We start from the raw sequence: 57671 nt of genomic DNA on the forward strand, positions 1-57671 counted from the left end.
ATGCTTACCATATCTCCGTTATATACACGTTTACCTAATTCACTATATAAAGTGAAATTAAGCTCAAAATTTTTATATCTGAAGTTATTTGTAAAGCCTAAAATATATTTAGGAATTCCTGATCCAAAACTTTTTTTATCTCTTTCATCAATGATTCCGTCGCCATTTAGGTCTTCCATAATGTAATCGCCTACAAGGGTTCCGGTAATATGAGGCGTATTGTTTATCTGTTCCTGATTTTTGTAAACACCAAGAATATTATAACCATACATTTCACCGATTGATCCTCCTACTTTTGTAATTGAGAAATTGTTGGCTCCGGCTATGATCTGGCTTTGTCCGTTAGCCAGTGCCAGCACTTTGTTTTTGTTTGTGGAAAAGTTGAAAGAACTGTTGTATTCAAAATCCTTACCCAGCTGAATTGGTTTTAACGACAACTGTAGTTCCAGTCCGTTATTCCTTACCTCACCTATATTCTGAAGGGAAGTGCTGTAACCTGATTGTTCAGGAACCGGGACGTCTAACAGTAGACCTGTTCTGTTCAGAATATAGTAATCTCCTGATACATTCAGATATTTATTGAACAGCGAGAAATCGATTCCGAAGTTAGTAGATTTTGCCTTTTCCCAGGATATATCAGGATTTGGAGCTGTGAAAGCTCTGTATCCCGGAGCTAGAATTCCGCCGAATACATAATTTTCCTGCCTCATTAGAGATTTAGCACCAAAGTTTGGAATTTGATTATTACCATTATTTCCAACACTGAATCTTAGTTTTACAGGATCTATGAATTTATTCTTAGGAAAAAAGCTTTCGTTGCTCAGGTTCCATGCAAAGGAAAATGCATAGAAATCTCCCCATTTGGAGTTATCCCCAAAACGGGACGAACCATCACGTCTGTATGAACCCATGATGGAGTAACGGTTTCCGTAGCTATAATTCAGTCGGGCAAAATAAGAAAGTAATGTCCATTTGTATTCGTTAACAGTCACATTGAAGGAAGATCCACCTGCAATATTGGTGATACTATTATCCGGAAAACCTCCTGCCACAGTCTTTACCTGATTGAAATTCTCTTTCTGGAAAGACTGCCCGGCCATAGCACTAAAGCTATGTTCATTAATTTTTTTATTATAGGTTAGTAAGTTTTCGATGAGGTAATTCTTACGGATATAATCTGTGCGGTTAGCCGTTGTAACATCCGGAGCCGGAGTTCGGTATGATCCTACGGTAGAAGGATCAAAGAAATTGTATTCGTAACTGGAATAGTCACCACCAACCGATATTTTGTATTTAAAATCTTTTAGAATCTTTAGTTCTGCAAATAGATCTCCGAAGATTCGCAAATTTGTATACCTTCTTTTGGTCATCTCGGCTATGGCGACTGGATTTTCTACCAAAGCCGCATCAGTTGGAGTGTTTGCTTTTATTTGTTGAGAGATCAGTAAATTTCCGTTAGCATCTCTTGGCGCAAAGAAAGGGTACATTGTACTAGCCATTTGCACAACATTATAAGTTCTGCCTCCATCTACCATATCGAATATATTACCGGATGAATAGGATGGTGTAACCGAAACACCCATCTTCAGATTACTGCTAAGATCTGTAGAAAGATTGATGTTACTGGAATATTTTTCATAATCGGTACCGATAACAATACCTTTCTGGTTAAAATAACTTCCGGTAAATGAGTATCTGGATTTATCACTCCCGCCATTAACATTGAAAGTTGTATTGCTTACCGGAGCATCTCTGAAAATAGTGTTGTACCAGTTATTGTTAGTAAGCCCTGGTACACCGTTGAGGTAAGGTGAGAGATAATCCGGGATGAGTTCTCTAAGGCTGGCTCCTTTTGCCTTACGGGTAGCAGTATCATCATTAATGCTTCTGTTAGATCCTTTAGACAGATAATTGTTGTCCCGGGATTCCTTCATGAAGACTGCCATCTGGTAAGCATCTACTACTTTGTTATTGCTGGCTATAGACTGAATACCATAATAGGAATCTATAGATACTTCTGTTCTTCCTTTTTTTCCTTGCTTGGTCTGAATCAAGACAACTCCGTTAGCTCCTCTGGATCCATAAATAGCTGAGGAAGCAGCATCTTTCAGAATGTCAATAGACTCTATAGAAGCAGGATCTATAGAATTGATATCTGAACCTTCCGACAATGGGAAGCCATCTACTACAATAAGCGGATTAACACCAGCTGTTAATGTACCAATACCTCTGATTCTGATGGTAGGTGAAGAGCCTGGTGTAGCATTGCTTTGCGTTACCTGAACACCTGTAGCCTTTCCGGCAATCATTTCACCAAAATTACTTGAGGCTATTCCGGTAAGATCTTTTGTTCCAAGAGAGGCAATAGATCCTGATACATCCTTTTTCTTCTGTGTACCATAACCAATAAGCACCACTTCATCGATTTTCTTTTCTTTAGTCGACAGCGTGTCTGCTTTAGGTGTGGATAAGATTTCTTTTTTGGAAATACTTTTTGTTGCTGTTTTACGGAGCACTACTGTATTATTCCTTATCTCATATTCTACAGGATAATGAGCTTTAAGGTAGTTTAGTGCCTGTTCCAGAGAAGAGTAGTTAATTGCATTCTCATCTGCATAGACGCCTCTGAAATCTGAACTTGAGTAAAGGAAAGAGGTATTAGTGGATTTACTAAGCTTATCAAATACCTTGGCAATAGGAATTTGGTTTCCGCTTTTTAGACTGGTGCCGGTTCGGGTGGTCTGCCCGTAATGAACTACGGGAAGTCCGACCGCGACCAATAACGCAATAGATATTGCTGTTTTTTTCATACATTTGACGGTTAATTTATTAGACTTTAGCGAGTTTGTATAATTAATTATGTGCACCGATAACCCCCATTATCGGTGCTTTTTTTATTTTAGTTGTATTACATTGTTATTGCTTTTTTCTGGTTTCAGGTTAAACGGATAGCCTATCACAGATAATACTTCGTTCAGGTTTCCTGAGAATGATCCTCTTATCTGCTTGTTTTTGTACTGATCCGGATAGTCAATTTTTACGTGGTATGCTTCTTCCAACTGGTTGATGACTTTTTCAAATGATTCATCCTGAAAAGAAAAATTCTTCTTTGCATCTACAGCGTAATAATGAAAGTCCTGATTTTTTGAGTTTTTACTCCAGGTTTCATTAGGCAGCAAATAGGTGATCTTTCCTTTGTAATCAATTTTTACCTTTCCTTCAAATAATTCTACTTTTTGCTCTTCACTGGTTTGATCCAGGAAAAACTTTGTACCCAGAATCTGCACATGGAAATCGTGTGCATTAATATGGAAAGGTTTTGTTTTGTCTTTGGCAATGTCGAATATAGCCTTCCCGGTGAATGTTATATTTCGGTCAGTTTCTCCAAAATCAGCAGCCAGTTCAATTTTACTATGAGGTTGTAATGTAATCATACTACCATCCGGTAAGGTTACTTTTCTGCTGTTATTGGTACTGAAGAATATATTAGTTTCATGTTGATCTGAAGGTGAGAATTTGAAAAAATAAAGACCAACTCCCAGCATAACTACGGCAGCGGCAGCCCAATATATTTTTCTAATATCTACAGAAGGCTTTATTTTACGTTCAATGCCCTTCAGGATGCGTTCATCACTTCGGGCATCTAATTGTTGTTTTTCAGCAGAAACTTCTTCCCAGTTTCTTTTGAAATCTTCATCTTCGATTTTGTTCATATCTAGTATTACGCAGGAAGTATAAAATCGTCAACCCCGGAAAGTAATTTTTTTGAAAGAAAAATGAAAAGACATATAAATGTGATAGTACTAGCTGCTTAATAGATAAAGCCTTAGCAAGGCTAAAAAGAATTGTGAAGCAATTTTTTGTGGTTTACAAAAAAGAGCGTAAAAATATCAGGATACTTTTCTAAGGTTTAACCACAAAAGGCACAAAAGCGATGCTAAAATATCACCGCTTTTAGTACACAAAGATTTCACCTAAAGATAAAATTATTTCAACCATTTAGACATTTAGAAAATTAAGTTTTCAACGGTTTTTACTAAGCATTTGCGGCTTTGCGTTCCCTTAAAAACGGTTTGGAAAAATAGTTGTAAATAAACGATTTTGCGATTTTAAAGTTTATACAATAAATTCTTTATTAGAAAAGCGATGTCGAATTCACGTTATTAAAAGAAAGAGCTAAGATTGGTTCTGAGGAATAAAAGTACTTTATTCACATGTTTAGCCACCGCATTTTTAGAGATGCTATTTTCCTTAGCAATTTGTGAATAACTTAGTCCGTCTATTTTATGTTTCAGGAAGAAGCTTTTACTTTTTTCAGGAATCAGGAATAGCAGATCCTCAATTTGTTTTATATGACTAACCGGAACCTCTTCGTTGCTATCGTCTTTTAATATAGGTGTACATTTATCTTCTTCCAGAGCTGAAAAAGAAAGTTTGTTTTTTCTGTAGAAGTTGGCAATTTCCTGTTTTGCTGTTTTAAAAACTGCGGAACTCAGATTGTTATCATTTAAAGAATGACGATGTTTCCACAGGTGGGCAAAAATATCCTGAACTACATCTTCAATATCGTCTCTCCCGTGAATATATTTTTTCACGAAAAAAAAGACCTGATGCTTGTATTCGGTGTATATTTTTCTAAATGCTGAATCCACCTTTAATTTCTTTTTACCTCTAAATAAACTATTCGGACAAAAGTATTGAAAACAAAATACCTATGTTAAATATAGTGTATTAATTATTATTAATAATCCTATATGGTTTTTCTGTGTAAATTCATTATCAGATATTTACATGTATAGGATTTACAGGGAAAGCAAAATGTATTGGAGAGGAAGGTGTACATATATGTGTAAGAATACAGGTGTTTTGAATAATTTCTAAACAGAGCTAAATTAACTTCTGCACATGTTTTGAGAAGTGTCTGTACAAGGGTTTTCTAAATTGAGCAAGACGAGCTTGTAACAGTGCGAAAATGCCTATTTTTGTGTAGCAAAAAGAGTAATCACTAAGTGCACATTGTTGCCTTAGAAATAAAATAAACGATGAAGACAAACGCAGAAATCTTAGAAGAAATTATAAAATCCAGAAAGAGTATTTTCCCAAAAGATTATACAACAGAAACAATTCCACAGGATGTTCTGGATAAAATACTGGAATCCGCTAATTATGCACCCAGTCACAAAAAAACTAATCCATGGAGATTCAGGATTTTTCAGGGTGTGGAAAAAACAGAATTAGGGGAGACTTTGGCGGAGTTATACAAAGCAACCACTTCTCCGGAAACTTTTCTGGAAAAAAAATATCTGGATATCTCAGATAAAGTAAGCAAAGCCAATACAGTTTTGAGTATTGTTGCTGATTTTAGTGGTAAAGTTCCGGAATGGGAAGAAGTTGCAGCTACGGCTATGGCAGTTCAGAACATGTATCTTATGGCTACAGCCAATAATGTAGGTTGTTACTGGAGCTCTCCGGGGATGATCCATCATATTGGTGATTATCTTCAGCTGAAAGAAAATGAAAAATGTTTAGGCTTTTTCTATATGGGGATGAAATAATAATGGGAAACTATAAAAGAAAATAGAAGGGAAAGAGTGATCTTTCCCTTTTTTAATCTTGCCATGGTTATTAGTAAAATAATTAAGGATTGGTTCCGTATGGTTTAAATCCAAGATCCTTTTCCCATGTATTTCCATATTTTTTGTTGAGGTATTTTATAAGAACTGTGTTATTCTCCCGTGCTTTTTTCGAAATATCAGAAGAAACAAGGCATCCCATATTGCGGACGCCAATTCCATGTTTTTTTTGAAAGTTTCTTCCGTCAATTCCTGCAATACCAAACTGGATAAAAGCAGCGGTTTTATTTTTAATCAGATCAGTATAATTGGATTCTGTAGCATATGGAGGTGTGGTATTTTTTTTCTGTCCGAAGATATTTCCGGAATATAAAAATACCAGACAGAACAATATAAACATTCTTTGCATGGTGTATCTTTTATCCATATATGACGAACTAATATGGTAAAAGGTTGGAATTGGTCTCTAAATTGGAGCTGGACTCATTATAAATCATCACTTTGATTTTTTTCTTTCCAAAAATTGGAATATTTTTGCACCGTAACCTGAGAGGTGATGAGAAAGTATTTTGCAATCATATTACTGGTTTTCTATCTTTTTTCTTCCACAGAATTGAGTCAGGTTATAAAACTGCCTATTTTTATCGAGCACTTTAAAGAGCATTCCGAGGCAAATCCTAAGCTTACTTTATTTGGTTTTATCAAGCTTCACTATTTCAATGGTGATCCCGATGCTCCGGATTATGAAACCAATATGAAGCTGCCTTTCAAAAAACATGACTTTTATCTGGTAACTTCGGTTATTATTCAGGATATACCAAAAGCCTTTAATCTGGATATTAAAGCGCCAAGCTTTGAAGAAGGCAAAACAAGAAACTTTTTTTATACTATAGGTGAAATCCCTTCACCGCTATTTTCTATTTTTCAGCCGCCTAAGGTAGCCTAATTTTTAATGTACATAGCATTCCCGCATACGGGGAATGAATTTTCAACGTTTAAAAATTAGATTTTTATGCTAAATAAAATCATTGAGTTTTCTATAAAAAACAAACTCATTATTGGTCTTATGACCTTGGCATTAGTCATATACGGAGTTATAGAACTTCGTAAGCTTCCTATAGATGCTGTGCCGGATATTACAGACAACCAGGTACAGATTATTACAACGTCCCCGTCATTGGGGGCACCGGATGTGGAAAGGTTTATTACTTTTCCAATCGAACAGGTTTGCCGAAACATTGTAGGTGTAAAACAAATTCGTAGTTTTTCCCGTTTCGGACTTTCCGTAATTACTATTGTTTTCAACGAAGAAACCAATGTATACCTTGCACGTCAGCAGGTTGCAGAGCGGCTTCAACAGGTTTCGCAGGATATACCAAAAGAAATTGGAGTGCCGGCAATGGCACCTATAACCACAGGTTTAGGAGAAATTTATCAGTATGTTGTACGTCCTAAAAAAGGATATGAACACCGTTATTCGGCAATGGAACTTCGTACAATCCAGGACTGGATCGTAAGAAGACAACTCCTGGGTGTAGATGGCGTAGCAGATGTTGCCAGCTTTGGTGGCGATCTGAAGCAATATGAAATTGCAATAAAACCGGCACAACTAAAGGCTGTCGGTGTAACTATGCAACAGCTTTTTACTGCAGTAGAGAACAATAACCAGAATGCTGGCGGTGCCTATATAGAGAAAGGTCCAAATGCTTTGTTTATAAGAACGGAGGGACTGGCAAAGAATATTTCCGATATAGAGAATATTGTTGTCAGAAACCTGCCCGATGGAACGCCGATATTGGTGAAAAATATTGCCGAAGTAAAACTGGGTAAAGCCATAAAATATGGTGCTATGACTTATAACGGCGAAGGAGAAGTAGCCGGAGCTGTTGTGATGATGATGAAGGGTGGGAATTCTAACCAGGTTATCGATAAGATAAAAACCAGAGTAGAAGAAATCCAGAAAACACTGCCAGAAGGCGTGAAAGTAGAAGCCTTTCTGGACAGAACCAAAATGGTAGATAATGCTATTGGAACAGTTTCTAAAAACCTGATTGAAGGTGCACTGATTGTCGTTTTTGTACTGGTGTTGTTTTTAGGAAATTTCCGTGCAGGATTTATCGTTGCTTCTGTTATCCCGTTGGCAATGCTTTTTGCTATTATCATGATGAATATTTTCGGGGTGAGCGGAAACCTGATGAGTCTCGGGGCTCTGGACTTTGGGCTTATTGTAGACGGAGCCGTTATTATTGTGGAAGCTGTATTGCATAGGCTGCATTCCATTAAAGGAAAAGAAGGCGATAAGATTTCCGGTGAGCAAATGAATAAAGAAGTGAAAACTTCTGCAGGAAAAATGATGAACTCTGCGGTATTTGGGCAGGTTATTATCCTTATCGTATATCTGCCAATATTATCGCTTCAGGGAATTGAAGGTAAAATGTTCAAGCCTATGGCGCAAACAGTAGCTTTTGCCTTGGTAGGTGCTTTTATTTTGTCGCTTACTTATATCCCGATGATGAGCTCTGTATTTCTTTCTAAAAAAATACAAACAAAACCAACATTCTCTGACAGAATGATAGAAAAACTGGTAAGCTTCTATGACAGAAGTCTTGCTAAAGTCCTAAAGTCCTCAAAAATAGTAATGGCAGTTGTATTGGTGCTTTTTGCCCTGGCTGTATTTATATTATCGAGATTAGGCGGAGAATTTATTCCCAGCCTTCCGGAGGGAGACTTTGCCGTAGAAACAAGAATCCTTCCCGGAAGCAGCCTGAAAACTTCTACAGAGGTTGTTTTAAAGAGTCAGCAGGTACTGATGAATAAGTTTCCGGAGATTAAAAAGATTGTAGGGAAAACCGGAAGTAGCGAGATTCCGACGGACCCAATGCCACTGGATGCCAGCGACATGATGGTAATCCTGAAAGACAGAAAAGAATGGACATCTGCAGATAACTATAATGATCTGGCCGAGAAAATGCAGAAAGAACTGCAAAAAAACATGGTTGGTGTCACTTACTCTTTCCAGTATCCTGTTGCGATGAGGTTTAATGAACTAATGACCGGAGCCCGCCAGGATGTGGTATGTAAGATATTCGGGGAAAATCTGGATACACTAAAGGTTTATTCCGAGAAGCTTGCAGCAGTCGTAAATAAAGTAAATGGCGCCCAGAATATCTATGTAGAACCTGTTTCGGGACTTTCACAGATTGTGGTGAATTATAACAGAAGTGCCCTAGCCCAATATGGACTGAATGTATCGGATGTGAACAATCTGGTGAATGCTGCTTTTGCCGGAAAGGTAACCGGGGCGGTATTCGAAGGTGAGAAGAAATTCGATATGGTAGTACGTATGGATAGTGAAGAGCGCAGAAAGCTGGAAGACGTACAAAACCTGTTGATTACAACTTCATCCGGAACAGATATTCCGCTAAAGAGTGTGGCAGATGTGAATATTAAAGAAAGTGTAAACCAGATTCAGCGGGAAAACGCAGCACGACGTATTATCGTTGGTTTCAACGTCCGTAACCGCGATATTCAGTCTACTGTAAATGATCTGCAAAGCAGGGTAAATAAAGATTTAAAACTTCCGGCAGGTTATTCAGTTACCTACGGCGGTAATTTCGAAAATCTTCAGGAAGCAAAGGCCAGATTGGGAATTGCAGTACCTGTATCACTATTATTGATACTACTTATGCTGTATTTTGCTTTCCGTTCTGTAAAGTATGGGCTGATTATTTTTACAGCAATCCCGCTTTCGGCAGTAGGTGGCGTATTTGCTTTATGGCTGCGCGGTATGGATTTCAGTATATCTGCAGGTATAGGCTTTATTGCCCTTTTTGGAGTGGCCGTACTCAATGGAATTGTACTGATTGCGGAATTCAACCGCCAGAAAACCCAGCATGAAAGCCTTAAAGATGTTGTTCTTATAGGTGGTAAAAACAGATTGCGTCCGGTATTGATGACAGCAACTGTTGCTTCATTAGGTTTCCTGCCAATGGCACTAAGTAACGGTGAAGGAGCTGAGGTGCAGCGGCCATTGGCTACAGTAGTAATCGGAGGGCTAATACTGGCAACATTCCTTACGCTGTATGTATTGCCGATACTCTATATATTCTTCGAAAAAAGATCATTCAATAAAATAAAAACAGTTTCGGAAACGGAACATAAGATATAATTAACATGCAAAAGTTAAGCATTATTATAGCGCTCTTTCTTACTTTTCTGGGTGTTAAAGCACAACAATCAGTTACCCTGGAAGAAGCCTATCAGAAAATACTGGATAATAATCTGAACCTGAAAGGGGGAGCATTGAAAATAGATGCACAAAAGATACTGAAACAATCGGCCTTTAATCTGGATCCGCTGAATGTAAGTGCAGAGTTTGGTCAGTTTAATACAGATAAAACAGATCATAAATTTTCAGTGTCGCAAAATTTCCGTTTTCCGGGATTCTACCAGAAGCAGAAACAAGTTTTCACTGAAGAATGGAAGCAGAGCATGCTGAATCTTTCTCTTCAGAAATGGCAGTTAAAGCGGGAGCTTACCCTTATCTTTAACGAACTGAATTATCTGGATGCAAAGTATGCATTGATCAAGAAAGCGGATAGCCTTTATGATGTGTATTATGATAAAGCCGCATTGAGGCTAAGAAAAGGAGAGAGTAACATTCTAGAGAAATCTACCGCAGAGAATTATAAATCTCAGTCTCATTTCCAATTGCTGGCAATAGAGAAAGATAAAGCTATAACATTGGAGAAGCTAAACTTTCTGATCAACGATGGCGATAGTTATACGAATGAAAAACAGCCCTTCTCTTTGCAAAATGCTTTGTTTTCTCAGCTGCAAAATCCGGAAGAAAATCCTTATGTAGAAACCCTAAAGCAGGAGCAGGAAATACAGAAGGCCCGAACATTGGAAGCTAAAGCCAGATTGTCTCCAAGTATAAATCTGGGATACAATAATACATCCATGATCGGAAATCAGGAAAATGGCAGTTACAACGATAGCAGCAAAAGATTTCATTCAGCGGTAATAGGTGTAGGGATTCCGTTATTCAACAAAGCACAAAAACTGGCAATAGAAGCTCAACGGGTGAATGAAAAAATAGCTGAGAACAATTATCAGCTGGCTTTGAATAGTCTGAATATGCAGTATAAGCAGTATACAATCCAGTATCAGAATGCACTGAAAGAGACAGATTACTTTCAAAACGACGGACTTAAAAATGCGGAGACTATTCTGAAAACGGCAAATCTGCAATTCTATAACGGAGAGATTAATTATTTGGATTATGTATTATTGGTAAATCAGGCACTGGATATCCGAAACAGAAGTATCGACAGTGTAAAAAAACTTAACGATGCCGTTACCGAAATGAATGCTCTTCAACAAACAAAAATTGACTAATCATGAACAAGTTATTTTTAATTATACTTACTGCATTTGCTATTTCTTCATGTTCTAAGGAAGCTCCCGTAGAGAAAAAGGCAGCGCATACCACAGAAAATCAGGTTACATTAAACGATAAACAATATAAAAATGCAGGAATAGAAACCGGAGCATTGGAGGGAAAAGAAACGGCTTCCGGTATCGCCGTTACAGGTTCTATAGATATTCCACCTCAGTCCGTTGCCAGTGTTAGTGCACCGTTTGGGGGCTATATTAAATATACTAAATGGATGCCTGGTGAGCATATTGGTAAAGGCCAGGTACTGGCTACAATCGAAAATCCTGAGCTGGTACAGATACAGCAGGATTACCTGTTGGCAAAATCCAATCTGGAATATTCGCAGAAAGATTACCTGCGTCAGCGTGATCTGAATCAGAGTCAGGCCAGTAGTGATAAGGTAATGCAGCAGGCACTTAATCAGCGCAACAATCATATGATTAATATGCGGGCGTTGGGAGAAAAGCTAAGGATTGCAGGCATTATTCCGGAAGCATTGACAGCAAATAATATAAAAAGGGTAACCTCTGTAGTTTCGCCTATCGATGGTTATATTTCTTCGGTGAATGCTAACATCGGACAATATGTGTCACCTGTAGATAAACTATTCGAAATCGTTAATACAAGTGATATCCACTTAGTGCTAAAGGTTTTTGAAAAAGATCTGGATAAGATATCTATGGATCAGCAGGTGATTGCATACACCAATCAGAATCCTGAAAAGAAATTTACGGCGCGTATTGTACTGATCAGTAAAGATTTTGCTGCTGACAGAAGTGTACTGATTCATTGTCATTTCCAGAATTATGAACCACATTTGCTGCCTGGTACTTTTATGAATGCAGAAATCGAAACGAATAGCCGTGCTTCTCTGGCGATTCCGGATGGTGGAGTAGTGGCATTCGATGGTAAGCAGTATATCTTTGAAGAAGTAAAGCCTAAAACATATAAAATGGTTCCTGTAAAAATAGGTAATTCCGAACATGGCTTTACGGAGATTACAGGATTGACCTCTGAGCAGGCTTCTAAGAAGTGGGTGACAAAGGGTGCTTATAATCTTCTGATGGCACTGAAGAATGTAGAAGACGAAGAGTAATACATAAAAACTTATAATAAAAATGGGCGGAAATATTTCCGCCCATTTTTGTGTGGTTGAGTAAATAGGAGTTATTTCACTTTTACGTAAATCTCTTTTATTTTTTGTTTTATACCCAGTTCCGGAATGTCTTCCTCGCCTGTCTGGATTAGTGTGTCGGCACGTTTTTCCAATGTGAAATGAAATTGTCTTCCTTCCCATTCTCTGTAGCTGCAGTATTCCAGATTTTCGGTGTATTCTTTTCCTTTTAGCTGGTAAGTTCCGGCACCGCTGGAGAATGATTTCAGACTGTCTTTTCCTTTTGATTTGTCGTGGTTCAGGAATGCAAAATGACTGTTGTTAAACATCTTGATCATCTCTGTTTTTGCAGGATCTATAGTCGTGCGAATAGTATCCGTACCTTTTACTGTTTCAGAGCCCACAAGCCGGTAAGTACCGTCTAATACATTGCCTTTGGTTGTTGATTCTTTTTGCTGACAAGAAAATACACATAAAAGCAATCCGGCAGAAATCATGGTAAAGTAGTTTTTCATAAAATAATATTTTGTATCGAATAAATATATTAATGTTTGTAATAATGTTAATATATTCAAATATAATTAAAAAATGATTGGAATATGTGTTATATGAAAAGTCCGTTGTGAATTTTCACAACGGACTTTTCTGTACGTTAAAATAATATGTTTTGATTAACTCGCTTTACATTTAAATGTTATGAATCTACTTCTAAATACAAAACTCTTTCAGAATCTCATCCGAAGTTACATATTCATTACTATTTGCAAATAGTGATGCGAGCTAAGATTAATTCTGGCTGATCAGATCTTTACGGTACGTGTAAATATCCTCAATAGTTACCACGGTCATTTCTCTTTGGATCGCAAAATCTACAATCTCCGGAAGTCTTGCCATAGAGCCGTCTTCGTTGGTCAATTCACAAAGTACAGCATCTTCACCAAGGTTGGCTAGTTTTACAAGATCTACACTTCCTTCAGTATGTCCACGTCTTTCGAATACACCATCTTTTCTGGCAATAAGCGGGAATACGTGTCCCGGGCTTGCAATATGTTCCGCCTGTGCATTTTCTGCTACAGCTGTTCTAATGGTAGTTACACGATCTTTCGCAGATACACCTGATTCAACGCCTTCTTTGGCTTCAATCGTAATGGTAAATGCTGTTTGGTTTTTGCTGTTGTTGGTTTCTACCATCGGACGAAGGTTCAGGTGTTTACTTTTCTCTTCGGAAATACACAAACAAACGATTCCGCTGCATTCGCGGATCAGGAGTGCCATGTCTTTTTCTGTGATAGTAGAGGCAGGGAAGATGATGTCACCTTCGTTTTCACGGTTTTCATCATCTACTAATAGAATACCTTTGCCTTGTTGTAGTTTTAGAAGTGCATTTTCTACACGTTCTCTGGAGCTTACTCCGAATTTTTCTAATAATTTTTCCATGTATTTTACTTTTAAAAGTTAAAATAGGTCTTCGGTACATGGAAATGAAATACAATACAATAAGTCTATTAAGAATAGCCTTATCGATTGTTCCATTTTCTTCTCTCATCCAGACTTTAACTGTCGGTTTTGGAATTTCACCAAATCAGTCCTTTAAAATAAAAGGAGTCGCGGACTGTAACCGCCGGTAGGGAATTGCACCCTGCCCCGAAGAAAACTTATACTTAAGTTTTACTGTATGTTTTAATTAAATTTTTTATTTCACTGATTACTATTTAACGTACAGGCCGCTAATTTCCGAAAGATTTTCCAATCCGGAAATAGTATTCTGATTTTATTTATCAATTATGATACATGTTTAAAATCGCATGACCGGAAACATGGTATGTTCAGTATTTTATGGAGTTTGATCCAGATATTTTTTCACAACTGCATGAGCCAGACATTGTGAAGAATCTATAATTTTTACTGACGTATTTATTCTATCCGTTACGGCATTCAGATCCGTACAAGCAATAATAATATAATCTGTATCCTGCTCTGCTTCTTTCAGAATCTTGTTCCAGAGTTCATGGTTGAGAGGATTATCCTTCTGCGCTTTTATATTTTTGATAAGTTCGTTTAGCTGATTCTGCCATTGCTCTCTAAAAACAAATTGATGTCCTTTCTCGGCTATTCCTTTCTGATAAATCTGAGAGTTAAAAGTTGTGGTTGTAGCAAATAACGAAATTCTTAATTTATCGGCAGGTAGCTGATTAAGTGTTTCTTCAACAATGTTTAGTAACGGAATATTGATAGACTTTACTAAATCCTCTATGTATATATGTGCGGAATTACAAGGCATAGCAATAAACTGTACATCCGTGCTTTCCAGTTTTTTCAAACCTTCTGCAATCGTTTTCTTCATTAGCTCATGATCAATCGGGCGATCAATATAAAATGGAGTAGGGAGTGAATATATCATCATTTTAGGAAACTCTTCATCCAGGCTGGCATTATATTGACTCTGGCATTCGTCTATGACCTGGTCAATAAATGGCGCTGTAGATCTGGGACCCATTCCGGCCAGAATTCCTATTATCTTATCGTTCATTGTTGTAATTTTTTAGAGCGGAAAATCCTGCTAAATTTTTTAAGATCTGAATATAATGGCTAATATAATCAATAAAAGATCTATTCCACAGGCAATCCATACCAGAAGCATGGAAGGTTCCAATGATTCCTGTACAAACTGTTTTAGTTTGGAGGAAATAACCTCGGCATAATTAAGATTGGGATCCGAGAAATTAACATCGTCCATTTTTACTTTTTTCAGGCAGTATCCTGTTATTTTTCTGAAAAACCAGGATGTAGTGCTGTCTTGTTTGTTTTCCTGTATCAGTTTTACACGGAAGATTTTCCAATTCGGAATTTGTTTTACAAAGTTCGGCTGTTTGGCAATGATTTTATTAATCAGCAATTGTACTTTAGGTTCTATATAATCTGTAAGCTTATAATTATAAGCATTATACATTGCACTGCTCATCGCCTGTTTATTGGCCAGAACAATAAATAGAGGAATCTTTAAAAAGCCAATTAGGATAAGGAGTGTCGGGAAGAAGTTAGTGACAAAGTAATTAATGATGATCATGAAAAATACCAGTATAGCTGCGGGACCGTTAACATGGCCGGCGGCCATACCGCTTTGCGGACTACTGATAATTAAATAAAATCCGATAATAAGATCAGCCAGCACAAATATGCTTCCGATTAGAATAACTTTTATCCAGGCCCACAAGGATTTTCTGGTAATAGTTGAGATAATTTTTAAATTTTCGTTCATAATGGTGCTTGAAAAATGGTGTTAGTCTGTTTATATTTTACGAAACTAATGAAAAAGAATTATATCATGAAATTGTGAAAAAATAAAAGCAGAGTTAACTAAACTCTGCTTATTTTGAACTTTATGTCTGTTTGTTTTATTTTACTCTTTCCATCAGCATTTTTCTTGGTCTCATATCCATTTCCTGTTTCAGAAGCTGACGCGTTTTAGTATCAATATAAAAGGTAGTAATGGCATTATGATCGGTAATGCCATCTGTTGTCTTTACAATCCATACAGGTGTATTTTTATACATCCCTTTTTCTGTACTCTGAATAATGTACAACAACTTCTCCTTCTTGTAATTTTCTATACATATTAGAAATATGATTATAGCCACTATTAATTTTCCATACTTTATTAAAAATAAAAGACAAATGATTTCCAATATAAGGCCTTGTTTTATTATACTTTATTGGGTGAATATATTCCAAGCTAATGGTTAACAGATCATTGTCTTTTATAATATAATTTGAAAAGAAAGAATCTGAATTTATAATTTGTTGGAATATCTCTGCAGATAATCCATTATTTAATTCCGTTGAGGAAGCCTTATATACCCAGTCAAACCCATCGTCCTCTTTTAATCCAACATACTCTAATAAGCACCAATAAATTTTTGTTTCTTCATATTGGCTTTTATTAAGTTTTATTCTGTTTTTTCTTGACAGTTTGTTGTGAATAATAGCTTTATCCTCAGGCTCAGGTATGGTGTTGTTTAAAATAAATTCAATACTTGATATGGCTAAATTCATACAATTGGGTTTTGTACAAATATATTAATTTACCTTTTCCATCAGCATTTTTCTTGGTCCCATATCCATTTCCTGTTTCAGGAGCTGGCGCGTTTTGGTATCAATATAAAAAGTAGTAATAGCTTTATGATCGGTAATGCCATCTGTTGTCTTTACAATCCATACAGGTGTATTTTTATACATCCCTTTTTCTGTACTCTGAATATTGACTTTTAATACACCACTTTTTTTAGGATTGTAGTCGTAAATGGCAATATTGATTTTATAGTTTTCTTTCAGTGGAAGCCAACGAATCAATTGTGGATAAATATTACTGTCGAAAAAGTCCTCTGGGGTTTTCTCATTAATCTCTGTTTTTTTGTTGGAAGCTTTATCCAGATAATAGCCAGTTACTTCTTTGTCAAAATTCAGTACCATATCCCGCTGCATATTAAAGGATGAATGTTTTACAGGAGCAAGGCTCGGTAATTTTGCCGAAGTTTCGTCTGTCCAGTCAGATGGAGCTCCTTTCATCTTTACTGTAGTTGTAATGTTGACTTCGTTGGATGCACGCGATATTTTGGTAATCACTTTTCCGATTTCAATTTTCGTGGTATCCTTTACGGCGTACCAGTTCATTTCTGTTTCTTCATTTTTAATCAGAGCGGAATTTACATCATTGTGCTTTGGGGACTGAGTTTTCTCCTGTGCATTTAAAACTGATGCTGAGAAAAATAGCAGAATTGCGGGAATAAAAAATCTGATTGATTTCATGTTGATACAATTTAATAGTTGTATCATAATCAGTTGATTGCCAATGAAAAATGTTACAAATTTAATCGTTAAAATTATAATTGTAGAGTTAGTATAATGTTTAATTATCTCAATCTCTAAATGATAAATTAAACCATTTAGAGATTAAAATAATTTAGAAAAGATATCTTTAAAAAACTATATATAAAGTCTAGTTATTCGGATAATGTTTTAATATAAGTAACGGAGACTTTCTCGAAACCGTTTTTCTCAAAAAACGAATGGGCTTTATCATTGGTAATTCCACTTTCCAGAAACAGCGCTTTGACTTTTTGCTCGACTGCGAAATTGTGAATAAAATCCATAAGCTTTTTTCCCAAGGACATTCCGCGCAGGCTGCCATCTACAATCATATCTTCTATAATAAGGTATTTCCTGTAAATCCGGAGAATGGCAATCCCGATAATTTTGTTGTGGATATCTTCTATAGTAATCAGATTACAGTCATCCTCATCCAGTTCAGCAGAAAGTATTTCAGCAAAGTTTTCACTCCACTCCGTCGCAGACGTGGCCCTCCCGGACATAATTTCGGAGTGCGAAATATAGCTGTTCGTTCTGTGTTCTATAAAGAAATTAACAGCTTCTTCTTTTCTTTTGTTTTTATCCTGATGTCTGATGAAGACTTCCATTCTTTTATTTTTTGTTCATCTACAATAGTCAATTTTATGCCAATTCTGGCTTGTTAATCTATTAACATGGTTAGTGTTTGTTATAATTTTCCGGAATCGACATCTTTAATAAACTTAATAACCCCAGTCATAAATACTTTCTGATCATCCCACATGGCAAGGTGACTGCCATTAGGACAATACAGATAGCTTCCTTTTTGTACCAGTTTACTTTGTTCTTCCATGGCTTTAGGATCCATTGTGTCGTACTTAGCGCCAATCATTAACGTTGGTGTTGCAATTTCATGAAGCCTGTTTTTAATATCCCATTTAGCCAATCTTGCGTCAGTGCTCATCCCAAGTTCGCTAGGTCCCTGCATAAGGGTATATACAGTACTGTTCACATGTTTCAGGGAACGGTTCAAAGCATCCGGCCATTCCGGAAGCCGGCAGATGTGTTGCGCATAATAATTGGGAAACAGTAATTCTGTATAGCGTGGATTGGCGTAGTCTTTTTTAGCTTCAATGGCACGAACTTCTGCCAGTACTTCAGGTTTCATTTGTTTAGCTAAAACCTCGGCATATTTCACATATTCCGGTGCACTGGCCATCATATTGGATACGAGCAATCCTTTTAGGTTTTTCTGATATTTCAAGGCATATTCCATAGCCAGAATTCCACCCCAGGAATTCCCCAGAACATAGAAATTGTCTTTATCTGCATTAATAGCTTTACGTACCTGTTCAACTTCATCTACAAAACGGTCGATATTCCACAGGCTGTTGTCTGTAGGCTGATCGCTGTAATAAGAGCCCAGTTGATCGTATTCGTAAAACTCGAAACCTTCCCGCTGAAAGAAAGTCTCGAAGCATTCCATGTATTCATGAGTCATCGCCGGACCGCCATGCAATAACAAAACTTTTATTTTAGGATTCGTTCCGAAGCGTTTGGTCCAGACTTTAAAGTTACCAACAGGAGTGGTAATCGGAATCATCTTTACGCCGCCGGCTTCTACAGAATCTTTATAATTAAAATAATCGGCAGTGGAAACAACGGTAGGCGCTGATTCTTTTTGCTTGCAGGATGCTATAAACATTGCAATGCTTAGTAGCAAGATAAAAATTCGTATGTTATTTTTCATTTTAAAAAGAGTGATTGGATGGTGTGTTTTACTGGTCTTTATAAATATTCCAGAAGTTGTAGTCTGTCATTGGTGCATCGGTTATGCCTATGCAACGCCCCATTGTTACAATTTGTCCGCGGTGGTAGGTTCCGTGGATAATAACATGTTGTATATATTCGTATTTAGAAAAATCGCACTGAAACCACTGAGATTCGATTTTTACATTTTTCGCCAGATCTTCTTCTGTAAGGCCATCAACATAATCTGCCAGCTTTTGCGAGTTATTCCTGATAGCACTGAATATTTCTTCTCTTCTGGATAGTGCTGCGGTAGCCGCAAAGTCGAATTCGTTTTTTTCAGAGATATGGCTCCACCAATATTCCTGCGTTTGCCATATGTGATGCAATGTCTTCAGAATAGTAGGAAAACTGGATGGTGTTTCCTGATTCAGTTGTTCATCAGATTTGGCAGAAAGCCAATCCAGATATTTATCAACTACCCAATTGTTGTACTGAACGGATTTTGAGATTAAGGTTTTTAGGCTCATGACTATGGATTTTTAGTTAGTTTTAGTTCAGGCTTATCACGTCCTACAAAGCGTCCTTTTCCAAGAAGGAAGTTGATGGCTTTAGCTACATTGTTGTCAATGCTTTGCTCTGTTTTCAGGTAGGAGATGTATTTTATAATTTCGTTTCTGGAAGAAGGACGGAGCTGATTGAAAACATTCAGTGCTTCCGGATTTTCTTTCAGTGCTGACAATAGTTTAGGGTGTGCCTCAATTTTCCTTTCTTCATAATCGACTTCTATGCTTATATCCAGTATTTCACCAATTCTTTTGGGTGAATTTTTCAGCATGGTCGTATTGATGTACAGCCGCCATTCGCCACTGTATTTTACCAGAGTTTGTATATAGTCTACATCGTTTACTGTACCTTTTATAGGAATTTTACCTTTGTACTTTTCCGAATGTTTTAGCATAGCTTCCAGTACAAGGGGAGGCAGAAATACAAAAGGATTGATCCCGATAATTTCGAGTTGGGCAGTAAAGTTATGTTGTTCTGTTGGTGTCATTTGTAGTCTGTATTATCTCAGTCTTTTTTGCTGTTCGCTTTCTTGTATTACCTTATCCAAACGGGATAGCTGTGTTTTTTCCTGTTTGGCACTCATAATCCAGTGTATGATTACTTTTTTATAAGAAGGAGCTTGTGTTGTGAAAAAATCCCAGGCAATTTTATTTTTCCGAAATTGTGTTTCAAAATCGGGATGAAGGGGGACAGGTTCTTTCTCGTGAGAATATATTCTGGATTTATTTTCGGTACGAAGACTAAATGCTTTTAGGCCGGCTTCCTTCATCAAGCCCTGATCAGAAAGATCCTCAACTTTTTTTATATTGATAGCACTCCAGATACTGTCTTTTTTTCGGGGGGTAAAACGAATCGTATAGCTTTCCTCATTCACGGATTTTCTTACACCATCTATCCATCCGAAACAAAGTGCCTGATCAACAGACTCCGACCAGCTCATAGAAGGTTTTTTGCTGTTCACTTTATAAAAACCTACCAAAAGCTCTGCCTCTGTCAGATGGTTGTCTTCTAACCAAGTTCTAAAATCGGATTGTGTACTGAAAAACTGAGGCTTCATTGTTAGTAAGTATATTATAGTTCAAAATGCCTGTTATGACTCGTATTTTCTGGGTTTATCAGTGATTTGTTGCAATAGGTAGCGGTCTCGAAATCGTTGATGCTGATGGACAGAAAGGAAATATCAGGAAGTAAGACGGCTAGTTTTGTAATAATTTGTTTCGAAAGATCGGCCTTTTGTTCTGTAGTCCGCCCTTCCATGATGTATCCGAAAATGTGGATAAAATCTTTCTTGCTCTCTGCCAGCTTATAATACTGGAAAGGTTGTATTCTCACTTTTATGTCGTTGGGCGCAAATAGACCTGTTTCTTCAGCTGCTTCATAAACGCTATTCATAATCTCGTCAGGTGAAACCTGCTGGATAACATCTTGTGAGCAGTCTATAATAAAATTGGGCATGGTACTTTAATTAATTTGTTTGTCTTTTGGAATCATTGTACTGCCACAGGACATTGATTATTTTCCATGTGCCATTGAGTTTTACAAGGTGCATGTAATCGATCCATTCATCTGCAAAAAGCTTAATGGAAGCTGTTCTTTCGGAAACATCGAGTAGTTTTATGTCTTTTCGGGGAGACGCCGGAAATTTATCACCGTTTTTGTTATAGCTTTCCGCAAGCAATACCATGGATTCTGTATTGGTTTCCCGGACATAATCTTTACCTGTCGCTTTGTTTTTCCAGAAAGTACGCTTTACCATTCTGGGATGTAAAGCACGCTCCATTCTGGCGGGATTTGGTGCATGTTGCGATTCTATATAATCAAGAGCGGCTTGTCTTATAGCAAGTGTATCTTGTTTTGTCTGCGCAGAAACAAATAGAGAAAAGAACAGAATACAAATAACAGAATATCTCATATCATTAAATATTGGTTTGGTGTATAGGTAATCTGATGATTTGAAGTTAACTGATTGAACCTCTGTCTAAAATTAATGAAAAAAAGAGAATGTAAAATATATTTTAGGCGATTTTGTGTTAAAGCAATTATTGTTGTTATTTCTTCTTCGCGTTTTTTACCAGAAAGAAAATGCTGGCGAAAAACACTGTAGCATAGATAGGCGCCAATGCCGGTTTTTCAAATTTGAATGTTTGAAAATCAAATTGTTTATATAATGTAAAACCCAGAATAATGGCTATAATCGCAAAAATAATAGATGTTGTTTTTTTGTTTTCCATACGTTGAAGATTATGTTAATCCAGTAAGCCTTTATCTTTCAGGTTATCAAAAATTAATTTGTCAACTTCAGATATCTTGTCTTTGTCCGAATATTTCAGCCATTTCATTTCTTCAATTTCAGAGCTCACTTTTAGTTCTCCGGAATATTCAGCAGCGTAGCAAGTCATCTTCACAATTGTGCCTTCTTCATGTCCATGTGCCTGAGCTTCAAAAGTACCAATATAATTGAGTGTTTTGTTATCTATTGTTACACTCAGTTCTTCATTTATTTCGCGGATCAGTGCCTGTTCGTCAGTTTCTCCGGTTTCTCTTTTTCCGCCAGGAAGATAATATTTGTCTTTTCCGAAGCTTTTGGTAGAGAGAATAGATTTCTCTTTTAATTCTATCCAGGCAAGTTTGTCAATTATTTTCATTTTTCTATTGATATAGTTGTTTGTATTTTATCGTTATTTGCTCTTACTTTTTTCCAAGAAAATAGTTATTACTCTTTTCATCTTTTTTTAAGGTGTAGGCTTTATTTATTTTGATCGTCCAGCCTTCACCTTCAATCAGTTCATCGTTTATTTTTACAGGAGCGCTTACCGATATTTTGTCCCAGTTAGGGCTCATTAATGCACCTTTTGTAACCTCCAGAATACCCCAATTGTCGGTAACTCTTATTTGTGGATAAACGGTTCCCTTATCTTCAATCGGGATTATATTTCTTGGATCAAAAGAAACATTCATTTTCTCAAATTTTATTTCGAGATGTGGCTGCTCTATGAATTTGCTTTTATACCCGGCGATCAGTTTTTTTATTTTTTCATCTCTTACTTTTTCTTCCAAAAAAATTGCTGTCCCGTTGTAGTTGCTGGCTATTTTTTCAACACTTGCTTTTAAGTTATTGGGTATTTTTATACCAAAATCCTGAATAAAGAAATCTGTAAGGTTGGTGTCGCCTTTAATTTTTTGGTTCCAGTATTTATCTTTTTGACTAAGTAAATAACCATAAACAGGGATAGTGCTGTAGGCAAATGAGCGAACATAAGTAGGGTTTTTAAGAAATGCATTGGTGGTCGCCACAAAATGTTCTTTTGTCTGCGCTTTGTTTCTTCCGCTTATCATAAATCCGGTATACTCGGCAAGACCTTCATTCAGTTCCAGTTGATTTTCAATTGTGGCAGATTCCGGGAAAAGAGAATTTCTGTATTTTCTGAAGATAAGCGCATTGGTCAGATGCTCTTTCTGTTCTTTTTTTGAATCGGAAAGCACAGCTTTTGTAAGGGCTTCTAATTCTAAACGAAGGTATATTCTCCCATCTTTCTGGTCTAGATGGTTGCTTTCTTTATTGTTTTGGGTAAAGCCTAATGCAGATTGGGCTTTGTGGAAAAGTTCGTGCGCCAGTAGGTTTATGCGGTTGTTTTTATTTTCAGACAATGGCAGCATAATCATAGCCCAGTTTTTGCCATTCCACATTAGGGAAGTATTGGCTATATTAATATTGTCGGGTAATTTGCCAACGTAGATATTGCCTTGTTTTGTCAAGCTATTTTGGGTGTCCGGCTCGTTGCTGTATAATTGTCTGGTTTTGGGTTCTACCAACAAAATTCCGCCATACAGATCCTTGTTCCATAGCTTGATGTTTTGCTGAGCAGCAGTTTTAATTTCTTCAAAATAATTGGAAATACTATTTAAATCCGGGGTTTCAGCTTTTTGGGCAGATATTGTTGAAATCTTGATTAAGAGTAAAAATGCTAAAAATATTTTTTTCATGGAGGTTTAGTTTTAACCTGTATTTAGATGTAAAGTCTAAATTTAAGCATTATATTGGGATTATGTTTATGAAATATATTATAATCGATTGATTTTGTTTAGAAAAGAATAAGTGATCAGTGTTTGATTGTTTATGCTTTTTATAACTGGTGTTGGTATTTTTCTTAGCCACGATAGCCTGCTCCGGCTCTTCTTACTTCATATTGGTTGCAGCAATATATTTCCTGTACTGTAGTTGTTTCATCAGTTTCCAGATCCATATATTCCTGTTTGTTAGTCACTTTTTTATATTTCTCTTTTGGGGCGGCAAAGCATAGCATTGTCCCAAAACCACTTTGTCCGTAAACACTGTAATCACCGTACATACAGCCATAACAATTTTTAAAATAATACTTTCCTCCAAATTGACTATAGATATCGTCCAGTGCGGTTTCTGTCAGATCACCAGTACCGGTATAAAGTTTTCCTTCTATGGTCAAAGAAATTGAAATTTTCTCTTCTTCAATTCCGCCGTCTGGTTCCGCATTGCCAAGTATGTATTCAATTTTCAGATCTGAATAAAATTCTGTATCCGTTGTTTTGTCTATAATCAGCTGTGAAATAAGAATCTCAAAAGTACAGTTGCAAAGTTCTTCTCTGACTGTTTCTGAGTTATAAACGGATGTTTTGCTCCATGTAAACCTTTGCAGTTGCTGCTCGGTATATTTTGATTTATCATCGACAGACAGGTCGGAAAATTCGGAACCCGAAAATTTAACACCGTAAATTTCGGTATATAAATTTTTAAAATCATTTTCAACAATTACAGCTGTTGTTCCTGAATTGTCAGTATATGTTCCACTGTATTTTGTTCGTTCTGTCATTGTGCTGTGCTACTGAATTCTTTCAATAGTATTCTCGTCGTTAAAGCTTTTTTGTTTTTGCAACTGAATGTTCCGGAAGGTTTCTCTGGATTCTGGTGCTATGGTTGTTTCCATACTTTGAAGAGCTCCGACCGCATTGTTAACGAAATTCTTTTTGGCCTCACGTAAGCCCGCCATAGTTGTTATGCTAGCATTCTCATACCTGCGTTTTTCGATAGTAAGCTTCTTTCCTTTCAGTTTATTGCCTGATACAGATTTTACCAACTCGAAATCATAATCTCCACTCTCGTCGGATATTTTGATAATTAATCCTGGTAATCCGGTAAATTTATAGGGACCATAAGCAAGCGGAATATCCGTGGTATACCATGCTGTCCAGTTTCTTCCGTTGTAGTTGACTTCAGCTTTTCTGCAGTTGAATGATTGTATTGTTTTTGACTCGTCCACAAGTTTCCAGTTGTTGATTACAGGCTCTTTGTAACCTAATAATGACATCCCGGCTCTTTCAAAATACTGAGTATTCTGATTGGTTTGTAATATTGTATACTGAAATTTTGTCTTTGGAAAAGATTTTCCTCTAAAGTCTGTATTTAGATTCCCTCCCACAGTTGCTTTTTGAAACTCACTTTGAAATGTTGAATCAAATTTCATCGATTTCTCACTAATGAAAAACGCACGATCCTTCAGCACCTGCAAAGAGAATAGTTCTTCGAATACCTGATCGGGAGCCGATTTATATAATTTTGCTTTCAGGGAATAGGTAAAGTCAGCGATAAGCGTGTCTTTTTTCTCTGCCTGAGAATAAAATAAAGTAAATAAAAAGAAGAGTAGAAATGTCGAAATTTTCTTAGCGTTATTCATGGCGTTTGGTGTAAAAAGTAAAAATAACATTTATTCTTAGACTTACGAGCCCATACGATGAATATTTCCCTAAAACTAGATCTATTTTTATTGTTTTAGTGTTTTTTAGGCAGAACAAACTTCAAATCTATCTATTGCAGTTAGATACCATTTATTATTTATTTTGGCTATGTAGAAAATAAAAGTTTCTTGATTTTTACCAATTAAAGTGACTTTATGACTTTTACGCTCTATTTCTTCAAATAATTTAATTTCTTTTTCATTCCAAATGGTTTCTTCCGTAAGCTTATTTTCATTTATTGCAATTGTGGATAAAAATTTTTCGTTAGTCGTCATATCAACATAAATTCCGGAAGGCTTATTCCAGCTTTCAGTTTCACAGCTAAAGACAGGAGAACCAGTTTCATTTATCAGATATTGCGTTTCAAAATTTGTGTCATACGGTAAATATTCTGGAACAGGCTCATTGAATGAAATTTGTTTTGCTATAGAGATATTATCAGCGATGCCTCTGGCAAACAGAAATGTAAGGCCGTAATCTTTGTGTATTAGGCTGTTTAAGGTATTTTCATCTTTCTTTTGATAGGCCTTAACGATTTTTATTATAGCATCGTTTATTTCATTTTCTTTCGTAGTCGATTTAATTTCTGTAGAAATTGAGTTTTCAGTATTTGTATTTTCAACCGAAATTTTATTTTCGACTTTTTCATTTTTCTGACCGCAAGAAAATGTTAGATAGCTTAAAAAGACAATAAATGTTATGCTTTTATTTTTCAATTTACTTTTTATTATTTTTCAATTCGCTTTCATGTTGAATCCCATTTGCATTAATTCTGCAATTCCATTTGCAAATCGGAAATAATCCCGTCTTATTTAGCTCTACAGTTCCACTGGCTACTAAATTGTCAACAGCGCCATTTTCATCTGTATCATCCATATAAATGTCAATTTCTTTGCCCGGGAATAATAAAACTTCTTGCCCGCTATAGTCCAATTTAATGTCCTGCTGGGAAAGCAAAACCAAATCGCTTTCAATAAGTTCGTTAAAGTCAACTTGAATTCTGGCGGGTTTCATCTCAATTTGTATACTGTTTTTGCTTTACCTATTTGCTATAGAAACAAATATAAATAAAAGTTGAACGATGAAAAATGGCTGGTTCCGGCTAATTTATATGGATTCAAGCACGAGCGTGACGTTCGCGTTAGCGAGGAGATTTGCCTGCTGTTGTTCATGATGTATGTTATTTCCAGTTGTAGTTTTTAGACCAGCTATAAAATTCTTTAATCTTATCCTGATGTTGTTCGCTGTACTGAATAGCATCTTTATCCTGAACGGATAGAAAAATAATATTGGCAAAAGGTTCAAGTAAGTTTTTTTCATTCATTTCAATAAAGTATGGTGCCAGAAAATTCCAGTAATAGCCTTTTTGTTTCGGCTTTACTTCTTTCATGATCCGACAAACTGGGGAAAACTTGTCTATAAACTTCTGAATTTCGGTTTTGTCTTTATTTTCCTCGTGTAGATCTTGGGTTGCAGACATTGAAAGCATAATATCGACAGTGGAGAAATCATCGGTATTTGATTTTTTATTATTTGTCTTATCGTCCGATATTGAAGAGAGAGAAACATTGATTGAGTTGTCTCCGCTTTTGCTAATGCCTTGTTTCATCAATGTAAGCATAGTCTCCAGATTGCCTTTGGCTCTTGAAGACTTATTGTCTAGTATCAGGTACCTTCCCGCTGCTAGTATTGAGGGGATTCTGTTGGATCTGTCAATTACAGCCAATGCATTGTATGAACCTGCATGATTGGGATTTAGTCTGGTTGTTATCTGAAATGCTTCTGTGGCTTTTTCAGTTTCTTTTACTTTATATAGAGCAATGCCTTTATTGAAATAAAGGTGGTAATAATCGGGATATTTTTTTATTCCCTCGTTGTAGGCTTTAATGGCTAAATCCGATTTACCAATATGATCCAAAGCATTTCCGTAAGTAACATAAACGGTTGCATTATCTTCTTTTGAATATAGCTTTAAAACAAGTTCACTAACTTCAATAGATTCATCATACTTCTTCATTATTTCTAAAGTCATAGCTTTTTCAGCAAGAGCAAAGAAATTGTTTTTATCAAGATTTAGAGCTTCGTTATATCTGGACAAAGCTTCATCATATTTTCCTTCATCATAAAGCGTAACCCCTTCACGAATTTTCTTTTCGGCTTCTGACTTATTTTGGGCAAATCCTAATGTTGAGAAACACAGAAACAACAAATAAAATTTCTTCATGTATATAGATTTTATTAACAGCTAAATTTACACATTATGTGAATGTAGAACGTGAAAAATTATCTATAATGCTCAGTTTTATAAAAATAAAAACCATTCTTGAAACAGAACGGTTTTTTTATCATTTTTAATATTAAGCTACGCGATAGTAGGGAACTATTTTCGTTATTATATGTTTTACTCATTTTCGAAAGTAACTCCACTCTCTTTATCCATTTGTGTACGTTCTTGTTGTGACATTCTTTTTCTTAAAACCTTTGTAGTGTAAGCACCTTTTACAATATTTTTATCGATATACATCCAGTCTGTTATATTTTGAGGATTAACCTCAATGGTGTCTCCCAATTTTACTTCCATGGTTGAAATTGGTTCATCACTTACGATTCCGTAGAATTTATTGTCATAGTAGTCAACTTTACTTATCCAAATATGTTCACCTCCGGAACCTGCAGTATTAAATCTTTCTTTCAGTGCGAAATTGTAATAATCAGGATTGTGACTTTCTATTGCTTCTTTGAATTTGTATAATGATTTTTGTGCATTTTCTATTGCTGTATTCATTTCATTATCTTCTCTTTGCAAAAGATGAACATCAGGTTCATTATCTCTTTTTACAATTTTATCTTTTTTCTGACAACTTAGTATTGTGATGCTTAAAAGTAGGCAGATTGAAAATTTAGGGTATATCATTTAATTCGATATTGTTAATTCGGGTTATATAAACTTGTTATTTGATTAATCTAAATCAGAGATTTTTGGAATAAGAGTCATTGTTTTAGTATGTACTATTACTTGTTGCTTTCAAAATAAAACCGCCTTATATAAAATAAAACGATTTTTATGTATTGTCTCGGTTGCCAACCATTATTTTTGGATAAACTGTTCCAGCTTGGTCATCATCTCATCTTTTTTCTTTTCAGTATTAAAACTTGGAGGGTAAAAAACTGCTGGTTCCGGCTGATTTATTTGGGGTGGGAAAAGAATTTTATATTTTGCTTAGCACGAGTGTGACGCTCGCGCTCGCGGTGGAAGTCTTTATTTTTCGAAAACTATAAATTCATGATCATCGTCGTCGTCGTGATCATCATTGTTTTTATTATAAGTGTCTTTCAAAAAATTCCAAATAAATTTTTCTTTTAAATCGTCAATTTCTTTAGCATTTTTTCTTTTTTGAATCTCCTCATTTTCTTTTTCTAATTCTTGTTTGTGTTTAAAGAGGTTATACATTTTTGTCAATCTCTCTTTCTCAATTTCACTTGCAGGCAACTTATGATCTATATTAAAATATTTACTATTGAATATGATATTGTCAAATTTTTCACGTTCATTTTTTAAGTTTTCAATACTTCTTAAGAACTCCTTTTCTTTTTCGTAAATGTTTTTAGTGATATTTTCAGTTTCTTTTATTAATAATTCCGTATCCGTAATGCTATGAATATTAGAAATTATTTCGATAAATCGTTTTGTTGTTATAGAATAAAAAAGTTGATTTGTTTCGGTAATAAATTCTTTAATTAACTCATTTCTTGGTCCAAAATCTTTTCCTTTAAATTTGATTGCCCAATCTTCCTTTCTATCATCAGAAATAAATAAAATGTCTTTACCTTGTGACTTGGAAAGAGCAATAATTTCTTTCCAAATTATTAAATCATTATATTTATTATTATCAGGCTTATCTTTGTCCTTATAGCCTGGAGGAATCTCTTTGGAATATCTTTCTTCACCTTCTTTATATATTTTATCTAAATCTTCATTTGAAAATTCGTCAGATAATTTATTTCCTACAATTGAAGTGATCTCTTCTAATATGGGATCATTATTCTGAATATAAGAAATGTCTAAATCTTGATTAAATTCGTCAATTGATTTTTTAATTTTTTCAAGAGATTTTTTTAAATTATTTGAAATATTTTCTTTTAACTCAATTTCATGTTTTAAAATACTTAATGACGAATTGTATTTTTCATTGCCGGTAAAATTATCTAAGATATTCAGTAATTTATTTTGATTATCAGAAATCATTTCAAAAATGTTTTCTTTGAAAGTTGTTCTATTCTCAATAATTAGAAATCTATTTTTGTAAAACTCATTGCATATTTGGTTTGTTAAAAAGATTCTATGAGATACCTTTTTAAGTATTTCCAAATACTTATTTCTGTTGTCAGAATTATATCTATAGATATTTAAAATAGAATTTGTATCTAGAACAATGATAGCATTTTTATATAAGTTCTCTAAGTTTTCAATTAAATGATAATGCTTAAATTTTTCTTTCATGAGGATGTGTTATAGTTAAAAATTTCAAAATGGTTAAAATTATTATCGGGTATAAAAATTGCTGTGTTTTTAGGGCAGATTAATATATTGTTTAAGTTGTTTACCAGTACATTGTTCCTAGTATATTTTGAGAACTTTAAAAAAATCGAAAAGCTTGAATGTAAAGAGTATTTTTTATTCATATACTAACCTCACATTTGCCAAAATGTAGTACTAATCTTGATTTTGAAGTACATGAAAAATTGCTTCTGTATTGTCGAAATATTTTTGAGAATATTTGGTTTTTAAACTTTTGCCCAACCCATCTAATCCTGGATAGATGCTGTTTTCACTTATTCCGAGAATTTCTAATTCTTTTAATATTTTTTGTTTATTATTTTTATCAATGATTAAGCTATTTAAAATTTTAGAATCTTCAATTTCCATTAATCCATTTATTTCATTACCAAAAATGGTAAAACAGCCAGATTGAAACTGTAATCTATTTTCTAAATATGGAGGATAAATTGCTAATGGGAAATAAGAACTTTCAGGTAGTTTATCATTTGAAAAATCCATAAGTAAATACCTTCTTGAGATCTCTCTCATTCTAAATTTCCCCTCTTTATTAAAAAGCCTTTTTCTTTTATGATTATCACTAAAAGTAGGGATCATTTTACAATTTTTTTCACTTCCTAAAATTTTCTGAAAAGTAATATTGTTTAGTCCGAAAGGGTTTAGTATCCATATTCGACCATCCCTATCTTTATTAGAACTTACAGCAAAATATAATGCAATTAATGCATTTTCACTCCAATCTAATAATCTTGTTTGTATTCCGTAATGCTGTATTAAGAAATATCTATTAACAAAATTATTTTTCACTTTACTTTCTTTCAAATATCTAAAAGATTTTCTGTAATATTCAGCATCAATATTAGACTCAATAGATTTAATATTTTTTGAAAAAAATCTTTTGTTTTTTGTATGCTCTAAAGTTTCAGAAAGTACTCTATATGCATTTGGAACGAGAGGTGTTTCAAATTCTGAACTTGCTTCACCCCTAAACCAATAAATGTTTTTCGAATTATCTTCGTGATTAGTAGTTAAGGTTATAATTTTTTCAATAAATTGACTAACATTCTCGATTTTACTCATTGACTCAATATATTTCTCACTAATTTAAAATATATAAATAATATTTCCTTACGGAAAACCGTATTTGTGTAAAATATTATTTTGGAGCATAAAAAAAACCGCTCTGTTTCCAGAACGGTTTTTTTATTTATTGCGTCGGTCGCCGATTGTTACATCATTCCTGGCATACCACCACCCATTGGCATAGCTGGTTCGTCTTTCTTCACCTCAGTGATTACACACTCGGTTGTAAGAAGCATACCTGATACAGAAGCTGCATTTTCAAGAGCAACTCTTGTTACTTTAGTAGGGTCGATGATACCTGCTTCCAACATGTTTACATACTCGTCAGTTTTAGCATTGTATCCGAAGTCACCTGTACCTTCTGCTACTTTAGCAACGATTACAGAACCTTCACCACCTGCATTTGCAACGATTTGTCTCAATGGCTCCTCGATTGCTCTTTTTACGATTTTGATACCTGTAGTTTCGTCAGCATTAGCACCAGTAAGGTTGTCTAAAGAAGAGATCGCTCTTACTAAAGCAACACCACCACCAGCAACAATACCTTCTTCTACAGCAGCTCTGGTTGCGTGAAGTGCATCGTCTACTCTGTCTTTTTTCTCCTTCATTTCAACCTCAGAAGCAGCACCTACATAAAGTACAGCAACACCACCAGCTAACTTAGCCAGTCTTTCCTGAAGTTTTTCTCTGTCGTAGTCAGAAGTAGTAGTCTCCATCTGAGCTTTGATCTGTGCTACTCTTCCTTTGATTTTAGCTTCTTCACCACCACCGTTTACGATAGTTGTGTTGTCTTTGTCGATAGAAACTTTCTCAGCAGTTCCTAACATATCTAAAGTAATGTTTTCCATAGTGAAGCCTTGCTCTTCAGAGATCACCTGTCCACCTGTAAGGATAGCGATATCTTCTAACATAGCTTTTCTTCTGTCACCGAATCCTGGAGCCTTAACAGCAGCAATCTTAAGAGAACCTCTTAGTTTGTTTACTACTAACGTCGCTAAAGCTTCACCTTCAACTTCTTCGGAGATAATTAACAGAGATTTACCACCTTGTGCAACCGGCTCAAGAACTGGTAATAATTCTTTCATAGAAGAGATTTTCTTCTCAACCAAAAGGATATAAGGATTGTCTAGTTCCGCAACCATTTTTTCCGGGTTGGTTACGAAGTAAGGAGACTGGTATCCTCTGTCGAACTGCATACCTTCTACAACGTCTACAGTTGTATCAGTACCTTTAGCTTCTTCTACAGTGATTACACCCTCTTTACCTACTTTACCGAAAGCTTCAGCGATTAGGGTACCGATAGTATCATCATTGTTTGCAGAGATAGAAGCAACCTGCTCGATTTTTTCTGAAGAATCTCCTACAGACTGAGACTGAGATTGTAGGTTTTTAACTACAGCTACAACAGCTTTGTCAATACCTCTCTTCAAGTCCATTGGGTTTGCACCAGCAGCTACGTTTTTAAGACCTTCTCTTACGATAGCCTGTGCCAATACAGTTGCGGTAGTAGTACCGTCACCTGCGATATCATTAGTTTTGGAAGCCACTTCTTTTACCATTTGAGCTCCCATGTTTTCTACTTTGTCTTCAAGTTCGATTTCTTTAGCTACAGAAACCCCGTCCTTTGTAACGTGTGGTGCACCGAAAGATTTTTCGATTACTACGTTTCTACCTTTAGGACCTAATGTTACTTTTACTGCATTTGCTAATGCATCAACACCTCTTTTTAGGGCGTCTCTTGATTCAATATCGAATTTAATTTCTTTTGCCATTTTTATTTAGATATTAGATGCCAGACGTCAGACGCCAAGCATTATTTTTAAATTAATTTTTATATAGAAAGCTATCTGCCGGAAGCCAATAGCAATAAGCTTTATCGCTTATCCGATGATTCCTAATAAATCAGCTTCTCTGATGATTAAGTAGTCTTTTCCTTCTAGTTTTAATTCAGCACCAGAGTATTTTCCATAAAGTACTTTATCTCCAACTTTTACAGTTAACGGCTCGTCTTTTTTACCGTTTCCAACAGCTACAACTGTTCCTTCCTGCGGCTTTTCTTTTGCAGTATCCGGGATAATGATTCCTGAAGCAGTTTTAGTTTCTGCAGCGATTGGTTCTACAAGAACTCTGTCTGCTAATGGTTTGAAGTTTACTGACATAATTATCTTAATTTTTTTGATTTTCTGGTTTAGTTTTCTCCAACAATGTGCCAAGTTGGTTATTGGTTACAAGTTGTAAGTTCAGGGTTAAAAATTGGCAGACTTTTTTTCAGGATAAGAAATTTTGGCAGAAAAAATGAAAATACAATTTTAAGATCCGAACCAGAAAGGCACAAATCTGTATTCGTAATTTGAAGCTTATTAACCACAAAAGACACAAAAGAATATTGCTGCCGAAAGGTTTTTTACCACATAGTTTAGAAGCATTGTATCCCTATGTGGAAAGTTAGAATAAACCACAAAAGGCACAAAAGATAATATTAATATGCTACGGTTTTTAGGACACAAAGATTTCACCTAAAGGTAAAATTACTTCTATCATTTAGATATTAATAAAGTTAAGTTCTCATTATCCTTTGCTAAGCGTTAGCGGCTCTGCGGTCTTAGATACGTAATAAATGTGCACTTTGCGTTTAAGCAATAAAAAAAGCCTTATCACATAGGTAATAAGGCTTTCAATCATATTAATTAATAATTGGTCTTGGCTATTTCTTTGCGGCCTGCATTGGATTTATCACACCATTTGCAGCACCTCTTGCCTGATTTTGCTTCGCTTTGAAGATGCTAAACTTGCTGGCTTCAGGCATGGCACCCCAGTAGTTGTTGGACGTGTCGATATCTGCCGTTTCCAACATTGGGTCCAGTTGTATGGATTTTACTTTCTTGTTGAAGAAGTAAGTTTTGGATGCTTTTTGTTCGTTGTGTCTCCAGATTTGAGCAGAAGTCCTGTCTCTGGTTTTGGAGCCATCTTCAAAAGTAAATTCAACAATTAGCGGCATTACCAGTCCGCCTTTGTTGGCGAAATCTACCTGATAAGCGTAAGTATCTTTATACTGCTCTTTATCTTTTCCGGTCAGGTTTTCGGATGCCGGCATTTTTACTTCGAAAGTTTTGTTAGGATCTACTTTCTCCATACCTCTGTCATATCTCCAGTAGAAATCCTGTGCTTCCTTATCCTTATCGGTATAGAAAGTAATCTTCTTGTCCTCGCGGTTTCTGACTTTTGAAATATCATCGAATACCGGAAGATCAGGTTTTGCAACTTTTACAGAAATAGATTTCTCTGCAGCTTTTGTATCGGTGTCAGCTTTTGCAACGCTTACTTTTTCTATAGCAATATCTACAGGATCTGTTCCGTAGAACCAGCCTCTCCAGAACCAATCAAGGTCTTCAGCACTTGCATCCTCCATTGTTCTGAAGAAATCTGCCGGAGTAGGGTGGCGGAATGCCCATCTTTTAGCATAGGTTTTAAATGCTTTATCGAAGAGCTCACGGCCCATAATGGTTTCTCTAAGAATATTAAGTCCGGTTGCCGGCTTGGAATAAGCATTAGGACCAAAACGGGTAATGTTTTCGGAATTGGTCATAATGGGCTCCAACTCGTCTTTCGGAAGCTTCATATAATCCACAATAGTATGTGCTGGCCCTCTTTTAGACGGGAATTTGTTATCCCAAAGTTCTTCGGTCAGATATTCCACAAAGGTGTTAAGCCCTTCATCCATCCAGCTCCATTGGCGCTCATCGCTGTTTACAATCATCGGGAAGAAGTTGTGTCCCACTTCGTGGATCACCACACCAATCATTCCGTTTTTAGTCGCTTCGGAATAAGTACCGTCTTTTTCTGCTCTTCCGAAGTTGAAGCAGATCATCGGATATTCCATTCCGTTAGAAGCTTCTACACTTTGTGCTACAGGATATGGATAAGGAATTGTAAAATCTGAATAGGTTTTAATCGTGTGTGCTACAGCTCTTGTGGAAAACTTGCTGTAGATAGGGTAAGCTTCTTTTCCGTAGAAGCTCATACACATTACTTTGTTATTGTTTTCGGCGATCACCTGCGGCATAGCATCCCATACAAATTTACGGGAAGATCCCCATGCAAAGTCACGTACATCATTGGCCTCGAAGATCCATGTTTTTCTTTCCTTGGATTTATTTTTCTCCGCTTTTTTAGCTTCGTCCAGTGTAACGATCTCTATAGGTGCAGTAGCACTTTGTGCCTTTTGCCATCTTTGTTTTTGAGCGGAAGACATTACCTGATCGTAATTTTTACATTCGCCGGTAGCGCCTACGATATGGTCTGCGGGAACATTGATGCTTACCTTGTAGTTACCGAAAGGAAGTGCAAATTCTCCACGTCCTGTAAACTGGTGATTCTGCCATCCCTGGAAATCGCTGTATACACACATTCTAGGGAACCATTGTGTCATGGTGAAAAGGTAATTGCCATCTTCCGGGAAGTATTCATAACCACCACGGCCGCCATCTTTCATTCTGTCGGAGATGTTGTAGTTCCAGTCTACTTTGAAGACTATTTTTTCTCCTTTCTTTAGCGGTGTAGCAAGGTCTACACGCATCATCGTTTTGTTGATAGTGTATTTTAGCGGGCTGCCATTGGCGTCCGTAACTTTTTCTATTCTCACACCGTAGCCATTATCTTTTACCGGAAATTCCGACATCTTCAGTTTGTCTGATGTAACAGCCTGCGGAATCGTACTGGAAAATTCGAATCCGGCATTGTTCACAGAGCTATGCTCGTTTTCATCCAGCTGTAGCCACAGATAGTCTAAAGTATCGGGAGAATTGTTGTAATAAGTAACGGTTTCGGATGCTTTCAGATGTTGTTTGTCCTCATCCAGATAAGCATTGATATTGTAGTCTGCACGCTGCTGCCAGTATTTTTCACCTGGTGCGCCGCTGGCAGTTCTATATACATTGGGAGTAGGAAGTATGGTTCCTAGCTGTTCGAATTTGTTTCCGTGATTGCTGCCCGGATTGTTCTGAATATTCTGTGCAAAAGCACCAAGGCTGCAAAGGGATAATAAATACAGGGACTTAAATTTCATGGCCGAAATTATTTTTATTTCAAAGGTATAAAAATGCAGGTGTATTTTCGGCAAAAAGAAACGAACTTTTTTACAGAATTATTTAATATTTGTTTTATAAGTATTGAATCTTTAAAAAGGAATTCTTTCTAAAGCCATTTGCAGGGACAATGCAAATACACCAGAGGAGACAAACATAATCCAGTTTTTCCGATCCAGCTTGAAGATAGTTGTTAGTAAAAACAGAATAATAAGAACGACAAGTACAACGACAATCTGCCCCAGTTCAAGACCTATATTAAAGCCTAATAGCCCTGTAGCAATGCTTTGCTCCCTGGCTAGTGTTATCCGGATAGAGTTGGCGAATCCCATTCCGTGGATCAACCCAAAAAATAATGCCAGAGAGTAGTTGAGCTTCATCTGTTTCTGGACATTGTTTTTGCCAAAAATATTAATGAGTGCGGTAATAGTAATAGTACAGGGAATAAGAAATTCTACCCATGCGGAAGGAACTCTCAGTATATCGAAAACACTTAGTGCCAGTGTAAGAGAATGCCCGATAGTAAATGCGGTAACCAGAATCAGTACTTTTTTGAAATCCTGTAGGGTGTATACAGCAATTAATACCAGAATAAATAACTGATGATCCAGTGCATCTTTACTAACAATATGATCCCAGCCCATCCTGAGGTAAAACATAAAATCGTTCATGGCGTCGTTTTTGCGAAAATATTGATTATTTTTGAATTAGTTTAACGGGAATGCCTTTTAAATACTAATTAATTATAAATGTGTGCAGATGAAAATCTTTTTTAGGATCTTTTTGTTGGTTTCGGGAATCTTGTTTTTTTCTTCTGCAAAAGCAAAAGATGTTCATCCATATCATGTAGGTTCGGTAGAGTTCAGCTACAATGCCAAATCTCAGACTTTTGAGATTACCGGAAAGTTCTTCATAGATGATATGGAAAATGCGCTGGATAAAAAGTATGCGAAAAAGGTATTCTTCAATAATCCGAAATTTAAAAGCGACATGCAGGCTTTGCTGCAGAAATACTTTGAGGAATATCTGAAACTGAAAGTTAATAACAATCAGATCCGGATCAATTTTCTGGGCTACGAAGAAAATTCGGAAGCTGTAGATGTATATCTGGAAACCGAAAAGGTAGTGAATCCTAAAAAAATAGAAACAGCGGTGAGTATACTGTATAATTTATTCGACGATCAGATGAATATTATACATGTTGTAGTAGGAGGGCAAAGGAAGAGTACTAAATTGTTGTATCCCGACCGCTACCAGTATCAGCAGTTCTAAACTTTTAGATTTTCTATATGACTTTTCAGGTCCGGAAAAAACTCATCATAACATTCTTTCAGGAAATCTTTTTCCTCCATAAATGAATTGAAAACCGGAATATCCTTTTCCAGATATTTGGCCTTATTCAGAACATTTTGCAGACTGTATTTTATTCCCCAATCATATCGGTAGTTAAAGAGCCAGTCATCGGCTTCCATTTTAGGAAGGATATGGAGAAATCTTTCCGGAAGTATTTCCTCATAATTCCATAATGTATTGTACACATGTCGTGTATGTTTTTTCCAGTCAGTTTCATCATGTATTGTGATGTCGTTGGCAAGGAAGTAATCCATGCTGACATCTACAAAAGCCCCGGAATATAATCTGACCAAAGGCTGGAAAACTTTTTTGGCTTTATGCGTAATGGGATGCTGATCGGTATAGGTGTCTATTTCCCTGTGGATAACAATGCCTTTTTGTACTTCGATGGGAAGCTTTTCTCTGTCGGCATTTCTAACGTAATCCGCTATCATATTGCCCACAATTTGTCCATCGGAAAACGATAAATAGGAATGAGCAAGGAGATTCATCTTTATTTTATTTGAGTAAAGGTAGCGAATTTGTTCAGAACAAATTATACGGGCCTTTCCCGGACAGATTAAAGGAATGATCTAATGGGGCAATAATTTGCCTTTAGGTGAAATCTTTGTGCTCTAGATACCCGTAGTATATTAACATTTCTTTTGTGCCTTTTGTGGTTTATTCTAATTAATTGCAAAGCTGCTAGCACTTAGTAATGACTTCGGAGTTTTAATGTTTATGAAAGTCGTTTCTGAAATAATCTGAAGCTTCTTTTATGGCAGTTTCAACAGGCTGGTATTGTACACTGAGTTCCGTTGTCGATTTGTGATTGGAATAATAATTCTCAATACACAAAGACCTCATATTCGGAGAACACAAATCTGTTTTAATATTTAGTTTTCTCAACAGATCTCCGAAAAGGCCTGCTGCCTGCAGAATGAATCCGGGGACTTTTATCATCAGAGGATTTTGATTGTTTATTTTATTCAGCTTCTGAAAGAAATCTTTATAGCTTATATTCTCATTACAGGCAATATATTTTTCTCCGTTTTTAGCAAAGCTTATCGCGTTTATAATGTTTTGTGCAACATCTTTTACATGTACAAAATTCTTTCCGCCCGGTGGATAGAAAATGACTTTTTTATGTAGCCCCATCAGAATGATTCTGCCGGAGCTGGGTTTTGTATCAAAAGCACCTAACATAAATGTAGGACAGATAATAACTGTCTCTGTGGAATTGTTTTGTTGCAGAAGATAATCTTCCGCAGCTTTTTTACTCAACGCATAAAAGGATTCCGTGAATGGAAATTTCATTGGCTTGTTCTCGTAACCTAAACCACCTGAATCTGCAAAGCCGGAAGTATTAGCAGTACTCACGAAAATAAATTTCTTTACACCTGATTTTACAGCAGTTTCATATAAATGACGGGTAGCTTCGAAATTGGTTTTGTAATAGTCTTCGTACCGGAGGATATTTTGTTTGGTTTCCGCAGCGATGTGGATAACAATGTCAGTATTGGAAAATATAGCAGAATAATTGTCAAAAAGCCCACCCTTTAGTAAAGTGAGATTCTCATTTCTGGTGCCGGTGAAACTATCGGGATTTCTGATGAGTCCGGTAACTTTGTATTCCTGCTCCAGAAGAAGATTAACAAGATTGGTTCCTAAAAGCCCGGAAATGCCGGTAATAAATATATTCTTCATTCTTTTAATGAAAGAGTTCTAAGTGTTGTTTTTTGTTCGGTATATTTACTTTCAGGCATCTTTGTAATTGGTTCTGCATCATTTATTTAGAGGCTAAACAAATATAAATTAATTTTTATTGCAAAAGAGACCTTAAAAGGTATTTTACAGATATAGTCAGTCTTTTTAAAAGATGTGCATAGCTGGTAGGAGGGATTGCAGGTAGTGACATTTTTATATGTTTTGTTAGCCAAATGTACCGCCTGCAGGTATTCCGGAAGCCCTTGTTTATAAAACGGAACTATATGATAAAGCTTGTATTAGTGGCGATTACAATCTATAGTTGTACTGTTTTATAAACCGGCATATATTTCTTGAGATAAAATTTGATCAGAGTTCTATTTGAAGTGTTGCAGGAAGCTACTTATAAGTTGCCTTGGTTAAGCTTTTAGGTAAATGCTTTCAGATACAACTTTTTGATTGATTAAAGTTTTTACATTCACCGTGTCGGTGTGGTGATGGTATTCAAAATCTACAGAATGTTGGGGAAGAGTATTCTCCGCTAATATATATAAGGTAACTGAATGATCCTCGATTTTCGACTTTAACTGAACCGGAAAATGATAAGGGTTGATGAACTGTAAGTCCCGGAAACCATAGACAACAGTGCTGTCTGCGCCTAATGGAATATAGCGTTCGTCTTCTTTATAGATGTCTATAGAATGATGATGGCGTTCGGTAATGATAAATCCGGCTTTCAGAGCTGAATAATAAAGTAAAGATGAAAACTGACAAATCCCGCCACCTGTATCCTTAGACAGCTTTCCGGCTACAAGATTCCGGCCTTCCCTAAATCCGTTTTTTTTACTGGCCTTGCCCGTAACTTTCCAGAAAGAGAAATATTCGCCCGGATAAATTGTAATGCCTTCCTGTTTTTGCTGAACGATTTTCAGGTTATGAAGTTTATTTTCGAAATAAGGGCTTGGCATTATCCTAAGTGTCATCTCTGCCTGAATATTACCAATGTCTTTAGTGTTGATAACTGAAGCATATTTTTTATTCTGAAGAGAATCCAGCAGTTTTCGTTTCAGAAGGTATAACTGAATTTTAAAAGAATGGGGAATATATCTTTTGATGAACTTCATTGGGATTTACTGAGCCTTTTGTAAAACAATAATCTGGTAAGAAGCCCACTTCTTCAGGAAAGAGCGGCATAGCAAATTGTCTAGAGGAAGGAATAATCTGCGCAAATATTTTGGAATACGGTGTACCGGAAAAAACAAAATCCCACGGGTCTCGATAATAGTCCACTGATTTCTGAATAAAAATTTAATTTCTTCGGAGTCAAAACTATTATAGGCATGCCAGTTTTCTGTAGATGTATGATTTCTTCTTCTCCTTTTTACGGGGAAATCGAAAATTAGAAATCCGTTTGGTTTTAGCTTTTGCCATGATTCAGATAGAAATTGCTGTGTTATTTCTCTATCCTGATGCATGATAACATGAAATGAAAAAATACAATCCAGACTTTCGCTTTCAAACGGAATCTCTGTGATGTTTCCTGCGAGCAGTTTTTTGTAAGGGTATTTAGCCTTAGCCTGGGAAAGCATTTCCTCACTGAAGTCTACACCGCAATTAGCGAAATCTAATAACCTGCCGGTTCCACATCCAAGATCCAGTGTTTGATTCAGCTTTTTATTTTTATGAAAAAAAGATGTCAGAAAATTCCTTTCCTGTGCATCAATGTATTGACCATAAGTATTGCTGAACCTATTTTCGTCATAGGTGCTGGCAAGTTGATCGTAATATTTTTGAATAGCCTTCTGGTGCATAATCAGAATGATTTGTTAGAAAAACCATGTAAATTATCTTTCTCAGTAGAACCTGCCTCTTTCTGATTTTTTCTGAATTCAGAAGGTGTTATTCCCATTGTCTTTTTGAACATCGTATTGAAAGCTGTTTTTGAATTAAAACCAGATTCAAAAGCAATGCCTAAGACAGACATCTTATGATAAGTGTCGCTTATTAATAATTTTTTGGCATGTGCTATCCTGTATTTATTTATAAACTGAAAGAAGTTTTCACCAAAGCCATTGTTCAGCAGATAAGATAGCTGGTGTGTACTGATGCCGATAAGCTCTGAGAGTTTTAATAGATTGAGATCGCCTTCCAGATAAGGTTTTTGAGAATCTATTAATGTTAGTAACTTTTCTTTCAGGTCTTCAAAATCTTCATCCGGAATTAACTTTTTCTTTTCGGTCTTTTCTTCAGATTCTGTTTCTATAGATAGCAAATCTTCCAGTTGTACTTTGCTTACAGGATAGATTTCTTTTTGTCGCAGAACATGGTAAAAAGTACTGTAAACAATAAACAGGAATAGTAAATCCATTACAAGATTCTGATGCATTTTGTAAATAAAAGCATTGAATAGCTCATAGCAAACAGTAATAATAATGGTTGCAAAAAGCAGTAAGCTTAGTTTAATCAGCCATTGTAAATTGATGCTTTCTGTGTCCGATGAAATGGTTTCTATCCTTTTCTGGTGTTTTCTGATTTTGTAATAGATAATTGCAACGTATGGCAGATTGTGAGCAACTGCTATGAGTAGTGTAATAGTGTTTAGCAGCTTGTTTTCGTCAGCATTTAGCAATAATACTAAATAGATAAAAGGAACAACCAGACAGATAAGATCCCTTTTTTTGAAATAATAGTTGGGATTGATAAAGAAGACAACGCTGAAAAACAGAAATAACGGCGTGAAAATCTGTAAAAACCGGACCAGAAATATAAAATGATAGCTGGCGGAAAGTCCACATATTTGTAATATGTCCAGAATCCAGTATCCCGACCAAAGGAACATAAATATCCCGAAAGCAAAATTTGCTTTCTTATTAACGTTCATCGGATTGGCCAATAGGGTGAACGACTGCAAAACCAGACTGCCGTAAAGCAATACAAGAACAAATTTCTGAATATTTTCAATCGGCATTCTGATGTTTTTTTAATTATCTAAAAAAGTCTGTCGTGGAAATCTTCAATCTTACTAACTTCTTCAATCTTAATAGCAAATTTCCGCTTCGGTATCTTGTTCAGATTTGAAACGTAAATTTTATCATACCCCAGTTTTTCGGCCTCAGTGATACGATGCTCGATTTGGGGAACAGGCCGGATTTCTCCACTAAGACCTATTTCTCCTGCAAAACAATATTTTTCGGAAATAGCAATATCTTCATTGGAAGAAAGAATAGATGCTACAACTGCTAAATCCAGAGCCGGATCGTCTGTTTTTATACCTCCGGTTATATTCAGGAAAACGTCTTTGGAGCCAAGCTGAAAGCCTGCTCTTTTTTCCAGAACAGCCAGAAGCATATTGAGTCTTTTTGCATCGAAACCGGTACAGCTTCTCTGTGGCGTACCATATACCGCGGTACTTACCAAGGCTTGTATTTCCAATAGCATAGGTCTGTTTCCTTCCAATGTTACGGCTACAGAGTTCCCCGATAATTCTTCAAATTTTTTGGTGATGAGTATTTCCGATGGATTTTTTATTTCTTTCAGACCCTGAGAAATCATTTCATAGATACCAATCTCAGATGTTGATCCGAAACGGTTTTTGTTAGCTCTTAACAATCTGAAAAGATGGTTTCTGTCTCCATCGAAGTTTAGAACCACATCTACCATGTGTTCCAATACTTTTGGACCGGCGATTTGTCCGTCTTTGGTAATGTGACCTACCAGAAATACCGGAGTATTGGTCTCCTTGGCAAATTTTATAATTTCTGAGGAGCATTCCCGAATCTGAGAAACAGTTCCCGGAGAACTTTCGATAAGGCCAGAGTGTAGTGTCTGAATAGAATCCAGAATCATAAATTGAGGCTGTAGTTTTTTTGCTTCATGCAGAATTTTGTCCACAGAGGTTTCTGTAAAAAGGAAGCATTCCGGATTCTGGAGATCGGTAAGACGGTCTGCACGCATTTTAATCTGTGATGCACTTTCCTCTCCGGATACATACAAAACACGTTTGCGCATTTTTAGTGCCAGCTGAAGGAGCAGGGTAGATTTTCCTATTCCCGGCTCGCCACCAATTAAGGTAACAGAACCCAATACAATACCTCCACCCAGAACACGATTCAGTTCATCACTTGGAGTCGCAATTCTTGGCTCCTCCTGTGCATTGACTTCTATAATATTAATAATGTGCTGCTTCTTTTCTCCGGAATAATTTTTTGAAGTTGTTTTTTCAATGACTTCTTCAACCAAAGTATTCCATTCTCCACAATTTTTGCACTGCCCGTGCCACTGCGGATACTGGGTTCCGCAATTTTGACAGTAATATGCCGTTTTGACCTTTGCCACTTTTTATCTCTAAACCTTTGATTAATACTGCAAATTACAATTTCAATTTCATTTTTTGACAAAAAAGTTTTGCTGAGGAATGATTTTGGTGAAGGTATAATGGCAGAGAAAATAAAGACTTGTTTTATAATGGCCTGATTAATTGATTTTTAAATCAATTGCATTTCACGTTGCCCAATTGGATGAGAACCTTTAACTTTGCACAAACCTAATCTAATGAGTAAAAAAGCTACAAAATACATCTTCGTCACCGGTGGTGTAACATCTTCTTTGGGAAAAGGGATCGTTTCTGCGTCCCTTGGTATGTTGTTGAAAGCCAGAGGTTACAATGTAACTATTCAGAAACTGGATCCATATATTAATATCGATCCGGGAACTTTAAATCCATATGAACATGGAGAATGTTATGTAACAGAAGATGGTGCTGAAACAGATTTGGACTTAGGGCACTACGAGCGTTTCCTAAATTCACCAACCAGTCAGAACAATAACGTTACAACGGGTAGAATTTACCAGACTGTTATCGATAAAGAAAGAAAAGGAGATTTCCTGGGTAAAACGGTACAGGTTATCCCTCACATTACCAATGAGATCAAGCGCAGAATTAAAATTCTTGCAAAAGAAAATTATGATATCATTATTACCGAAATCGGAGGTACTGTAGGAGATATTGAATCTCTTCCTTATATAGAAAGTGTACGTCAGCTTCGTTGGGAGCTTGGTGAAACCAACTCTATGGTAATCCACTTAACACTTCTTCCTTATTTGGCATCTAGCGGTGAGCTAAAAACTAAACCTTCTCAGCATTCTGTACGCCAGCTAATGGAGTATGGAGTTCAGGCAGATGTTTTAGTGTGCAGAACCGAACATAAAATTCCAAAAGATCAGCGTGCAAAACTAGCACAGTTCTGTAATGTAAATTCGGCAAATGTTATCGAATGTCTTGATTTACCAACAATTTATGAAGTGCCTTTAGAGCTGCATAAGCAAAATTTTGATGAGGTTGTGTTAACTGAGCTTGCATTGCCAACAACTAATACGCCTGATCTTACAGATTGGAAAGACTTCCTGAAAAAATACAAAAACCCTAAGAAAAGTGTAGAAATTGCTTTGGTAGGTAAATATGTAAGCCTTCAGGATTCTTATAAATCTATTGCAGAAGCATTTATCCACGCAGGTGGATCATTACAGACAGAGGTTAAGGTACGTTGGGTTTACAGTGGAGATATCGAAAGTGGAGATGTTGCCGAGTTGCTGAATGGTGTAGATGGTGTGTTGATTGCGCCAGGATTTGGTGACAGAGGTATTGAAGGTAAAATTGAAGCAGCAAGATATGCACGTGAAAACAATATTCCGGTATTGGGAATTTGTCTTGGTATGCAGATTATGACTATTGAATTTGCCAGAAATGTATTAGGACTGGAAAATGCAAATAGTACTGAGTTCGATACAAATGCTGAGTATCCGGTAATTAACCTTATGGAGGAGCAAAAAGATGTTACCGAAAAAGGAGGTACAATGCGTTTAGGTGCATGGAAATGTGCTGTGAAAGCATCAACTAAGCTTTTTGATATTTATAATACTAAAAATATTTCTGAAAGACATCGTCACAGATACGAGTTCAACAGTGATTATACTTCTGATTTTGAAGCTAAAGAATTTATTCCTTCAGGTAAAAACCCTGAAACAGGATTAGTAGAAGCTTTGGAACTGAAAAATCATCCATTCTATGTAGGTGTGCAGTATCACCCGGAATACAAGAGTACTGTAGCTAATCCACATCCTTTATTTAAGGCGTTGGTAGATGCTGCGGTAAAATTTCAAACAAAAAAATAATTTTTTAAATGCAACAAAATAACGGTGTAGGCAAAAGCCAGCTGATCAGTTTTGCGGTTTTTTCATTAATCCTTATGGGGGTTATGTTTTACTTCCAGTCGAAGCAAAAACCGGAAGAACAGGCAAAGACTCAGGTAACTCAGTCTGCTCAGAAATCGAATGCTGCACAATTGCAGAATAATGCCAATGCGGCAGGTATTCAGAAAGTACAGCTGAAGAATGATTTGCTGACAATTGATTTTACAACACTTGGTGGACAGATTTCTACTGTAAGACTTAACAAGTTTAATGCCTTTGATGAGAAAACAAAGGACAAACCTCTTTTATTATTTTCGAATAATAATGCTGATTATGGATTTCAGTTTAAAGATAAATCCGGAAAAGTAATTAACACCAAAGACCTGGTCTTTAATGCAACTGCTAATGGTAATGCCATTACAATGCAGGCGAATGTTGGTGCAGCTACAATTCAGTTTGTCTATACATTATTAGATAAGTACACTGTAGATTTTAAAGTAAGAACTCAGGGGCTTTCCCAGTTAGTTTCTGATAACAAAGCAGACTTTGTATGGAACTATAATGTTCGTGAAGCTGAAAAAGGACGTTCTCAGGAACAGACGCATACCGAATTTGTTTATGCTTTCAATAATTATAAAAGCTACGATTATGACTCCAGAGGTGATATGGATGAAGCTAAAGAAACGCTTAACTGGATTGGTGTAAAGCAGCAGTTCTTCTCTGCAGTAATCGAAGCTCAGAATGGTTTCAAAAATTCTAAAGGTAATCAGGAAACAATTGAAAAAGGTGAGTACCTGAAGAAATTTAATTATAACGGACAGGTTGATTTAGCCGCAAATGAGCTGAATCAGGATTTCAAATGGTATTTTATGCCATTAGATCTTAATCTGTTAAAGTCTTATGATAAAAACTTTGATGAGATTCTTCCTTTTGGATGGTCTTTCATAGGAAGTTTGAACAGATGGTTCTTTATTCCGGTTTACAATCTACTTTCATCTTGGGGTATTGCCGCAGGATGGGTGATTTTCTTAATGACCATTGCTGTGAAGATTATCCTTTCACCAATCATGTACAAGCAGCATAAGCTGAGTGCAATGATGCGTGTGATCCGTCCGGAAATTGAAGAAGCTCAGGAAAAGTTTAAGAATGCTGATCCTATGAAGAAGCAGCAGGCGACAATGGAAGTCTATCGTAAAGCCGGCGTCAACCAGTTTGCAGGATGTCTTCCGGGCTTGGTTCAAATTCCGATTTTCTATGCATTGTTCCGATTCTTCCCGAACATGCTGGATCTGAGAGGTAAGAGTTTTTGGTTTGCAAATGACCTTACAGCTTATGATGATCTTATCAAGTTGCCATTTAATGTTCCTTTCTTAGGAGAGCACCTTAGTGTTTTTGCATTGGCATGTACTGTTGTAATTCTTATTTATACAGTTATGACAGCAGGTAATATGCAGCAGCCTACTCAGGAGGGAATGCCAAACATGAAGCCATTAATGTATATCTTCCCGGTTACATTCTTGTTCTTCCTTAACTCTGCAGCATCAGGTTTATCTTGGTATTACTTTGTGTCCAACGCTATTAACATTGTAATTATCTTAGTAATCAAATATTTTATTTTGGATGAAAAGAGAATTCATGCTCAGATTCAGGAAAATAAGGCTAAGCCTAAAAAGGAAGGCCGTTTCCAGGCAAGAATGCGTGAAATGATGGAGAAAGCTCAGGATCAGCAAAAGCAGATGGAGCAATTGAAGCAACAAAATAAGAAGAAGTAAACTTCTTTCACATATATAATAAAGCCTCGGTACATGTACCGAGGCCTTTTTTAGTCACATTCTCTTGGAGGTGGTTGGTTTGGATCCGGACATGGTCTGCCACATATACATATTTTTCCTCCTGTAATTTGTCTTAATCCTTTCTTGTCCAAAAGTTTTGCATTGGCAAGTTTTGAAAGTGTTTTCATATTGTGATATTTAGTTGGTTGTAAACCAAATATAAAAAAATAATCACAACTAAGTGATTATTTTTTATCTAAAGTAATTTGAAACTCATTCTGTGATATGGTGTGGGGCCGAATTCCCGAATGGCATCCCTATGTGCTTTGGTAGGATAACCCACATTTTTAGCCCAGCCATATTGTGGATATTCCTCATGAAGTTTTTCCATTAACCGATCTCTGTAATCTTTCGCTAGTATGGACGCAGCTGCAATACTTAGTACTTTTGAATCTCCTTTTATTATACATTGATGAGGAATATAATTGTAGGGATGAAACCTGTTGCCATCTACTAAAATAAATTCAGGACGTACCTTCAACTGATTCAGTGCTAAATGCATAGCATGGATGCTTGCATTCAGGATATTATGCTTATCAATAAACTCAGGAGGGAGTTCTGCAATGGCATAATCACGAGCGTTTGCTTTGATATATTCTGCAAGTTCTTTTATTGAAGTTTTTGATAAAGTTTTAGAATCTTTAACTAAAATATTGTTAAAATTTTCATCGAGTATAACACTTGCCGCTACTACAGGGCCAGCCAGACAACCTCTTCCTACTTCATCGCAACCAGCTTCTGTGTATTGATTTTGCCATTTTGTTATCAAATTCATAATTTATACAGATTTTGTTACTTGTTTTTTATTAATTGTTCAAAGTTATTGAAATGTTTTAAAAAATGTTAATTTTTTCTTTTGCTATGTTAATAAAAATTCACATATTTGAAACAGTGAAAAATTTAATTTGATATGAAGAAACTAACTAACAGTGTTTTGGCTGTTGTCTTGTCTTCAACTTTTGTGATGGTTTCTGCACAAAAAACGAAACAAGACACTACTAAAACTAAAGAAATTGAGGGGGTCGTAGTAACTGCCCTTGGTATCAAAAGAGAAAAAAAATCATTAGGTTATTCCTCTCAGGAAATTAAAGCTGATGCTATTACCAAAGGGACAACGAATACGGGTAACGTTGCATCTCAATTATCGGGTAAAGTTGCTGGTCTTCAGGTTAATACCAATAATAACTTTGGGGGATCTTCTAATCTTGTAATAAGAGGTTACAAATCTTTATCCGGAGGTAATCCTCTAATTGTTATTGATGGATCACCTGTTAACAATAGCACGAATAATGGTTATTCAGGACAATATGATTATGGAAATTTTTTGTCCGATATTAATCAAGAAGATATTGAATCAATAAATGTGCTAAAGGGTGCAGCAGCATCTGCTTTATATGGAGAAAGAGGTCTTAATGGTGTAATTGTTATTACAACCAAGTCAGGAAAAGGAAAAGATGATAACAGATGGGGGGTAACAATTAATACAGGAGGGAACTTTGGTTTTGTTGATAAAACTACTTTCCCTGAATATCAAAATCAATATGGTGGTGGTTATGCTCCAGGATATAATTTTGGAAAAGACTACACGAATTACAATGATGATGCTTCTCTAGGTCCTAAGTATGATGGACATATGGTTTACTTTTGGGATTCTTTTGATCCTACATCTCCTAATTACGGAAAAATGAGGCCTTATGTAGCAGCTCAACATACGCCGGCTGATTTCTTTGAAACAGCTTCAAACTACACAAATACATTATCTTTACAAAAATCTGGTGATAAAGGAAGTATATTAATAAACTATACCAATCAGTTAATGACTGGTGTTCTTCCAAATTCAGATTTACGTAAAAATACAGTATCAGCAAAATTTGATTATAAACTTACCGATAAATTAACAGCTACAGTTTATTCATCTTTAACTTTGCAAGATACTAAAGGTAGAAATGAAACAGGATATAGTGATAATATTGCATCATCCTTAAGACAGTGGTGGAATACTGATAGTGATATGTATCTACTTAGAGATGCATATAACAGAACTGGTAAAAATGTTTCATGGAATAGAAAGTCACCAACAAATGGTGCAGCAGCTTATTGGGATAATCCATATTTTCAAAGATATCAAAGTTATCAGTCTGATGACAGAACAAGAATATTTAGCTATGCTATGTTAAATTATAAATTTAGCAAGAATGTTAATGCTACAGCTAAGTTGTCCATTGATAATGTAGATTTATTAGTTGAAAACAGGTTGGCTGTTGGTTCGGTACCTAGGGGATGGGGACAATCTGGCCTAAATGTAACTTCTGGATATTCTAAACAGAATATCAAGCAACAGGAGATGAATTTTGATTTATTTGCAAACTATAAGTTTGATTTAGCTGAAGGATTAGACCTATCTGGTATGGTAGGAGGAAATGTCAGAAGAAATTATAATACAAATGATTATACTTCCACAGAAGGAGGTTTGGTTGTACCTGGTTTATACTCTCTGGCTAATTCAGCATCAACTATTTTACCAACTTGGGAAAATTCAGCTAAATTGGTGACAGCGGGTGTTTATGCAACAGCTTCATTAGGCTATAAAGATACTTATTTCTTAGATGGTACATATAGGATAGATAAAGCTTCAACATTACCAAAAGATAATAGAGTTTATGGTTATGGATCAGTAACAGGAGCTATTGTTTTATCAAATTTCATTAAACAGGACTGGTTAAGTTTCTGGAAATTAAGAGGTAACTATGCGGTTGTTGGAGGTTCTGCTCAGGCTTATCAGCTTCAAAATGTTTATACAACTATTGGAAACTATTCAGGAACAGTTTTATATGATACTCCTAATACATTAGCAAAATCTGACCTAAAGCCTGAGAGATCTAAAGAATTTGAAATAGGTACAGAATTGCAATTCTTTAAAAGAAGATTAGGATTAGATTTCAACTACTATAGTTCTAAAACAACGGATCAAATTATCCAGTTGGCAGTTTCAGCGGGAACAGGATATTCTTTCTCAGTATTTAATGCCGGTAGAATTGATAATAAAGGTTATGAAGTTTCCTTAAATGCTACTCCTATTAAATCGAGAGATTTTTCATGGGATATGAATATTAACTGGGCTAAAAACAAAAGTGAGGTTGTTGACTTAAATGGAGTAGATAACTACCAGTTAAATGCATATCAGGGAGGTGTGTCTTTGAATGCCTCTGTTGGTCAGCCATTTGGTACTTTAGTTGGTACAGATTATGTGTATAAAAATGGACAACGAGTAGTTGGAGATGATGGTCTGTGGGTTAAGTCTGAGAAGAAAGTTATTGGAAATATAACTCCAGACTGGACAGGAGGACTTAGAAATACATTCAGCTATAAAGGATTAAGCTTAAGTTTCTTAATAGATGTACAAAAAGGAGGAAGCACATTCTCCACTGATACTTCATACGGATATGCTGGAGGGCTTTATGCAGATACGGTAGGTAGTGAATGGAGAGATCCTAAAGGAGTGGTTTTGCCAGGAGTAAAAGCCGATGGCTCTCCAAATACAACACCTATTGGAAATGGAAGTCTAAATGTTAATAATTATTATAGTTATCAGCCTAAAGGATATGGTAATGCTCCTAATAGTGAGTTTGTATATGATACATCATATGTTAAACTAAGAGAAGCAAGTATTTCTTACAGATTGCCTAAATCTATTCTTGAAAATACGTTCCTTGAAGATGTAACCGTTTCTTTAGTAGGTAGAAACCTTTGGATTATTCATAAGAATGTACCTTATGCAGATCCTGAAGCAGGGGTGACAGGAGGTTTAAGATCCCGCGGTAATTCTATTGGATTATTACCAACAACAAGAGATATCGGTTTTAATGTAACAATTAAATTTTAATAAAAATGAAAAAAATAATATATATAACAAGTCTGCTAAGTTTATCAGTATTTACACTTTCATCGTGTGAATCAGATACTACAGAGTTAAATATTGATCCAAAACACCCGACTGTAGTTCCTTCAGAAAATTTAGTAGTGAGCTCTGAAAGATATCTTGCAGATAGATGGGTTAGTCCAAGTGTAAATGGACATATTGCACGTTTTTATACTCAGCAATGGTCTGAAACACAATATGTGGATGAGACTAATTATAATTTTGTTACCAGAAATCAACCTAACGGGCATTATACCGGTATGATGCGTGATGTTATTGGGCCATTAGCAACAGCTAGTGGGTTTTTGGATAAAGAAGACGAAGATGCTAATCTAACACCAGAACAACAATCAAAAGTTAAATTAAATAAAAAAGCAACAATAGAATTAATTTCTGTTTTTACATGGTTAAATTTAGTAGATACTTTTGGAGATGTACCATATACTGAAGCACTAAAAACTGTTTTAGGTTCTCAGATTCTACAACCTAAATATGATGATGCCGCTACAATTTATGCGGATTTGCAAAAAAGAATTGATGCCGCTGTTAATTCTATGACACTTGATATGCCAGGATATAAGAAAGATGCTTTTTATAAAGGGGATATGGTAAAGTGGAAAAAATTTGCTAATACTCTGAAGTTTATGATGGGACTAAATCTAAGTGATATAGATAATGCTAAAGCTAAACAGCTTGTTGAGGCTGCATATAATTCAGGAATTATATTATCAGATTCAGATGAATTTACATTCCCATATGTAGCAGCTCAATTTAATAATCCTGTTTATCAAAATTTAGTTGCTAGTGGAAGAGATGATTTTTTACCTTCAGATGTATATGTTAATGCTCTAAAAGCAAAGAATGATCCTAGAGTGCCAAAATATTTCACAAAAGATCCTAATGGTAATTACACTGGTTCACCTTATGGGGAGCTTGCAACATTTAGTAAATATTCCCATATTACATCTACAATCCAGGCAAATACATATCCAGGATATATCTTTGATACTGTGTTTATTAAAATTATGCTGGCTGAGGCTGCTGCTAAGGGTTATAATGTGGGCGGTACTGCTCAAAGTTATTATAATGATTTTATTTTAACTTCAATGAAAAAATGGGGTGTAGCTGATGCAGACGCTGCTACATATTTAGCAAGTGTTCCATATAATACAACTAATTGGAAAAAATCAATTGGTGACGAAGCATGGGTTTCTATGTACAATAGGGGAATTGAGGCTTGGTATTTCTTCAGACGATTGGATTATCCTACCTTGCAGAAACCACCTATAGCACAAGGTCTTGTTTATAGAATGCCATATGCAAATGGTGAATATGATACTAACAGACAAAATGTTACTGCTGCCGCTGCAAAAATATCAGGTGGCGATAAATATACATCTAAAGTTTTCTGGGATAAAAACTAATAAAATAAAACCGAATGACCGTCTTAAGGCGGTCATTTTTAACATTTATAATTATGAAGAATAAATTTTCAATTATTGCCTTCTTATGTATTTGGGTTTTCTGTTTTTCATGTAAATCATCGGCAAACAGTTCATCTAATAATATTGATGTGAACAATGTAGTCCTGTCAGATAGCTATTTTTTTTCAACAAATATTTTAGATAATAGAAAAGAGGTTTCATATAAAGCTGGTAGGATTTTTGAGACACGGTTGCCGCAAGGAGCGAATGAATTTAAAGGAATTAAAGTAATCAATGGTAAAGAAATTATCGTAAGACTGCCTAAAGATTCTAAGGATGTGGATAATAATACAACTTCAATTAATGCTGATAGTAAAAATATAGAAATAGTACGACAATTTACAGATAGTAATGGACATTGGTTGGTTAATGTGTTTTTGAAAGATAGCAATGATATAAAAGTTGTCAAGTTTGATATTGATAAATCAGGAAAAGCAATGGCTTCAGTTGAAGGACCGAAATTAGAACCTTTATTATTTGAAGGAATTATAGGAAAAAATTAAAAACTTGTTTTTTTAATAATTGTAGAACCGCCTAATGGCGGTTTTTTTATTTGTCTAATATTAAAATTAACAATATGTTAACTTTTAATTTTGGTATGTTAAGAAAAATTTATATACTTGCGCGAGTTAAAATTTAATTTGATATGAAGAAACTAACTAACAGTGTTTTGGTAGTGGTTTTGTCTTCTTCGTTTGTATTTGTTAATGCACAGAAGAAACAGGACTCTGCTAAAACCAAGGATATTGAGGGGGTTGTAGTGACTGCCCTTGGTATTAAAAGAGAAAAAAAGTCTTTGGGGTATGCCTCACAGGAGGTAAAGGCTGATAAACTATTTGATGGTACTACCAATACTGGTAACATTGCTTCTCAACTTTCGGGTAAAGTATCTGGTCTACAGGTAAACACATCCAGTAATTTTGGGGGTTCTTCTAGTCTTGTAATCAGAGGTATAAAAAGTTTACAGGGGGCAAATCCACTTATCGTTATTGATGGGTCTCCGGTTAATAACTCTTCTACCTATGATACTAAGACCAATCAGGATATGGGTAACCTATTGTCAGATATCAATCAGGATGATATTGAATCCATCAATGTTCTGAAAGGTGCAGCAGCTTCTGCATTATATGGTGAAAGAGGTCTTAATGGTGTTATTGTAATCACGACTAAGAGTGGTAAAGGAAAAGATGATGGAAGTTGGGGAGTAACTTTATCATCTTCTGTGCAGGCTGGATTTATAGATAAATCTACTTTCCCTGAATATCAGAACAGATATGGAGCGGGATATGCTATGAGTTTTAGCGAAAAGAATGCAAATGGTACACCTTACGGAAATTTAGGAGATGATGCTTCATGGGGGCCAGAATTTAATCAAAATCAATTGGTATACCAATGGGATGCATTTGATCCTAATTCTAAAAACTTTGGAAAAGCAACTCCTTGGGTAGCTGCTAAAAATGGACCTATTAAGTTTTTTGAAACTCCAATTACATATGTAAATGGTATTACTCTTGAAAAAGGTAAGAAGGGAAATAACTTCATGTTATCATATGATAATATGTTGTCTAATGGTTTATTGCCTAATTCTGATTTAAGAAAGAATACTTTTACCACAAAAATTAATTATGACTTTACACCTAAATTACATGCTACTGTCTATTCAACATTAGTAGTTCAGAATACTAAAGGTAGAAATGATGCAAATTATTCAGGAAACTTAGTAGGAGGGTTTAGACAATGGTGGGCAAATAATGTAGATATAGTTGATCAGAAAAATGCTTACTTCAATAGTGGAGGTAAAAATATTAGCTGGAATTTGAAGAGCGGTGCAAATCCTGTTGTAGGTTTCTGGAACAACCCATACTATCAAAGATATCAAAGTTATAGTAGTGATGACAGAACAAGAAGTTTCAGCTATGCTTTGTTAACATATGATTTCAATAAGAATTTTAGTTTAACAGGTAAAGTGTCTTACGACAATGCATCTACATATTTCCAAAACAGATTAGCTCCAGGATCTGTACCAAAAGCATTTGGTGCATCACAAAAATTAGTAAGTTCAGGATATAGCAGACAAAACCTTACTACATCCGAAACAAACTTTGATTTAATATTAAATTACAAATTTAATATTACTGATAATATCAATGTTAGTGGTATAGCTGGAGGAAATGTAAGAAGAAATTATTATAACTCTATTTATGCTTCTACAGAAGGAGGATTAGAAAAAGATGGATTGTATGCTTTAGCAAATTCAAAATTCCCTATTATCCCACCGGATGAAAATGAATATACAACAGTAACTTCCAGTGCTTATGCAACTGCATCTTTTGATTTCTATAAGTTCTTTTATTTAGATGCTACATTTAGAGCGGATAAAACTTCTACGTTACCAAAAGCAAACAGAGTTTATACTTACCCTTCTTTTACGGGATCATTTATTTTATCAGAGTTTGTAAAGCCTTCATGGTTAAGTTTCTGGAAAGTAAGAGCAAACTATGCTGAGGTAGGAGGAACAGCAGATCCATACCAACTACAGTACTATTATACTTTTGCAGGTACATTTAATAACTCTATTGTAATGCAAAACTCACAGACACTTCTTGCAAATCCTGATTTAAAGCCACAACGTTCAAAAGAATTTGAAGTAGGTACTGAAGCACATTTCTTCAAGGGAAGATTAACATTTGATGCAGCTTACTACAAGACCAAGACATTTAATCAGATTATAAATCTGCCAATTTCTGCAGGATCAGGCCTACTGACAGCAGTAGCAAATGCTGGTAGAATTGATAACGAAGGGATTGAACTGCAAATTGGTGCTACACCAATTAAAACCAAAGATTTCTCTTGGAATGTAGATGTTAACTGGTCTAAAAATAAAAATAAGGTTGTTGAATTATTGCATAATGCTACAACAGATGTTAGCAACTATAACTTAACAAGTGTTCAAGGTGGTGCATCTGTTAATGCTACTGAAGGTGAAATGTGGGGCGCAATTAGAGGTAGTGATTACAAATATCTTAATGGTCAAAAAGTAGTTGATTCTAAAGGGTTCTATGTTTTAGAAGGTAACAAGGTAATTGGGAATACAACTCCGGATTGGATCGGGGGTATTAGAAACTCTTTTAGCTATAAAGGAATTAGCGTTTCATTCCTAGTAGATTTCAGAAAAGGAGGAGATATTTTCTCAACTGATATGTACTATGCAACTTCTACAGGTTTGTATAAGGATACAGCAATTGGTGATTATAGAACTGGAAAAGTAGTTTTACCAGGAGTAACTGCTAATGGACAACCAAACCAAACTGCAATAGATGCGTCTGTATATGGCAATATGGGTTATCAAAAAAGCCCTACATCACGCTATATTTATGATGGATCTTTTATAAAGCTTAGAGAAGCTAGTATTAGTTATACATTACCTAAAGCTTTATTAGCAAATACATTTGTTAACGAGGCAAAGATTTCCATTGTAGGAAGAAACCTATGGATTATTCACAAAAATCTTCCTTATGCAGATCCTGAATCTACTTTGGGTGGAGGTGTAAGATCTTTCGGTTATTCTATTGGATCTCTGCCAACTACAAGAGATATCGGAGTTAATATTTCTTTCAAATTCTAAATCAAAACAATGAAAAATATATTTAAAGCCTTTTTAGGTTTAACAATAGCTGTTGCAACGCTTTCCTCTTGTGAAAGAGATACAACATTGCTAAATAATGATGGTAAACATCCATCTGATTTAAGTTCTGGGGTATTATTGTCAATGGGGCAAAATCAACAATTTTATAATATAGATAACCCTAGCGTTAACGCAAATAATTACAGATTCTTTGTTCAGCAATGGTCTGAAACAACTTATACTGATGAGGTAAACTATAATCTTATTACAAGAAATCAGCCTAGATTTCATTTCAACAGAATGTATGTCTACAGTTTAAACAACTTCAAAAAAGCTCAAGATGCTTTAGCTACGGAAGTAAATGATCCTGCTGTTGCTGCAAATAAATGGGTGACAAATGAGATTTCTTCTATTTTTGTTTGGGAAAATATTGTGGATACTTGGGGAGATGTTCCTTATACTGAAGCTCTAGCAGCTGTGAATGGAGGCTTTGCACCAAAATATGATGATGCAAAAACTATTTATGCTGATTTATTAAAAAGAATTGATGCTGCAATTGCTAAAATCAATCCTTCTGCAAAAGGATATGAAGTGAATGATATCGTTTACAAAGGCGATATGTCCAAATGGAAAAAATTGGCTAATTCTGTTAAATTAAGATTAGCATTGAATCTTTCAGATGTAGATCCAGTTACAGCAAAAGCTGCAGCAGAATCAGCTATTGCATCTGGCGTAATGACTTCAACAGCAGATTCTTATTCTTTTGTTTATGATGGAGTAACATTTACCAATCCTGTTTTTGATAATTTGGTAGCTTCTAATCGTGATGATTTTGTTCCTTCAAATATATTTGTAGATGTTTTGAATGCTAATAATGATCCAAGAAGAGATGTATGGTTTACAAAAACAAAAGACGGTAAATATCTAGGTGGCGTTTATGGTGTCAAAAATACATATGGAAACTATTCTCATGTAGCGGATAGCTTTAAAAAACCAATAACTCCATCCAATCTACTAAGCTATTCAGAAGTGTTGTTTATGCAAGCTGAAGGAGCTGCAAGAGGATTTAATATGGGAGGTACAGCGGCAGGTTTATATGCAGCAGCTATTACAGAATCTATGACAGAATATGGAGTAGATGCTACGAAAGCGGCAGCATATATTGCATCACGTCCATATGATGCAACGAACTGGAAGAAGTCTATTGGAGAAGAATCATGGATTGCTATGTATAACAGAGCCTTTGCAGCGTGGAATTTTGTAAGAAGATTGGATAATCCTATCCTTAAAAATCCGACTAACTCTAATACTAAAGGAGTTCCGGTAAGAATGATTTATTCAAGTGATGAGTATACTCAGAATGAAAAAAATGTTAAAGCAGCTGCAGCCAAGATTGGTGGAGATGATGTAACAACTAAACTTTTCTGGGATAAAAACTAATATTTATATTAAACAATATCTAAACCGCCTTTGGGCGGTTTTTTATTTCGTAAATTTGCGGCTACAACTATTTTAAGAATGGAGATAAAAAAACAGATTCAGGATCAGATTACTGAGATTATTCAGCAGAAATACCAGTTAGAAGGTATTGCACTAGAAGTTCAGCAAAACAAAACCGATTTTGAAGGAGATTTCACTGTAGTGATTTTTCCGCTTGTAAAGCAGGCGAGGAAAAGTCCGGATGCATTGGGACAGGAATTGGGCGAAGAACTACTGGCAGCTACTGATTATATCAGCTCTTATCAGGTGGTAAAAGGTTTTTTAAATCTTTCTCTGAAGAATGATTTTTTTATCGGCCAGG

55 protein-coding genes and 1 riboswitch (2 of these 56 cut by a window edge) are annotated in these 57671 nt (G+C 35.7%); of the genes, 14 read left to right on the forward strand and 41 right to left on the reverse strand.

Annotated elements, in window-relative coordinates:
* The 3 genes from C8J95_RS07210 to C8J95_RS07220 form a co-directional block, all read right to left on the reverse strand.
* Positions 1 to 2810: the 5' portion of a TonB-dependent receptor gene (locus C8J95_RS07210; protein WP_107807759.1), read on the reverse strand. Its footprint begins 397 nt before the window's first position; the window shows 2810 of its 3207 coding nt (coding positions 1-2810); the start codon lies at positions 2808 to 2810; the stop codon falls past the left edge of the window.
* Between the two features lie 84 nt (positions 2811 to 2894).
* Positions 2895 to 3713: a FecR family protein gene (locus tag C8J95_RS07215; RefSeq protein ID WP_107807760.1), complete on the reverse strand. Its 819-nt coding sequence runs from the start codon at positions 3711 to 3713 to the stop codon at positions 2895 to 2897.
* Between the two features lie 450 nt (positions 3714 to 4163).
* The gene (locus tag C8J95_RS07220) at positions 4164 to 4652 is read right to left on the reverse strand and encodes an RNA polymerase sigma factor (protein ID WP_107807761.1); all 489 of its coding nucleotides are present in this window, start codon (positions 4650 to 4652) and stop codon (positions 4164 to 4166) included.
* 390 nt (positions 4653 to 5042) lie between these two features.
* Here C8J95_RS07220 and C8J95_RS07225 point away from each other — a divergent pair, with 390 nt between their 5' ends.
* A complete protein-coding gene (locus C8J95_RS07225) occupies positions 5043 to 5555 on the forward strand; it encodes a nitroreductase (protein WP_107807762.1) in 513 nt (170 codons plus the stop codon).
* An 82-nt stretch (positions 5556 to 5637) separates the two neighbouring features.
* Here the strand turns inward: C8J95_RS07225 and C8J95_RS07230 are convergent, their stop codons facing one another.
* Entirely contained in the window at positions 5638 to 5982 is a 345-nt protein-coding gene (locus C8J95_RS07230; RefSeq protein WP_107807976.1) for a hypothetical protein, read from the reverse strand.
* 147 nt (positions 5983 to 6129) lie between these two features.
* Between C8J95_RS07230 and C8J95_RS07235 the strand changes: the two genes are divergently transcribed.
* The 4 genes from C8J95_RS07235 (at position 6130) to C8J95_RS07250 (ending at position 12109) form a co-directional block, all read left to right on the forward strand.
* A complete protein-coding gene (locus C8J95_RS07235; RefSeq protein WP_107807763.1) occupies positions 6130 to 6519 on the forward strand; it encodes a hypothetical protein in 390 nt (129 codons plus the stop codon).
* Positions 6520 to 6585: 66 nt separating this feature from the next.
* The gene (locus C8J95_RS07240; RefSeq protein ID WP_107807764.1) at positions 6586 to 9741 is read left to right on the forward strand and encodes an efflux RND transporter permease subunit; all 3156 of its coding nucleotides are present in this window, start codon (positions 6586 to 6588) and stop codon (positions 9739 to 9741) included.
* 5 nt (positions 9742 to 9746) lie between these two features.
* Positions 9747 to 10973 carry a TolC family protein gene (locus C8J95_RS19150; protein WP_107807765.1) on the forward strand — a complete coding sequence of 409 codons (1227 nt, stop codon included), beginning with the start codon at positions 9747 to 9749 and terminating at the stop codon, positions 10971 to 10973.
* Positions 10974 to 10975: 2 nt separating this feature from the next.
* On the forward strand, positions 10976 to 12109 hold the full coding sequence (locus tag C8J95_RS07250) for an efflux RND transporter periplasmic adaptor subunit (protein ID WP_107807766.1): 1134 nt from the start codon (positions 10976 to 10978) through the stop codon (positions 12107 to 12109).
* A 71-nt stretch (positions 12110 to 12180) separates the two neighbouring features.
* Here C8J95_RS07250 and C8J95_RS07255 read toward each other — a convergent pair whose 3' ends face one another.
* The 29 genes from C8J95_RS07255 to C8J95_RS07395 form a co-directional block, all read right to left on the reverse strand.
* On the reverse strand, positions 12181 to 12642 hold the full coding sequence (locus tag C8J95_RS07255) for a lipocalin-like domain-containing protein (protein ID WP_107807767.1): 462 nt from the start codon (positions 12640 to 12642) through the stop codon (positions 12181 to 12183).
* Positions 12643 to 12913: 271 nt separating this feature from the next.
* Positions 12914 to 13564 (reverse strand): 3,4-dihydroxy-2-butanone-4-phosphate synthase, encoded by a 651-nt coding sequence (gene ribB / locus C8J95_RS07260; RefSeq protein WP_059326123.1) that lies wholly within the window; start codon positions 13562 to 13564, stop codon positions 12914 to 12916.
* Positions 13565 to 13657: 93 nt separating this feature from the next.
* A riboswitch (FMN riboswitch) is annotated at positions 13658 to 13783 on the reverse strand.
* A 178-nt stretch (positions 13784 to 13961) separates the two neighbouring features.
* Entirely contained in the window at positions 13962 to 14657 is a 696-nt protein-coding gene (locus C8J95_RS07265) for an aspartate/glutamate racemase family protein (protein WP_107807768.1), read from the reverse strand.
* Between the two features lie 39 nt (positions 14658 to 14696).
* A complete protein-coding gene (locus tag C8J95_RS07270; RefSeq protein ID WP_107807769.1) occupies positions 14697 to 15386 on the reverse strand; it encodes a hypothetical protein in 690 nt (229 codons plus the stop codon).
* A gap of 136 nt (positions 15387 to 15522) precedes the next feature.
* Complete coding sequence (locus C8J95_RS07275) at positions 15523 to 15681, reverse strand: hypothetical protein (RefSeq protein WP_255412743.1); 159 nt, start codon at positions 15679 to 15681, stop codon at positions 15523 to 15525.
* The gene (locus C8J95_RS07280; RefSeq protein ID WP_107807770.1) at positions 15674 to 16180 is read right to left on the reverse strand and encodes a hypothetical protein; all 507 of its coding nucleotides are present in this window, start codon (positions 16178 to 16180) and stop codon (positions 15674 to 15676) included. The genes C8J95_RS07275 and C8J95_RS07280 overlap by 8 nt, the downstream gene beginning before the upstream one ends.
* Before the next feature lie 24 nt (positions 16181 to 16204).
* Positions 16205 to 16933, reverse strand: a complete 729-nt coding sequence (locus tag C8J95_RS07285) for a hypothetical protein (RefSeq protein WP_107807771.1) — start codon at positions 16931 to 16933, stop codon at positions 16205 to 16207.
* Between the two features lie 194 nt (positions 16934 to 17127).
* Positions 17128 to 17601, reverse strand: a complete 474-nt coding sequence (locus C8J95_RS07290) for a GNAT family N-acetyltransferase (RefSeq protein ID WP_107807772.1) — start codon at positions 17599 to 17601, stop codon at positions 17128 to 17130.
* A gap of 80 nt (positions 17602 to 17681) precedes the next feature.
* The gene (locus tag C8J95_RS07295; protein WP_107807773.1) at positions 17682 to 18722 is read right to left on the reverse strand and encodes a proline-specific peptidase family protein; all 1041 of its coding nucleotides are present in this window, start codon (positions 18720 to 18722) and stop codon (positions 17682 to 17684) included.
* A 28-nt stretch (positions 18723 to 18750) separates the two neighbouring features.
* Positions 18751 to 19251 carry a DinB family protein gene (locus C8J95_RS07300; RefSeq protein WP_107807774.1) on the reverse strand — a complete coding sequence of 167 codons (501 nt, stop codon included), beginning with the start codon at positions 19249 to 19251 and terminating at the stop codon, positions 18751 to 18753.
* Positions 19252 to 19253: 2 nt separating this feature from the next.
* Positions 19254 to 19775, reverse strand: coding sequence for a YdeI/OmpD-associated family protein (locus tag C8J95_RS07305; RefSeq protein WP_107807775.1), 522 nt, complete (start codon positions 19773 to 19775; stop codon positions 19254 to 19256).
* A 12-nt stretch (positions 19776 to 19787) separates the two neighbouring features.
* Positions 19788 to 20345, reverse strand: coding sequence for a YdeI family protein (locus C8J95_RS07310; RefSeq protein ID WP_107807776.1), 558 nt, complete (start codon positions 20343 to 20345; stop codon positions 19788 to 19790).
* A gap of 14 nt (positions 20346 to 20359) precedes the next feature.
* The gene (locus tag C8J95_RS07315) at positions 20360 to 20743 is read right to left on the reverse strand and encodes a 5-carboxymethyl-2-hydroxymuconate Delta-isomerase (protein WP_107807777.1); all 384 of its coding nucleotides are present in this window, start codon (positions 20741 to 20743) and stop codon (positions 20360 to 20362) included.
* Positions 20744 to 20753: 10 nt separating this feature from the next.
* Positions 20754 to 21200, reverse strand: coding sequence for a nuclear transport factor 2 family protein (locus C8J95_RS07320; RefSeq protein WP_107807778.1), 447 nt, complete (start codon positions 21198 to 21200; stop codon positions 20754 to 20756).
* A 136-nt stretch (positions 21201 to 21336) separates the two neighbouring features.
* Positions 21337 to 21519, reverse strand: a complete 183-nt coding sequence (locus C8J95_RS07325) for a hypothetical protein (protein ID WP_107807779.1) — start codon at positions 21517 to 21519, stop codon at positions 21337 to 21339.
* A gap of 15 nt (positions 21520 to 21534) precedes the next feature.
* Positions 21535 to 21933: an NUDIX domain-containing protein gene (locus C8J95_RS07330; protein ID WP_107807780.1), complete on the reverse strand. Its 399-nt coding sequence runs from the start codon at positions 21931 to 21933 to the stop codon at positions 21535 to 21537.
* Positions 21934 to 21976: 43 nt separating this feature from the next.
* Complete coding sequence (locus C8J95_RS07335) at positions 21977 to 23272, reverse strand: hypothetical protein (RefSeq protein WP_107807781.1); 1296 nt, start codon at positions 23270 to 23272, stop codon at positions 21977 to 21979.
* A gap of 164 nt (positions 23273 to 23436) precedes the next feature.
* Positions 23437 to 24135 (reverse strand): DUF6304 family protein, encoded by a 699-nt coding sequence (locus C8J95_RS07340; protein ID WP_107807782.1) that lies wholly within the window; start codon positions 24133 to 24135, stop codon positions 23437 to 23439.
* Positions 24136 to 24144: 9 nt separating this feature from the next.
* Positions 24145 to 24996 (reverse strand): GLPGLI family protein, encoded by an 852-nt coding sequence (locus C8J95_RS07345; protein WP_255412744.1) that lies wholly within the window; start codon positions 24994 to 24996, stop codon positions 24145 to 24147.
* A 105-nt stretch (positions 24997 to 25101) separates the two neighbouring features.
* Entirely contained in the window at positions 25102 to 25773 is a 672-nt protein-coding gene (locus C8J95_RS07350) for a hypothetical protein (protein WP_107807784.1), read from the reverse strand.
* Position 25774: 1 nt separating this feature from the next.
* Positions 25775 to 26071: a hypothetical protein gene (locus C8J95_RS07355; RefSeq protein WP_078780922.1), complete on the reverse strand. Its 297-nt coding sequence runs from the start codon at positions 26069 to 26071 to the stop codon at positions 25775 to 25777.
* A 166-nt stretch (positions 26072 to 26237) separates the two neighbouring features.
* On the reverse strand, positions 26238 to 27281 hold the full coding sequence (locus C8J95_RS07360) for a tetratricopeptide repeat protein (RefSeq protein WP_107807785.1): 1044 nt from the start codon (positions 27279 to 27281) through the stop codon (positions 26238 to 26240).
* A gap of 177 nt (positions 27282 to 27458) precedes the next feature.
* Positions 27459 to 27971, reverse strand: coding sequence for a DUF2314 domain-containing protein (locus C8J95_RS07365; protein WP_107807786.1), 513 nt, complete (start codon positions 27969 to 27971; stop codon positions 27459 to 27461).
* A 345-nt stretch (positions 27972 to 28316) separates the two neighbouring features.
* A complete protein-coding gene (locus C8J95_RS07370) occupies positions 28317 to 29558 on the reverse strand; it encodes a PIN-like domain-containing protein (RefSeq protein ID WP_107807787.1) in 1242 nt (413 codons plus the stop codon).
* Between the two features lie 213 nt (positions 29559 to 29771).
* The gene (locus C8J95_RS07375) at positions 29772 to 30695 is read right to left on the reverse strand and encodes an FRG domain-containing protein (RefSeq protein WP_107807788.1); all 924 of its coding nucleotides are present in this window, start codon (positions 30693 to 30695) and stop codon (positions 29772 to 29774) included.
* 149 nt (positions 30696 to 30844) lie between these two features.
* Positions 30845 to 32470, reverse strand: coding sequence for a chaperonin GroEL (groL, locus tag C8J95_RS07380; protein ID WP_024568375.1), 1626 nt, complete (start codon positions 32468 to 32470; stop codon positions 30845 to 30847).
* Between the two features lie 108 nt (positions 32471 to 32578).
* The gene (gene groES / locus C8J95_RS07385; RefSeq protein ID WP_024564629.1) at positions 32579 to 32857 is read right to left on the reverse strand and encodes a co-chaperone GroES; all 279 of its coding nucleotides are present in this window, start codon (positions 32855 to 32857) and stop codon (positions 32579 to 32581) included.
* Between the two features lie 545 nt (positions 32858 to 33402).
* Positions 33403 to 35763: a M1 family metallopeptidase gene (locus C8J95_RS07390; RefSeq protein WP_107807789.1), complete on the reverse strand. Its 2361-nt coding sequence runs from the start codon at positions 35761 to 35763 to the stop codon at positions 33403 to 33405.
* Positions 35764 to 35874: 111 nt separating this feature from the next.
* On the reverse strand, positions 35875 to 36453 hold the full coding sequence (locus tag C8J95_RS07395) for a HupE/UreJ family protein (protein ID WP_107807790.1): 579 nt from the start codon (positions 36451 to 36453) through the stop codon (positions 35875 to 35877).
* Between the two features lie 88 nt (positions 36454 to 36541).
* Between C8J95_RS07395 and C8J95_RS07400 the strand changes: the two genes are divergently transcribed.
* Positions 36542 to 37054: a DUF6702 family protein gene (locus tag C8J95_RS07400; RefSeq protein WP_107807791.1), complete on the forward strand. Its 513-nt coding sequence runs from the start codon at positions 36542 to 36544 to the stop codon at positions 37052 to 37054.
* Here C8J95_RS07400 and C8J95_RS07405 read toward each other — a convergent pair.
* From C8J95_RS07405 to radA, 6 genes are all read right to left on the reverse strand, one after another.
* Positions 37051 to 37626 (reverse strand): ACP phosphodiesterase, encoded by a 576-nt coding sequence (locus C8J95_RS07405; RefSeq protein ID WP_107807792.1) that lies wholly within the window; start codon positions 37624 to 37626, stop codon positions 37051 to 37053. The genes C8J95_RS07400 and C8J95_RS07405 overlap by 4 nt on opposite strands.
* 220 nt (positions 37627 to 37846) lie before the next feature.
* Positions 37847 to 38821, reverse strand: coding sequence for an NAD-dependent epimerase/dehydratase family protein (locus C8J95_RS07410; protein WP_107807793.1), 975 nt, complete (start codon positions 38819 to 38821; stop codon positions 37847 to 37849).
* A gap of 419 nt (positions 38822 to 39240) precedes the next feature.
* Entirely contained in the window at positions 39241 to 39945 is a 705-nt protein-coding gene (locus tag C8J95_RS07415) for a VanW family protein (protein WP_107807794.1), read from the reverse strand.
* A gap of 6 nt (positions 39946 to 39951) precedes the next feature.
* Positions 39952 to 40632, reverse strand: a complete 681-nt coding sequence (locus tag C8J95_RS07420) for a class I SAM-dependent methyltransferase (protein ID WP_107807795.1) — start codon at positions 40630 to 40632, stop codon at positions 39952 to 39954.
* A 2-nt stretch (positions 40633 to 40634) separates the two neighbouring features.
* Positions 40635 to 41789 (reverse strand): helix-turn-helix domain-containing protein, encoded by a 1155-nt coding sequence (locus C8J95_RS07425; protein ID WP_107807796.1) that lies wholly within the window; start codon positions 41787 to 41789, stop codon positions 40635 to 40637.
* Between the two features lie 20 nt (positions 41790 to 41809).
* A complete protein-coding gene (gene radA / locus C8J95_RS07430) occupies positions 41810 to 43156 on the reverse strand; it encodes a DNA repair protein RadA (RefSeq protein ID WP_059324151.1) in 1347 nt (448 codons plus the stop codon).
* 216 nt (positions 43157 to 43372) lie between these two features.
* Between radA and C8J95_RS07435 the strand changes: the two genes are divergently transcribed.
* Both C8J95_RS07435 and yidC read left to right on the forward strand, forming a co-directional pair.
* A complete protein-coding gene (locus C8J95_RS07435) occupies positions 43373 to 44992 on the forward strand; it encodes a CTP synthase (RefSeq protein ID WP_107807797.1) in 1620 nt (539 codons plus the stop codon).
* 8 nt (positions 44993 to 45000) lie between these two features.
* Complete coding sequence (yidC, locus tag C8J95_RS07440) at positions 45001 to 46782, forward strand: membrane protein insertase YidC (RefSeq protein ID WP_107807798.1); 1782 nt, start codon at positions 45001 to 45003, stop codon at positions 46780 to 46782.
* 50 nt (positions 46783 to 46832) lie between these two features.
* Here yidC and C8J95_RS07445 read toward each other — a convergent pair whose 3' ends face one another.
* Both C8J95_RS07445 and C8J95_RS07450 read right to left on the reverse strand, forming a co-directional pair.
* Complete coding sequence (locus tag C8J95_RS07445) at positions 46833 to 46970, reverse strand: bacteriocin leader domain-containing protein (RefSeq protein ID WP_107807799.1); 138 nt, start codon at positions 46968 to 46970, stop codon at positions 46833 to 46835.
* A 68-nt stretch (positions 46971 to 47038) separates the two neighbouring features.
* On the reverse strand, positions 47039 to 47617 hold the full coding sequence (locus C8J95_RS07450) for a ribonuclease HII (protein WP_107807800.1): 579 nt from the start codon (positions 47615 to 47617) through the stop codon (positions 47039 to 47041).
* A 135-nt stretch (positions 47618 to 47752) separates the two neighbouring features.
* On the opposite strand from C8J95_RS07450, the gene C8J95_RS07455 reads away from it, so the two are divergent.
* The 6 genes from C8J95_RS07455 to argS form a co-directional block, all read left to right on the forward strand.
* Positions 47753 to 50725 (forward strand): SusC/RagA family TonB-linked outer membrane protein, encoded by a 2973-nt coding sequence (locus C8J95_RS07455; protein WP_107807801.1) that lies wholly within the window; start codon positions 47753 to 47755, stop codon positions 50723 to 50725.
* Positions 50726 to 50730: 5 nt separating this feature from the next.
* Complete coding sequence (locus C8J95_RS07460; RefSeq protein ID WP_107807802.1) at positions 50731 to 52185, forward strand: SusD/RagB family nutrient-binding outer membrane lipoprotein; 1455 nt, start codon at positions 50731 to 50733, stop codon at positions 52183 to 52185.
* A 53-nt stretch (positions 52186 to 52238) separates the two neighbouring features.
* Entirely contained in the window at positions 52239 to 52748 is a 510-nt protein-coding gene (locus C8J95_RS07465) for a hypothetical protein (RefSeq protein WP_107807803.1), read from the forward strand.
* Between the two features lie 143 nt (positions 52749 to 52891).
* Positions 52892 to 55870: a SusC/RagA family TonB-linked outer membrane protein gene (locus C8J95_RS07470; RefSeq protein WP_107807804.1), complete on the forward strand. Its 2979-nt coding sequence runs from the start codon at positions 52892 to 52894 to the stop codon at positions 55868 to 55870.
* Positions 55871 to 55879: 9 nt separating this feature from the next.
* Entirely contained in the window at positions 55880 to 57310 is a 1431-nt protein-coding gene (locus C8J95_RS07475; protein WP_107807805.1) for a SusD/RagB family nutrient-binding outer membrane lipoprotein, read from the forward strand.
* A gap of 78 nt (positions 57311 to 57388) precedes the next feature.
* Positions 57389 to 57671: the 5' end (the start) of an arginine--tRNA ligase gene (gene argS / locus C8J95_RS07480; RefSeq protein ID WP_107807806.1), read on the forward strand. The gene runs 1481 nt beyond the window's last position; the window shows 283 of its 1764 coding nt (coding positions 1-283); the start codon lies at positions 57389 to 57391; its stop codon lies beyond the right edge, outside the window.

The sequence above is a fragment of the Elizabethkingia sp. YR214 genome, from assembly GCF_003058195.1.
GTDB lineage: Bacteria > Bacteroidota > Bacteroidia > Flavobacteriales > Weeksellaceae > Elizabethkingia.

Excerpts from the sequence above, each read along its gene's own strand:
- C8J95_RS07405 (WP_107807792.1), bottom strand. The coding sequence starts at position 37,626 with ATGAATCTCCTTGCTCATTCCTATTTATCGTTTTCCGATGGACAAATT.
- yidC (WP_107807798.1), top strand. The coding sequence starts at position 45,001 with ATGCAACAAAATAACGGTGTAGGCAAAAGCCAGCTGATCAGTTTTGCG.
- C8J95_RS07330 (WP_107807780.1), bottom strand. The coding sequence starts at position 21,933 with ATGAAAATAATTGACAAACTTGCCTGGATAGAATTAAAAGAGAAATCT.
- C8J95_RS07365 (WP_107807786.1), bottom strand. The coding sequence starts at position 27,971 with ATGATATACCCTAAATTTTCAATCTGCCTACTTTTAAGCATCACAATA.
- C8J95_RS07370 (WP_107807787.1), bottom strand. The coding sequence starts at position 29,558 with ATGAAAGAAAAATTTAAGCATTATCATTTAATTGAAAACTTAGAGAAC.
- C8J95_RS07460 (WP_107807802.1), top strand. The coding sequence starts at position 50,731 with ATGAAAAAAATAATATATATAACAAGTCTGCTAAGTTTATCAGTATTT.
- C8J95_RS07390 (WP_107807789.1), bottom strand. The coding sequence starts at position 35,763 with ATGAAATTTAAGTCCCTGTATTTATTATCCCTTTGCAGCCTTGGTGCT.
- C8J95_RS07290 (WP_107807772.1), bottom strand. The coding sequence starts at position 17,601 with ATGGAAGTCTTCATCAGACATCAGGATAAAAACAAAAGAAAAGAAGAA.
- C8J95_RS07465 (WP_107807803.1), top strand. The coding sequence starts at position 52,239 with ATGAAGAATAAATTTTCAATTATTGCCTTCTTATGTATTTGGGTTTTC.
- C8J95_RS07235 (WP_107807763.1), top strand. The coding sequence starts at position 6,130 with ATGAGAAAGTATTTTGCAATCATATTACTGGTTTTCTATCTTTTTTCT.
- C8J95_RS07300 (WP_107807774.1), bottom strand. The coding sequence starts at position 19,251 with ATGAGCCTAAAAACCTTAATCTCAAAATCCGTTCAGTACAACAATTGG.
- C8J95_RS07415 (WP_107807794.1), bottom strand. The coding sequence starts at position 39,945 with ATGAAGTTCATCAAAAGATATATTCCCCATTCTTTTAAAATTCAGTTA.
- C8J95_RS07225 (WP_107807762.1), top strand. The coding sequence starts at position 5,043 with ATGAAGACAAACGCAGAAATCTTAGAAGAAATTATAAAATCCAGAAAG.
- C8J95_RS07470 (WP_107807804.1), top strand. The coding sequence starts at position 52,892 with ATGAAGAAACTAACTAACAGTGTTTTGGTAGTGGTTTTGTCTTCTTCG.
- C8J95_RS07410 (WP_107807793.1), bottom strand. The coding sequence starts at position 38,821 with ATGAAGAATATATTTATTACCGGCATTTCCGGGCTTTTAGGAACCAAT.
- C8J95_RS07475 (WP_107807805.1), top strand. The coding sequence starts at position 55,880 with ATGAAAAATATATTTAAAGCCTTTTTAGGTTTAACAATAGCTGTTGCA.
- C8J95_RS07335 (WP_107807781.1), bottom strand. The coding sequence starts at position 23,272 with ATGAAAAAAATATTTTTAGCATTTTTACTCTTAATCAAGATTTCAACA.
- ribB (WP_059326123.1), bottom strand. The coding sequence starts at position 13,564 with ATGGAAAAATTATTAGAAAAATTCGGAGTAAGCTCCAGAGAACGTGTA.
- C8J95_RS07395 (WP_107807790.1), bottom strand. The coding sequence starts at position 36,453 with ATGAACGATTTTATGTTTTACCTCAGGATGGGCTGGGATCATATTGTT.
- C8J95_RS07425 (WP_107807796.1), bottom strand. The coding sequence starts at position 41,789 with ATGCCGATTGAAAATATTCAGAAATTTGTTCTTGTATTGCTTTACGGC.
- C8J95_RS07400 (WP_107807791.1), top strand. The coding sequence starts at position 36,542 with ATGAAAATCTTTTTTAGGATCTTTTTGTTGGTTTCGGGAATCTTGTTT.
- C8J95_RS19150 (WP_107807765.1), top strand. The coding sequence starts at position 9,747 with ATGCAAAAGTTAAGCATTATTATAGCGCTCTTTCTTACTTTTCTGGGT.
- C8J95_RS07230 (WP_107807976.1), bottom strand. The coding sequence starts at position 5,982 with ATGCAAAGAATGTTTATATTGTTCTGTCTGGTATTTTTATATTCCGGA.
- C8J95_RS07295 (WP_107807773.1), bottom strand. The coding sequence starts at position 18,722 with ATGAAAAATAACATACGAATTTTTATCTTGCTACTAAGCATTGCAATG.
- C8J95_RS07450 (WP_107807800.1), bottom strand. The coding sequence starts at position 47,617 with ATGAATTTGATAACAAAATGGCAAAATCAATACACAGAAGCTGGTTGC.
- C8J95_RS07455 (WP_107807801.1), top strand. The coding sequence starts at position 47,753 with ATGAAGAAACTAACTAACAGTGTTTTGGCTGTTGTCTTGTCTTCAACT.
- C8J95_RS07310 (WP_107807776.1), bottom strand. The coding sequence starts at position 20,345 with ATGAAGCCTCAGTTTTTCAGTACACAATCCGATTTTAGAACTTGGTTA.
- C8J95_RS07320 (WP_107807778.1), bottom strand. The coding sequence starts at position 21,200 with ATGAGATATTCTGTTATTTGTATTCTGTTCTTTTCTCTATTTGTTTCT.
- groES (WP_024564629.1), bottom strand. The coding sequence starts at position 32,857 with ATGTCAGTAAACTTCAAACCATTAGCAGACAGAGTTCTTGTAGAACCA.
- C8J95_RS07250 (WP_107807766.1), top strand. The coding sequence starts at position 10,976 with ATGAACAAGTTATTTTTAATTATACTTACTGCATTTGCTATTTCTTCA.
- C8J95_RS07375 (WP_107807788.1), bottom strand. The coding sequence starts at position 30,695 with ATGAGTAAAATCGAGAATGTTAGTCAATTTATTGAAAAAATTATAACC.
- C8J95_RS07215 (WP_107807760.1), bottom strand. The coding sequence starts at position 3,713 with ATGAACAAAATCGAAGATGAAGATTTCAAAAGAAACTGGGAAGAAGTT.
- C8J95_RS07315 (WP_107807777.1), bottom strand. The coding sequence starts at position 20,743 with ATGCCCAATTTTATTATAGACTGCTCACAAGATGTTATCCAGCAGGTT.
- C8J95_RS07255 (WP_107807767.1), bottom strand. The coding sequence starts at position 12,642 with ATGAAAAACTACTTTACCATGATTTCTGCCGGATTGCTTTTATGTGTA.
- C8J95_RS07435 (WP_107807797.1), top strand. The coding sequence starts at position 43,373 with ATGAGTAAAAAAGCTACAAAATACATCTTCGTCACCGGTGGTGTAACA.
- C8J95_RS07445 (WP_107807799.1), bottom strand. The coding sequence starts at position 46,970 with ATGAAAACACTTTCAAAACTTGCCAATGCAAAACTTTTGGACAAGAAA.
- C8J95_RS07325 (WP_107807779.1), bottom strand. The coding sequence starts at position 21,519 with ATGGAAAACAAAAAAACAACATCTATTATTTTTGCGATTATAGCCATT.
- C8J95_RS07355 (WP_078780922.1), bottom strand. The coding sequence starts at position 26,071 with ATGAAACCCGCCAGAATTCAAGTTGACTTTAACGAACTTATTGAAAGC.
- C8J95_RS07340 (WP_107807782.1), bottom strand. The coding sequence starts at position 24,135 with ATGACAGAACGAACAAAATACAGTGGAACATATACTGACAATTCAGGA.
- C8J95_RS07305 (WP_107807775.1), bottom strand. The coding sequence starts at position 19,775 with ATGACACCAACAGAACAACATAACTTTACTGCCCAACTCGAAATTATC.
- C8J95_RS07270 (WP_107807769.1), bottom strand. The coding sequence starts at position 15,386 with ATGAACGAAAATTTAAAAATTATCTCAACTATTACCAGAAAATCCTTG.
- C8J95_RS07345 (WP_255412744.1), bottom strand. The coding sequence starts at position 24,996 with ATGAATAACGCTAAGAAAATTTCGACATTTCTACTCTTCTTTTTATTT.
- C8J95_RS07265 (WP_107807768.1), bottom strand. The coding sequence starts at position 14,657 with ATGAACGATAAGATAATAGGAATTCTGGCCGGAATGGGTCCCAGATCT.
- C8J95_RS07275 (WP_255412743.1), bottom strand. The coding sequence starts at position 15,681 with ATGTATAAAAATACACCTGTATGGATTGTAAAGACAACAGATGGCATT.
- C8J95_RS07360 (WP_107807785.1), bottom strand. The coding sequence starts at position 27,281 with ATGAAGAAATTTTATTTGTTGTTTCTGTGTTTCTCAACATTAGGATTT.
- C8J95_RS07280 (WP_107807770.1), bottom strand. The coding sequence starts at position 16,180 with ATGAATTTAGCCATATCAAGTATTGAATTTATTTTAAACAACACCATA.
- groL (WP_024568375.1), bottom strand. The coding sequence starts at position 32,470 with ATGGCAAAAGAAATTAAATTCGATATTGAATCAAGAGACGCCCTAAAA.
- C8J95_RS07285 (WP_107807771.1), bottom strand. The coding sequence starts at position 16,933 with ATGAAATCAATCAGATTTTTTATTCCCGCAATTCTGCTATTTTTCTCA.
- C8J95_RS07420 (WP_107807795.1), bottom strand. The coding sequence starts at position 40,632 with ATGCACCAGAAGGCTATTCAAAAATATTACGATCAACTTGCCAGCACC.
- C8J95_RS07240 (WP_107807764.1), top strand. The coding sequence starts at position 6,586 with ATGCTAAATAAAATCATTGAGTTTTCTATAAAAAACAAACTCATTATT.